Source organism: Micromonospora sp. NBRC 110038 (genome assembly GCF_020884815.1).
GTDB lineage: Bacteria > Actinomycetota > Actinomycetes > Mycobacteriales > Micromonosporaceae > Micromonospora > Micromonospora haikouensis.
In genome coordinates this window covers 167,322-224,275 of the sequence record NZ_BBOL01000005.1, presented here as the reverse complement: position 1 = coordinate 224,275, position 56,954 = coordinate 167,322, and the positions used below count along the sequence as shown (strand labels likewise).

The 56,954-nt window shown below is 74.1% G+C and carries 49 protein-coding genes, 1 tRNA gene and 1 riboswitch (2 of these 51 cut by a window edge); of the genes, 28 read left to right on the top strand and 22 right to left on the bottom strand.

What is annotated here, in order from left to right; translation table 11 throughout:
• The 5 genes in view from LPU61_RS19360 to pknB are tightly spaced (at most 30 nt apart) and all read left to right on the top strand, a layout consistent with a single transcriptional unit that may run on beyond the window.
• Positions 1–1,368, top strand: partial view of a PP2C family serine/threonine-protein phosphatase gene (locus LPU61_RS19360; RefSeq protein WP_043961073.1) — the 3' portion only. 57 nt of this gene lie to the left of the window's left edge; only the last 1,368 of its 1,425 coding nucleotides appear in the window; the start codon falls outside the window, past its left edge; the stop codon is at positions 1,366–1,368.
• A gap of 30 nt (positions 1,369–1,398) precedes the next feature.
• Positions 1,399–2,892: an FtsW/RodA/SpoVE family cell cycle protein gene (locus LPU61_RS19355; protein ID WP_043961074.1), complete on the top strand. Its 1,494-nt coding sequence runs from the start codon at positions 1,399–1,401 to the stop codon at positions 2,890–2,892.
• Entirely contained in the window at positions 2,889–4,394 is a 1,506-nt protein-coding gene (locus LPU61_RS19350) for a penicillin-binding protein 2 (RefSeq protein WP_229405682.1), read from the top strand. Before LPU61_RS19355 ends, LPU61_RS19350 begins: the two co-directional genes overlap by 4 nt.
• Before the next feature lies 1 nt (position 4,395).
• Entirely contained in the window at positions 4,396–5,868 is a 1,473-nt protein-coding gene (locus LPU61_RS19345; RefSeq protein ID WP_229405681.1) for a serine/threonine-protein kinase, read from the top strand.
• Positions 5,865–7,691, top strand: a complete 1,827-nt coding sequence (gene pknB / locus LPU61_RS19340; RefSeq protein WP_043961078.1) for a Stk1 family PASTA domain-containing Ser/Thr kinase — start codon at positions 5,865–5,867, stop codon at positions 7,689–7,691. Before LPU61_RS19345 ends, pknB begins: the two co-directional genes overlap by 4 nt.
• A gap of 204 nt (positions 7,692–7,895) precedes the next feature.
• On the opposite strand, the gene LPU61_RS19335 is transcribed toward pknB, so the two are convergent.
• The 4 genes from LPU61_RS19335 to LPU61_RS19320 are packed head-to-tail and all read right to left on the bottom strand — an operon-like array spanning position 7,896 to position 11,468.
• Positions 7,896–8,546, bottom strand: coding sequence for an aminodeoxychorismate/anthranilate synthase component II (locus tag LPU61_RS19335; RefSeq protein WP_043961079.1), 651 nt, complete (start codon positions 8,544–8,546; stop codon positions 7,896–7,898).
• 2 nt (positions 8,547–8,548) lie between these two features.
• Positions 8,549–8,827: a hypothetical protein gene (locus tag LPU61_RS19330; protein ID WP_043961080.1), complete on the bottom strand. Its 279-nt coding sequence runs from the start codon at positions 8,825–8,827 to the stop codon at positions 8,549–8,551.
• A gap of 2 nt (positions 8,828–8,829) precedes the next feature.
• Positions 8,830–10,665, bottom strand: coding sequence for a class E sortase (locus LPU61_RS19325; protein WP_374199695.1), 1,836 nt, complete (start codon positions 10,663–10,665; stop codon positions 8,830–8,832).
• Entirely contained in the window at positions 10,662–11,468 is an 807-nt protein-coding gene (locus LPU61_RS19320; protein WP_229405679.1) for a DUF881 domain-containing protein, read from the bottom strand. Before LPU61_RS19320 ends, LPU61_RS19325 begins: the two co-directional genes overlap by 4 nt.
• 229 nt (positions 11,469–11,697) lie before the next feature.
• Between LPU61_RS19320 and LPU61_RS19315 the strand changes: the two genes are divergently transcribed.
• The 6 genes from LPU61_RS19315 (at position 11,698) to LPU61_RS19290 (ending at position 19,519) form a co-directional block, all read left to right on the top strand.
• Positions 11,698–11,961: a cell division protein CrgA gene (locus tag LPU61_RS19315; RefSeq protein ID WP_043961083.1), complete on the top strand. Its 264-nt coding sequence runs from the start codon at positions 11,698–11,700 to the stop codon at positions 11,959–11,961.
• Between the two features lie 322 nt (positions 11,962–12,283).
• A complete protein-coding gene (locus LPU61_RS19310; RefSeq protein WP_229405678.1) occupies positions 12,284–14,479 on the top strand; it encodes a (Fe-S)-binding protein in 2,196 nt (731 codons plus the stop codon).
• Positions 14,480–14,583: 104 nt separating this feature from the next.
• On the top strand, positions 14,584–15,894 hold the full coding sequence (locus tag LPU61_RS19305; RefSeq protein WP_043963668.1) for a hemolysin family protein: 1,311 nt from the start codon (positions 14,584–14,586) through the stop codon (positions 15,892–15,894).
• Positions 15,887–16,888, top strand: a complete 1,002-nt coding sequence (locus tag LPU61_RS19300; RefSeq protein WP_043961086.1) for a hemolysin family protein — start codon at positions 15,887–15,889, stop codon at positions 16,886–16,888. Before LPU61_RS19305 ends, LPU61_RS19300 begins: the two co-directional genes overlap by 8 nt.
• Before the next feature lie 209 nt (positions 16,889–17,097).
• Complete coding sequence (locus LPU61_RS19295; RefSeq protein WP_082106123.1) at positions 17,098–18,114, top strand: NlpC/P60 family protein; 1,017 nt, start codon at positions 17,098–17,100, stop codon at positions 18,112–18,114.
• Positions 18,115–18,325: 211 nt separating this feature from the next.
• Positions 18,326–18,466, top strand: a riboswitch (cyclic di-AMP (ydaO/yuaA leader).
• A gap of 12 nt (positions 18,467–18,478) precedes the next feature.
• Positions 18,479–19,519, top strand: coding sequence for an NlpC/P60 family protein (locus LPU61_RS19290; RefSeq protein ID WP_229405677.1), 1,041 nt, complete (start codon positions 18,479–18,481; stop codon positions 19,517–19,519).
• Positions 19,520–19,593: 74 nt separating this feature from the next.
• Here LPU61_RS19290 and dcd read toward each other — a convergent pair whose 3' ends face one another.
• Positions 19,594–20,172, bottom strand: a complete 579-nt coding sequence (gene dcd, locus LPU61_RS19285; RefSeq protein WP_043961089.1) for a dCTP deaminase — start codon at positions 20,170–20,172, stop codon at positions 19,594–19,596.
• A gap of 126 nt (positions 20,173–20,298) precedes the next feature.
• Here dcd and LPU61_RS19280 point away from each other — a divergent pair, with 126 nt between their 5' ends.
• Positions 20,299–20,904, top strand: coding sequence for a pyridoxamine 5'-phosphate oxidase family protein (locus LPU61_RS19280; RefSeq protein WP_043961090.1), 606 nt, complete (start codon positions 20,299–20,301; stop codon positions 20,902–20,904).
• A gap of 72 nt (positions 20,905–20,976) precedes the next feature.
• Here LPU61_RS19280 and LPU61_RS19275 read toward each other — a convergent pair whose 3' ends face one another.
• Positions 20,977–21,960, bottom strand: coding sequence for a zinc metalloprotease (locus LPU61_RS19275; protein WP_229405676.1), 984 nt, complete (start codon positions 21,958–21,960; stop codon positions 20,977–20,979).
• A gap of 243 nt (positions 21,961–22,203) precedes the next feature.
• Between LPU61_RS19275 and LPU61_RS19270 the strand changes: the two genes are divergently transcribed.
• Positions 22,204–22,277, top strand: a tRNA-Gly gene (locus LPU61_RS19270).
• A gap of 137 nt (positions 22,278–22,414) precedes the next feature.
• On the opposite strand, the gene LPU61_RS19265 is transcribed toward LPU61_RS19270, so the two are convergent.
• Both LPU61_RS19265 and LPU61_RS19260 read right to left on the bottom strand, forming a co-directional pair.
• Positions 22,415–23,059 (bottom strand): SAM-dependent methyltransferase, encoded by a 645-nt coding sequence (locus tag LPU61_RS19265; protein ID WP_229405675.1) that lies wholly within the window; start codon positions 23,057–23,059, stop codon positions 22,415–22,417.
• Positions 23,060–23,135: 76 nt separating this feature from the next.
• Positions 23,136–23,495 (bottom strand): DoxX family protein, encoded by a 360-nt coding sequence (locus LPU61_RS19260; RefSeq protein ID WP_043961106.1) that lies wholly within the window; start codon positions 23,493–23,495, stop codon positions 23,136–23,138.
• 139 nt (positions 23,496–23,634) lie between these two features.
• Between LPU61_RS19260 and LPU61_RS19255 the strand changes: the two genes are divergently transcribed.
• Positions 23,635–24,546 (top strand): LLM class flavin-dependent oxidoreductase, encoded by a 912-nt coding sequence (locus tag LPU61_RS19255; protein WP_229405674.1) that lies wholly within the window; start codon positions 23,635–23,637, stop codon positions 24,544–24,546.
• A gap of 54 nt (positions 24,547–24,600) precedes the next feature.
• Here LPU61_RS19255 and LPU61_RS19250 read toward each other — a convergent pair whose 3' ends face one another.
• Positions 24,601–25,002 carry an ASCH domain-containing protein gene (locus LPU61_RS19250; RefSeq protein WP_043961108.1) on the bottom strand — a complete coding sequence of 134 codons (402 nt, stop codon included), beginning with the start codon at positions 25,000–25,002 and terminating at the stop codon, positions 24,601–24,603.
• A gap of 145 nt (positions 25,003–25,147) precedes the next feature.
• Between LPU61_RS19250 and LPU61_RS19245 the strand changes: the two genes are divergently transcribed.
• Positions 25,148–25,681, top strand: a complete 534-nt coding sequence (locus tag LPU61_RS19245; protein ID WP_043961109.1) for an alpha/beta hydrolase — start codon at positions 25,148–25,150, stop codon at positions 25,679–25,681.
• A gap of 48 nt (positions 25,682–25,729) precedes the next feature.
• Here the strand turns inward: LPU61_RS19245 and LPU61_RS19240 are convergent, their stop codons facing one another.
• Both LPU61_RS19240 and LPU61_RS19235 read right to left on the bottom strand, forming a co-directional pair.
• A complete protein-coding gene (locus LPU61_RS19240) occupies positions 25,730–26,782 on the bottom strand; it encodes a questin oxidase family protein (RefSeq protein WP_043961110.1) in 1,053 nt (350 codons plus the stop codon).
• Between the two features lie 34 nt (positions 26,783–26,816).
• Entirely contained in the window at positions 26,817–27,377 is a 561-nt protein-coding gene (locus LPU61_RS19235; RefSeq protein WP_043963677.1) for a phosphoribosyltransferase family protein, read from the bottom strand.
• Between the two features lie 230 nt (positions 27,378–27,607).
• On the opposite strand from LPU61_RS19235, the gene LPU61_RS19230 reads away from it, so the two are divergent.
• The 4 genes from LPU61_RS19230 (at position 27,608) to LPU61_RS19215 (ending at position 32,092) form a co-directional block, all read left to right on the top strand.
• On the top strand, positions 27,608–28,264 hold the full coding sequence (locus tag LPU61_RS19230) for a septal ring lytic transglycosylase RlpA family protein (RefSeq protein ID WP_043961112.1): 657 nt from the start codon (positions 27,608–27,610) through the stop codon (positions 28,262–28,264).
• A 121-nt stretch (positions 28,265–28,385) separates the two neighbouring features.
• Positions 28,386–29,513, top strand: a complete 1,128-nt coding sequence (locus LPU61_RS19225; protein ID WP_043961113.1) for a PP2C family protein-serine/threonine phosphatase — start codon at positions 28,386–28,388, stop codon at positions 29,511–29,513.
• A gap of 236 nt (positions 29,514–29,749) precedes the next feature.
• Positions 29,750–31,606 (top strand): acyl-CoA dehydrogenase, encoded by a 1,857-nt coding sequence (locus tag LPU61_RS19220; protein WP_229405673.1) that lies wholly within the window; start codon positions 29,750–29,752, stop codon positions 31,604–31,606.
• 216 nt (positions 31,607–31,822) lie between these two features.
• The gene (locus tag LPU61_RS19215) at positions 31,823–32,092 is read left to right on the top strand and encodes a DUF6458 family protein (RefSeq protein WP_229405672.1); all 270 of its coding nucleotides are present in this window, start codon (positions 31,823–31,825) and stop codon (positions 32,090–32,092) included.
• A gap of 134 nt (positions 32,093–32,226) precedes the next feature.
• Here the strand turns inward: LPU61_RS19215 and LPU61_RS19210 are convergent, their stop codons facing one another.
• Positions 32,227–32,757 carry a histidine phosphatase family protein gene (locus LPU61_RS19210; RefSeq protein ID WP_229405671.1) on the bottom strand — a complete coding sequence of 177 codons (531 nt, stop codon included), beginning with the start codon at positions 32,755–32,757 and terminating at the stop codon, positions 32,227–32,229.
• 116 nt (positions 32,758–32,873) lie between these two features.
• Here LPU61_RS19210 and LPU61_RS19205 point away from each other — a divergent pair, with 116 nt between their 5' ends.
• Entirely contained in the window at positions 32,874–33,161 is a 288-nt protein-coding gene (locus LPU61_RS19205; protein WP_043961117.1) for a DUF6458 family protein, read from the top strand.
• Between the two features lie 115 nt (positions 33,162–33,276).
• On the opposite strand, the gene LPU61_RS19200 is transcribed toward LPU61_RS19205, so the two are convergent.
• Positions 33,277–33,954: a hemolysin III family protein gene (locus LPU61_RS19200; protein WP_043961118.1), complete on the bottom strand. Its 678-nt coding sequence runs from the start codon at positions 33,952–33,954 to the stop codon at positions 33,277–33,279.
• Between the two features lie 106 nt (positions 33,955–34,060).
• Between LPU61_RS19200 and LPU61_RS19195 the strand changes: the two genes are divergently transcribed.
• The 3 genes from LPU61_RS19195 to LPU61_RS19185 are packed head-to-tail and all read left to right on the top strand — an operon-like array spanning position 34,061 to position 36,367.
• Positions 34,061–34,690, top strand: coding sequence for an allophanate hydrolase subunit 1 (locus LPU61_RS19195; protein WP_043961120.1), 630 nt, complete (start codon positions 34,061–34,063; stop codon positions 34,688–34,690).
• Entirely contained in the window at positions 34,687–35,634 is a 948-nt protein-coding gene (locus LPU61_RS19190) for a biotin-dependent carboxyltransferase family protein (RefSeq protein WP_043961121.1), read from the top strand. Before LPU61_RS19195 ends, LPU61_RS19190 begins: the two co-directional genes overlap by 4 nt.
• Entirely contained in the window at positions 35,618–36,367 is a 750-nt protein-coding gene (locus LPU61_RS19185; protein WP_043961122.1) for a LamB/YcsF family protein, read from the top strand. Before LPU61_RS19190 ends, LPU61_RS19185 begins: the two co-directional genes overlap by 17 nt.
• Positions 36,368–36,455: 88 nt before the next feature.
• Here LPU61_RS19185 and LPU61_RS19180 read toward each other — a convergent pair whose 3' ends face one another.
• From LPU61_RS19180 to pdhA, 6 genes are all read right to left on the bottom strand, one after another.
• Positions 36,456–38,288, bottom strand: a complete 1,833-nt coding sequence (locus tag LPU61_RS19180; protein WP_043961123.1) for an NHL domain-containing thioredoxin family protein — start codon at positions 38,286–38,288, stop codon at positions 36,456–36,458.
• Between the two features lie 119 nt (positions 38,289–38,407).
• Positions 38,408–41,422, bottom strand: coding sequence for a hypothetical protein (locus LPU61_RS19175; RefSeq protein ID WP_229405670.1), 3,015 nt, complete (start codon positions 41,420–41,422; stop codon positions 38,408–38,410).
• Between the two features lie 343 nt (positions 41,423–41,765).
• Entirely contained in the window at positions 41,766–41,903 is a 138-nt protein-coding gene (locus tag LPU61_RS19170) for a hypothetical protein (protein ID WP_165823299.1), read from the bottom strand.
• Positions 41,904–42,123: 220 nt separating this feature from the next.
• On the bottom strand, positions 42,124–43,629 hold the full coding sequence (locus tag LPU61_RS19165) for a dihydrolipoamide acetyltransferase family protein (protein ID WP_199485958.1): 1,506 nt from the start codon (positions 43,627–43,629) through the stop codon (positions 42,124–42,126).
• Positions 43,626–44,615 (bottom strand): alpha-ketoacid dehydrogenase subunit beta, encoded by a 990-nt coding sequence (locus tag LPU61_RS19160; protein ID WP_043961125.1) that lies wholly within the window; start codon positions 44,613–44,615, stop codon positions 43,626–43,628. The genes LPU61_RS19165 and LPU61_RS19160 overlap by 4 nt, the downstream gene beginning before the upstream one ends.
• Entirely contained in the window at positions 44,615–45,802 is a 1,188-nt protein-coding gene (gene pdhA / locus LPU61_RS19155) for a pyruvate dehydrogenase (acetyl-transferring) E1 component subunit alpha (protein WP_043961126.1), read from the bottom strand. The genes LPU61_RS19160 and pdhA overlap by 1 nt, the downstream gene beginning before the upstream one ends.
• Positions 45,803–46,313: 511 nt before the next feature.
• Here pdhA and LPU61_RS19150 point away from each other — a divergent pair.
• Together LPU61_RS19150 and LPU61_RS19145 are read left to right on the top strand one after the other, a co-directional pair.
• Positions 46,314–47,240, top strand: coding sequence for a hypothetical protein (locus tag LPU61_RS19150; RefSeq protein WP_229405669.1), 927 nt, complete (start codon positions 46,314–46,316; stop codon positions 47,238–47,240).
• A 373-nt stretch (positions 47,241–47,613) separates the two neighbouring features.
• Complete coding sequence (locus LPU61_RS19145) at positions 47,614–48,138, top strand: phosphatase PAP2 family protein (protein WP_229405668.1); 525 nt, start codon at positions 47,614–47,616, stop codon at positions 48,136–48,138.
• Positions 48,139–48,389: 251 nt separating this feature from the next.
• On the opposite strand, the gene LPU61_RS19140 is transcribed toward LPU61_RS19145, so the two are convergent.
• Genes LPU61_RS19140 through LPU61_RS19130 form a run of 3 tightly spaced genes read right to left on the bottom strand, consistent with a single transcriptional unit; the run spans position 48,390 to position 53,207 of the window.
• A complete protein-coding gene (locus LPU61_RS19140; protein ID WP_043961127.1) occupies positions 48,390–49,610 on the bottom strand; it encodes a hypothetical protein in 1,221 nt (406 codons plus the stop codon).
• Positions 49,611–49,665: 55 nt separating this feature from the next.
• Positions 49,666–51,363: a GTPase gene (locus tag LPU61_RS19135; RefSeq protein WP_229405667.1), complete on the bottom strand. Its 1,698-nt coding sequence runs from the start codon at positions 51,361–51,363 to the stop codon at positions 49,666–49,668.
• Complete coding sequence (locus LPU61_RS19130) at positions 51,360–53,207, bottom strand: GTPase domain-containing protein (RefSeq protein ID WP_229405666.1); 1,848 nt, start codon at positions 53,205–53,207, stop codon at positions 51,360–51,362. Before LPU61_RS19130 ends, LPU61_RS19135 begins: the two co-directional genes overlap by 4 nt.
• A gap of 212 nt (positions 53,208–53,419) precedes the next feature.
• On the opposite strand from LPU61_RS19130, the gene dnaK reads away from it, so the two are divergent.
• The 3 genes from dnaK to dnaJ all read left to right on the top strand — a co-directional run.
• Complete coding sequence (dnaK, locus tag LPU61_RS19125; protein ID WP_043961130.1) at positions 53,420–55,276, top strand: molecular chaperone DnaK; 1,857 nt, start codon at positions 53,420–53,422, stop codon at positions 55,274–55,276.
• Between the two features lie 47 nt (positions 55,277–55,323).
• Positions 55,324–56,067 carry a nucleotide exchange factor GrpE gene (gene grpE, locus LPU61_RS19120; protein WP_043961131.1) on the top strand — a complete coding sequence of 248 codons (744 nt, stop codon included), beginning with the start codon at positions 55,324–55,326 and terminating at the stop codon, positions 56,065–56,067.
• A gap of 79 nt (positions 56,068–56,146) precedes the next feature.
• Positions 56,147–56,954 carry the 5' portion of a molecular chaperone DnaJ gene (gene dnaJ, locus LPU61_RS19115; RefSeq protein WP_043961132.1) on the top strand. The gene runs 380 nt beyond the window's last position, so only the first 808 of its 1,188 coding nucleotides appear in the window; the start codon lies at positions 56,147–56,149; the stop codon falls past the right edge of the window.

Here is a 56,954-nt window from a genome sequence, read left to right as displayed (position 1 = left end):
AACCAGGATTCCGTCTACGCCGGGCCGCGGCTTCTCGCCGTCGCCGACGGCATGGGCGGCATGGCCGCCGGTGACGTCGCCAGCAACATCGTCATCGGTGCCATGGCGCCGCTCGACGAGGACGTCCCCGGTGACGCCCTGGTCGACGCGTTGCGTTCGGCCGTGGGCACCGCCAACCAGCAGCTCCGCGACACCGTGGACGCCAACCCGCAGCTGGAGGGGATGGGCACCACGCTGACCGCGACCCTCTTCTCCGGCACCAAGCTCGGCATGGTCCACATCGGCGACTCGCGGGCCTACCTCCTGCGCAACGGCGAGTTCGCGCAGATCACCAAGGACGACACCTACGTCCAGATGCTCGTCGACGAGGGCCGGATCAGCGCCGAGGAGGCGAGCAGCCACCCCCAGCGCTCGCTGCTCACCCGGGCGCTCGACGGCCGCGACATCGACCCGGAATACAGCGTCCGGCAGGTGCTCCCCGGCGACCGCTACCTGATCTGCAGCGACGGCCTCTCCGGCGTGGTGAGCGCCGAGACCATCGCCGACACCATGCGGGAATACACCGACCCCCAGCAGTGCGTCGAGCGGCTCGTCCAGCTCGCGCTGCGCGGCGGCGGCCCGGACAACATCACGGTGATCATCGCCGACGCCACCGACCGGGACATCGTCGAGGCGAGCCCGATCGTCGGCGGCGCCGCCGCCCGGGACCGGGGCATGGCCACCTCCGCCGACGTCTCCACCCCCGCCGCGCGCGCCTCCGCGCTCTCCGCCCCCCGGCCGCCCGCCCCCGAGGAGCCGGCCGACGACGACGGCGACGACGACCGCCCGAAGCGCCGCCCGCTGCGCACCGCGGCGATGACCCTCGCCCTGCTGGTCATCCTCGGCGGCGCGCTGCTCGGCGGGTGGACGTACACGCAGCGGCAGTACTACGTGGGCGCCACCGAGGACGGCCGGGTGGCCGTGTTCCGGGGCGTGCAGGGGCAGATCGCCGGCCTCGACCTCTCCGCCGAGCACTCCGTCAGCCCCGCCCGGCTCGACGACCTCACCCTCGCCGCGCAGGAGCAGGTCAAGCAGGGCATCCCCGCCCGCGACGAGCCCGACGCCGAGCGCCGGCTGGCCGAGCTGACCAGCGACGACCCGCTGAACCCCAACCTCAAGCCGGTCTGCCAGCCGACCCCGACGCCGAGCCCCGAGGCGACGACGCCGGAGCCCACGAGGTCCCCGGTCAAGCCGGGGGCGACCCGTACGGCCTCCGGCAGCGCCCGACCCGTCGACACCCCGACCCCCGCGCCCACCGAGACGCCCGACGTGCTGCCCTCCGACACGGTTCCGCCGGCCGACCCGGCCGGGTGCCGGTCGCCGGAGTGAGCGTCGGCTGAGAAACCCGAGGACACCTCCGTGACCGCAGCCGCCGCACCGGCCGCCTCGCCCGCAACGACGGGCGAGCAGCCCGGCGTACGCCTGGCCCGGTCGCGGCGCAACGCCGAACTGTCGTTGCTGCTGCTGGCCCTGGTGATCGTCGCCGCGTACGGCGCGACGGTGGAGGCGACCGTGCTCGACACGGTCACCCCGGACTTCTGGGTCCCCACCGCCGTGCTGGCGGGCGTCTTCCTCGCCCTGCACGTCGTCATCCGGTTCCTGGCCCCCTACGCCGACCCGGCCCTGCTGCCGGCGGTGGCGCTGCTCAACGGCATCGGGGTGGGCTTCCTGCGCCGGCTCGACCTGGCCCGGGCCGCCCCCGCCGACCGGGAGTCGCTGGCGATCTTCGCCGGCAACGGCGGTCGCCAGTTCGCCTGGACGCTGGCGTCGGTGATGCTCGCCGCCGGCCTGCTGGCGCTGATGCGCGACCACCGGTCGGTCTCCCGGTACGCCTACACGCTGGGCCTCGCCGGCATCGTGCTGGTGATGATCCCGGCGGTGCTGCCGGCGAAATACTCGGAGATCTACGGCGCGAAGCTGTGGATCATCGTGCCCGGGGTGGGGCAGATCCAGCCGGGTGAGTTCGCCAAGCTCGCGCTGCTCGCCTTCTTCGCCTACTACCTGGTGCGCAAGCGCGAGGTGCTGTCGCTGGCCAGCCACCGGTTCCTGGGCATCGACTTCCCGCGCGGGCGGGACCTGGGGCCGGTGCTCGCGGTCTGGGCGCTGAGCGTGCTGGTGCTCGTCTTCGAGAAGGACCTGGGCACCTCGCTGCTCTACTTCGGCATGTTCGTGGTGACGCTCTACATCGCCACCGAGCGGGTGAGCTGGCTGCTCATCGGTCTGATCCTGTTCTTCGGCGGCGCCTACCTCGCGTACGTGCTCGGCGGCGTCGTCGGCGGGCCGTTCGCCAACTTCCACCTGCGGGCCCAGATCTGGCTGGACCCGTTCGCCGACCCCTACCAGGACGGCTACCAGCTGGTCCAGGGCCTGTTGGCGCTGGGCAGCGGCGGCCTGTTCGGCGCAGGGCCGGGCGGCGGGGAGCCGCTGGAGATCCCCGAGGTGCAGAACGACTTCATCTTCGCCGGCATCGGCGAGGAGATCGGCCTGTTCGGCCTCTCCGCGCTGCTGGTGGTCTACCTGCTCATCGTGGAGCGGGGCCTGCGGGCCGCGCTCGCCGTGCGGGACTCGTTCGGCAAGCTGCTCGCCGGGGGCCTCGCCTTCACCCTCGGCCTCCAGGTCTTCGTGATCGTCGGCGGGATCAGCAAGCTCATCCCGCTGACCGGTCAGACCACCCCGTTCCTCTCCGCCGGTGGCTCGTCGCTGATGGCGAACTGGCTGCTCATCGCGGTGCTGCTGCGGGTCTCCGACGCGGCCCGCCGCCCGGTGACCGGTGGCGGCGGCCCGGCGGCCCGACCAGGGGGCGGCCCACCCGAGCAGTTGCACGGTGCCCCCACGGAGGTGATCCGGCCGTGAACGCACCCCTGCGCCGCGTCGGTGTCGTCGCGATGGTCCTGTTCGGTCTGCTCTTCGCGAACCTGAACTGGATCCAGGCCTACAAGGCCGACGAATACCGCAACAGCGACTACAACGGCCGGGTCCAGGTGGCCGAGTACGAGCGCAAGCGCGGCAACATCGAGGCCGGTGGCACGGCGCTCGCCACCAGCAAGGAGACGGGCGGCAAGCTGCGGTTCCTGCGCACCTACCCCGGCGGCGAGAAGTACGCGCACGTCCTCGGCTACAAGCCGGTCAACCTCGGCGACACCGGCATCGAGCGGGTCGAGAACGACTTCCTCGCCGGCACCAGCGACGCGCTGATCGCCAACCGGATCAAGGACATGTTCACCGGCGACGAGACGGGCGGCGGCAACGTGCTGCTGACCCTCTCCAAGCGGGCCCAGGACGCCGCGTTCAACGGGCTGTCCAACAACCAGGTCGGGGCGAAGAAGGGCGCGGCGATCGCGTTCGACCCGCGCACCGGCGCGGTGCAGGCGCTGGTCTCCATGCCCAGCTTCGACCCGAACCCGCTGGCCAGCCACGACACGGACGAGGCGACGGCGGCGTACAACAAGCTGGAGAGCGCCGAGGGTGGCCCGCTGAAGAACCGGGCGCTGTCGGAGGTGCTGCCCCCGGGCTCCACCTTCAAGATCGTGGTGGCCGCCGCCGCGCTGGAGAACGGCATCGGCAAGAACACCCAGATCTCGGCCGGCCCCAGCTACACCCCGCCGACCTCGGGCACCCCGATCCGCAACGCGGTGCCGTCGATCTGCCCGGAGTCCGAGGTCAGCCTGATCAGCGCGGTCACCGAGTCCTGCAACACGGGCTTCGCCAAGCTCGGCGTGGAGCTCGGCGCGGACAAGGTGAAGGAGAAGGCCCGGCAGTTCGGCTTCGAGCAGGACGACCTGACCGTCGGCCAGCTCGGTGAGGGCGGGCTGCCGGTGGCGGCCAGCCGCACCGGGGCCATGCAGGGCCCCGACGGCAGCACCGACCCGGCCGCGTTGGCCCAGTCCTCCATCGGCCAGCGGGACGTCAAGATGACCCCGCTGCAGGGGGCCCTGATCGCCGGGGCGGTCGCCAACGGCGGCAGCCAGATGCGGCCCTACCTGGTGCGGCAGCTCCTCGCACCGGACCGCACCACCAGCTACTACACGGCCAAGCCGCGCGAGCTGCGCCAGCCGGTCAGCGGGCAGGTCGCGTCGGACCTGCGCGACATGATGGTGAGCGTGGTGGAGAACGGCACCGGCCGCAACGCGAAGTTCAACGGCTACACCGTCGGCGGCAAGACCGGCACGGCCCAGTCGGGCCCGCAGACCCCCGACCACGGCTGGTTCATCGGCTTCGCCCTGGACTCGAAGGGCACCCCGGTCTCCGCCGTGTGCGTGGTGCTGGAGGAGGCGGGCAGCGGCGGCAGCGCCGAGGCGGCCCGGATCGCCGGCAAGATCATGCAGGCGGCGGCCGCCGACTCCGGGGGGCGCTGACATGCTCAGCCCCGGGGTCCAGCTCGGCAACCGCTACCGCCTCGACGAGCGGATCGCCAGCGGCGGCATGGGTGACGTGTGGCGCGGCACCGACCAGGTGCTGGGCCGCACGGTCGCCGTGAAGAGCCTGCTCCCGGCGCTGCTCGACGACCCCGACTTCGCCGAGCGCTTCCGTGGCGAGGCCCGCACCATGGCCACGATCAACCACCCCGGCGTGGTCGACGTCTACGACTTCGGCCACGACCAGCAGATCGCCTTTTTGGTGATGGAATACGTGGAGGGTGACGCGCTCTCCTCGACGCTGGGCCGGGTCGGCCGGCTCACCCCGGCGCGCACCATGGCCCTGCTCGCCCAGGCCGCCGACGCGCTGCACGCGGCGCACTGCAAGGGCATCGTGCACCGCGACGTGAAGCCCGGAAACCTGCTGGTCCGGCCCAACGGCACCCTCGTGCTGACCGACTTCGGCATCGCCCGGTCGGAGCTGGTCGCCCAGCTCACCGCCGCCGGCTCGGTGCTCGGCACCGCCTCCTACATCTCCCCCGAGCAGGCCACCGGCGCGGTGGCCACGCCCGCCTCCGACGTCTACGCCCTCGGCGTGGTCGCCTACCAGTGCCTGGCCGGCCGACGGCCGTTCGAGGGCGACAACCCGCTGGAAATCGCCATGAAGCACGTCCGGGACACCCCCCGGCCGCTGCCGGCGGACATCCCGCCCCCGGTGCGGGCCATCGTCGAGCGGGCCATGGCGAAGGACCCGGCCGCCCGCTGGCCCAGCGCCGCCGCCCTCGCCGGGGTGGCCCGGCAGGCGAAGCTCGCGCTCGGGCAGCAGTCCCGTGGCGGCGGTCACGTAGGGCAGGTCTCCGCCGCCCCGGCGTCCCCGGCCGGCCCGCAGGCGCGTGCCCAGGTGCCGCCCGCCTCCCGGCAGCAGCCCCGGCCGCCCGCGGTGGCGCAGCGCCCGGTGCCGACCTCCGGCCCGCCGCAGCAGCGCCCGGTCCCGACGTCGGCCCCGCCCCAGCCGCGTTCCCCGGTCACCCACCAGCCCCGCCCGCCCGTTGTGCACCAGCAGCCCCACCCGCCGGCCGGCGTGCCCCGTCCGCCGGTGGCCAACCAGCCGGCCTACCCGCGCGGCGCGGCGACCGTGCCGCCGCCGGCCCCGGTCCGCCAGGCCAACCCCCTCGCGTACGCCCGCCAGCCCGGCCCGCCCCCGGCCCCGCCGCAGCGGTCCAGGTCAGGGGCGGTTTGGCTGTTCATCCTGGTGGCCACACTGGTCCTGCTCTGCTCCGGCGTGATTTCCTACAACCTGCGGAAGAATGCGGCAGCCGGTGACCCCGGCGGGTCCGGTGCCCGGGCCGCGGCGTCCGGCGCGCTGCAGGCCGGTGGGCGCGACGATCCGTCCGGGACGCCGTACCGTCGAGTGGAACGACTCCTGCCGGGCGGCGGCGAGACGACGACGAGCGAAGGACGACAGACGCGATGACAGCGCAGGCCCGCCTGCTCGGTGGCAGGTATCAGGTCGGCGAGCTGCTCGGCTACGGCGGCATGGCCGAGGTGCACCGCGGCCGTGACCTCCGGCTCGGTCGCGACGTCGCGATCAAGATGCTCCGGGCCGATCTGGCCCGCGACGCCACCTTCCAGATGCGGTTCCGCCGGGAGGCGCAGAACGCCGCCTCGCTCAACCACCCGGCCATCGTCGCGGTCTACGACACCGGCGAGGAGACGGGGCCGACCGGCGAGACGCTGCCGTTCATCGTGATGGAGTTCGTCAACGGGCGGACCCTCAAGGAGGTGCTCGGCGTCGAGGGGCGGCTCCAGCCGCGCCGCGCGCTGGAGATCTGCGCCGACATGTGCGCCGCGCTGGAGTTCAGCCACCGGCACGGGATCATCCACCGCGACATCAAGCCCGGCAACGTCATGCTCACCCAGACCGGCCAGGTCAAGGTGATGGACTTCGGCATCGCCCGGGCGCTGGCCTCCGGCGCCACCACGATGACGCAGACCAGCGCGGTCATCGGCACGGCGCAATACCTTTCGCCCGAGCAGGCGCGCGGCGAGGCGGTCGACGCCCGCTCCGACGTGTACGCCGGCGGTTGCGTGCTGTTCGAGCTGCTCTGCGGCCACCCGCCGTTCGTCGGGGACAGCCCGGTCAGCGTGGCGTACCAGCACGTGCGGGAGGCCCCGCCGACGCCGAGCGACATCAACCCGGACGTCAACCCCGCCGTCGACGCGATCGTGCTCAAGGCGCTGTCGAAGAACCCCCTCAACCGCTACCAGAGCGCCGGCGAGATGCGGGCCGACCTGCTCCGCGCGGCGGCCGGCCGGCCGGTGCTCGCCACCCCGGTGATGCGTGAGGCCGAGACCGCGCCGATGTCGGCCGCCGGGTCGGGCTACCCGACGCAGGTCGTCGGCGGCGCGGCCACCCGGCAGCAGATGCCGGCCCGGGTCGGCGACCCGCGCCAGCGCCGGGCGTCCTCCTGGGTGATCGCCACCTTCGCCGCGCTCGGCGTGCTCGCGATCATCGCCCTGGTCACCGCCTACGCGATGAGCCGGGGCGGCGCCGAGAAGATCGCCGTCCCCGACCTGACGGGCCAGACCCAGGCGGCGGCGGTGGCCCAGCTCGAACAGGCCGGCCTGGTCCCCGCCGTCGGCGACCCGATCGCCAACAGCACCTGCAAGAAGGACACCGTCGCGGCGCAGCAGCCGCCGCCGACCACCCAGCTGGAGAAGGGCCGGGGCGTCACCATCCAGATCTGCTCCGGCAAGCCGGAGGTGACGATCCCCAACGGGCTGGTCGGCTCCCAGTTCGACAACGTCGAGCAGCAGCTCGAGGCCCTCAAGCTCGAAGTGGTCAAGAAGGAGGTCAGCAGCTCCTCGCCGGAGGGGATCGTCACGAACGTCTCCCCGAAGTCCGGCACCAAGGTCGCCGAGGACAGCAAGGTGACCGTGGAGGTCTCCCGGGGCAACGTCCGGCAGGTGCCGAACGTCGTCGGCTCCTCGGCCGACGACGCCAAGCGCGAGCTGGAGCAGGCCGGTTACGTGGTGAAGATCGTCGACGGCGACGAGGTCCCCGCCGACCAGGCCGGCAAGGTGTCCGGCCAGAACCCCCGGGGCGGCACGGAGCTGGAGCGGGGCAAGCGGGTCACCATCGAGGTCGACATCCCCGAGCCCACCCCCGAGCCGACCGAGCCGACGGGCAACCCGCCCGTCACGCCGACACCGACCCCGCCGATCGACGGCGGGGGTGGCGGCAACGGCGGCGGCTTGCCCTTCCCGACCCCGCCGGTCCGCCTCAACCAGGACTGACGCCGGCCGAGGCTCGCCGATCAACGCGTTCGCCGACCGACGAGCGCGTTGATCCACACCCTGCCGGCGACACGGCGGGCCGCCGAGGTCGTCGCGGCGGCGTCGGCGTCGCTCGGGGAGCGTCGTCCATCGGGCCGGATCGCCCCGTTTCGCCGACAGACAGCTCCCAGCCAGCGCCGCTCAGCGCGGGGAACCGGGAGCCGGTCAGGCGGCGGCGAAGGCGGCGCGGCGGCGCGCGTCCACCTCGGCGGCCAGCGCCGGGGCGCGCTCCAGCGCCTCCGGGTGGCCGCAGGCGGCGAGCCAGTTCGCCAGCATCAGGTGACCGCCCTCGGTCAGCACCGACTCCGGGTGGAACTGGACGCCCTCGATCGGCAGGGTGCGGTGCCGCATCGCCATCACCACCCCCGAGCCCGTCCAGCCGGTGACCTCCAGCTCCTCGGGCAGGGTCTCGGGCAGCACGGCGAGCGAGTGGTAGCGGGTCGCGGTGAACGGGTCCGGCAGGCCGGCGAGCACCCCGACGCCGTGGTGGCTGACTTCGGAGGTCTTGCCGTGCAGCAGCTCGGGGGCGCGGGCCACGGTGGCACCGAACGCCTCGCCGATGGCCTGGTGACCCAGGCAGACGCCGAAGATCGGCAGTTCGCCCGCGTACCGGCGGATGACGTCGAGGCAGATGCCGGCGCGGTCGGGGCTGCCCGGCCCCGGGGAGAGCAGGACGCCGGCCGCGCCGACCCGCCCCACCTCCTCGACGTCGATCTCGTCGTTGCGCCGCACCTCGCAGTCCACCCCGAGCTGGCCGAGATACTGCACGAGGTTGAAGACGAACGAGTCGTAGTTGTCGATCACCAGGACGCGCATCGTCACCTGCTCGGAGAGGGGGGCGGGGTGTTGTTCTGCTCGGTGTCGTACGGCAGGTCGTGCTCGTCGCCGGCCGGCGGGGCGTTGCCGTCCACGCCTGAGCCGCCGCCCGGCACCCCGGAGTCCTGGGTGACCTGCACGTCGTCGAAGGGGAGCAGCGGCTCCGCCCACGGGAAGACCACGTACCAGAGCAGGGCCACCGTGGCGGTGGCCAGCAGCAGTGAGCCGATCAGCTTGCCGGGCACGCCGAGCGGCAGCTTGCGCCAGATCCAGGCGTACATCGTCAGCCCCCCAGCTCCGCCGGTTGACCCGCCGACTTGGGCTGCGTACGGGTCAGCTCGGCGTGCACGATCAGGCGCTGGTAGTTGTCGAACTTCGGGTTGCAGGTGGTCAGCGTGAGCACCTTCTTCGTCGGCTTCGCGTCCGGCTGCATCGGCACCGGAGCGACGACCTCGACCTGGTTGGGCTTGACGATGCGCGACTTGTAGACCTGGTAGACGTACCACTCGGTCTTGCCCTCGACGACGATCGCGTCGCCGGGGTTCAGCTCGTCCAGCCGCCAGAAGGTCGCCCGGTTGCGGTGGCCGGCGACGGAGAAGTTGCCCACCTGGCCGGGCATCGCGCTGTCCGGGTAGTGGCCCGGGGCGTACCGGATGTCCTGCTGGGTGACCCCCTCGACCACGACCCAGTTCTTGTCGAGCTTCGGGATGTAGAGCCCGGCGATGGGCTTGCCGTGCGCCGGCGGCTTCGGCTTCGCCGACGCGCTCGCGCTGGGAGCGACGGTCGGGTCGCCGGTGGGACCCCACGCCTGGGCGAGCTGGTTGCTGAGGTCGTTCTGGTGGGCGTCGACGATGGCCGACTTGCCCCACACCTCGTAGCCGGCGAAGAGGAGCACCACCAGGCCGAAGGTGATCAGCAGCTCGCCGGTGAACCGGACCCCGGTGCGCAACCGGCTCCAGAACGTCGGGCGGGTCAGGTCGGAGTAGACGCTCTTGTAGCCCTCGTCGGTCTGCTCGGCCCGGAGCTGGACCACCCGCTCGCCGCGACGCGGCCGGGGCGGCTCGGCCGGCTCCCCGTCGGTGGCGGCCTCGTCGCCGTTGTCGGGCAGGCGCGGCACCGCGCCCATCAGCGCGGTCGCGTCGGGGGCCGGAGGCCGAGGGGGCACCGCCGGGATGACGGCGGTGGCCGCTGGGTCGACGGGGTGACCAGGGCTGCCGCCCGGCGGAACCGGACGCCCCGCCCCCGGGGACACCGGAGCGGGCGGCACCGGGCCGGGGCGGCGGTCCGCAGGGGGACGGTTGACCGCGTCGGGCGGCGCGGTGCCCGGGAAGCCGGACCCACGGGAGAAAGGTGCCCCGGAGCGGTCGGCGGCGCGCGCCTCGATCGGGGGGAGGAAGGCCGTGGGACCGTCGGTGTCGTTCGCCGGGCGGTGACCCGGCCCGAACCCGGCGTCGCCGTCGACGGGCCGCCGCTCGTACGGTGCCCGCCCGGGCTCGGCGCCGTTGCCCGAGGGACGTCCGTACGGCGTCTGGTCGGGCTCGGCCGCCGGCCGGCGGGCCGGGACGTCCACGGGCGGCCGCGCGGCCGGGGCCTGCGGGGGCGTGTCCAGCGGGGGGTGGGCCGGGGGCTGCGGGGGCGCGCCCAGCGGAGGGCGGGCCGGGGCCGGTGGCCCGGATGCGGGCCGCTGCGGGGTGCCGGCGAACCAGTCGGTGCCGCGCCCGGGGTCCGGGGCCGGTGCGGGCCGCTGCTGGGCGCGGGGCCCGGCCAGGGGCGGGGCCGCCTCCGCGGGTGCCCGGCCGGGCGTCGCCGGCCGCTGGGCGTGGGGCACCGCCGGGCGGGGCGTCAGCACGGGCGTGGGCCAGGGACCGGTCGGGCCGGGCCGCTCCGGGCGGGACGGGTCCGGCGGAGCGGCGGCCACCGCGTCGGCGGCAGCCGGGCCAGGTGCGGTCGGGCCAGAACCCGTCGGGCCAGGATTAGCCGGGCCAGGGGCGGTCGGGTGGGGGGACGCCGGCCCAGGGGTGGCCGGTTCGGCGCGGTCGAGTCTGGGGAGGAAGGCCGTGTCCTCCTCCTGCCGGCCCCGGTGCCGGCCGTCCCAGCCGTCGTCGGGCCTCCGGGTCACCGGGGCACCGTCGCCGAGCGTAGGGCTGTCGAGTCCTCGAACGCCGGCACCGTGACCGTCGAGACGGTCTCCCGGTAGCCCAGCTGGAAGTCGTTGACCGCGCCCTTGAACATCTGCACTCCCTCAGACGCGGCGAGGGCCTGCCGGAGCACAGCGGGGTCGCCGATTGCAACGATCTTGAATGGAGGGGAGTACACCCGCCCATGGAGCAGCAGGGTGTTACCTACGCAGCGTACCGCGCTGGTGGCGAGGACGCGGACGTTCATGATTGACATCGCCTCCGCGCCGCCGGCCCAGAGCGCGTTCACCACGGCCTGCACGTCCTGCTGGTGGACGACCAGGTCGTCGTTGGTGGCACCGTCGGGCAGCTCCTGGTCCGCGCGCCGTACGGCGTCGTTCAGCTCGACCGTGACGCCCGTCCCGGTGAGCGCGGTGAACCCGGCGTCCTGCCGGCTGGCGGCGGCGCGGTCCCGCTGCTCCCTGATCGGGCCGTCGGAATCGGCCAGGGTCGCCGTCTCCTCCTCGACCTCGGCCCGGAGCTGGGCGGCCCGGCGCTCGCTCGCGGCGACCTGCACCCGGCGGTCCTCGATGAGCTGGGTGAGCTGGGGCCGGCGGTCCTCGCGCAGCGCGGTGCCACCGGCGGTCGTCGCGGTGGTGGTGAACAGCAGCCCGGCCGCGGCGGCGATCAGCGGCACGCCGATCGACCAGCCCGGACGCCGCTGCCGGGGACGCCGGGGCAGGAGGCCGACGACCGCCCGGCGGAGAACCTTCTGCCAGGAGGCCGCGCCGGACGTGTACTCCACCGAGCGCTCCTTCCGCGTCGTCTCGTGTCGGCCCGCGACGACGCGGGCCGGTGCGGCGACCCGAACAGTCCCGCCTTTTTCGGTCACTCCGTGCATCGGCCTGACCCCATTCATGGCTTGAACGGGTCATCCGGACTACGCTAGCTGTCGAACATTATTGGCCATGGACCGTCGCCCCCGCGCCCGGTTGTCAGGCCGGACGAGGTCGTCACCCCCTCTGGAGAGCGTCGTGCCCAAGTCTCAGGTCCGCAAGAAGAAGGTGTACACCCCGCCGACGGACGTGCGTCCGACGGCGACGGCGGCGACGCGCAAGCCTAGCCCGGTCTGGCTGCCGGTCACGGCGGTCGCCCTGATCGTCGCTGGCATCGGCTGGCTGGTGGTCTACTACCTCTCCGAGCAGGAATACCCGGTCATGTCGTGGGGTTACTGGAACCTCGCGGTGGGCTTCGGCGCGATGGTCGCCTCCCTGGTCCTGCTCTCCCGCTGGCGCTGACCCGGCGGGCCCGGCCGTCACCGGCCGGGCTGGAGCCTGACCCCCGGCCTGCTTCCGGCACGATCCACGCCACCCCGCCGGGCCCCTGCCCGGCGTTTCGGCGGCGGGCACCCTATGGTGTCCGCAGGGCGGCGCGGCTCAGCTGCGAGATGACTCACGTTACTGTCGGGTAACTCTCGCGTAGGCTGCACTGCATGACCGAGCGGAGCGAGGTCATCGACCGGTCCGGTCAGGGTGCGACGAAGGCGCTGCGCCGGTCGCGCCCCTGACCCGGCCCGGCCGCCGAGCCGCTCGACAGGCAGCAGACCGGGAGGCCAACTCGATGGGCAGCGTCCAGATCGTCACCACGATCCTCGCGGCCGCCATCACCGCCGTGGCGGTGTGGCTTGCGGTACGCGCGGTCATGAAGATCGTGGCAGTCGTCCGGTTGGGCCAGCCCGCCCCGGAGCGGTTCGCCGACCGGGGCACCCGCACGAAGACGATGCTGGCCGAGACCGCCGGCCACACCAGGATGCTCCGCTGGAGCGTGGTCGGCGCCGCGCACTGGTTCGTCATGGTCGGCTTCATCGTGCTGTCGCTGCTGGTCCTGGAGGCATACTTCGAGGTCGTCTCCCCGACCGGCGGCCTGCCGCTGATCGGCGGCCTGGCGGTCTACGGCCTGGTCACCGAGCTGATCGCGGTGCTCGGCACGGTCGGCATCGGAGTGCTGATCGCGATCCGGATCCGCAACCGGCCCTCCCGGCCGGGAGGGCGCTCCCGGTTCACCGGCTCGACCATGTGGCAGGGCTACTTCGTCGAGGCCGTGGTCCTCGCCGTGCTGATCATGGGTTTCGTGATCCGGGGCTTCAAGGTGGCCACCGACCACTTCGAGTACCCGCTGTGGGCCACCCCGGTCAGCCACGCCGTCGGCGCGCTGCTGCCCGACTGGTCGGCCGGCGTCAGCATCGCCGCCCTCATCAAGATCGCCATCTCGATGACCTGGCTGATCGTCATCGCGCTCAACGTCACGATGGGCGTCGCCTGGCACCGGTTCCTCGCCTTCTTCAACATCTTCTTCAAGCGCGACCCGGGCCGGGCCGGCTCCGGCCTCGGCGCGCTGCGGCCCATGATGAGCCAGGGCAAGCCCCTCGACTTCGAGGAGGCCGACCCGGAGTCCGACCAGTTCGGCGTCGCCCAGGTCGAGCAGTTCACCTGGAAGGGCCTGCTCGACTTCAGCACCTGCACCGAATGCGGGCGGTGCCAGTCGCAGTGCCCGGCCTGGAACACCGGCAAGCCACTGTCGCCGAAGCTGCTCGTGCTCAGCCTGCGCGACCACGCGTACGCCAAGGCCCCGTACCTGCTGGCCGGCGGCGGCAAGGATCTCACCGGCGAGGAGAAGGCCACCGCCGCCCAGCTCGCCCACGTGGACGTGCTGGCGCTCGCCGAGGCCGAGAAGCCGCTGATCGGCGGCGCCGAGGACGGCGGCATCATCGACCCGGACGTGCTCTGGTCCTGCACCACCTGCGGCGCGTGCGTCGAGCAGTGCCCCGTCGACATCGAGCACGTCGACCACATCGTCGACATGCGTCGCTACCAGGTGCTGATCGAGTCGAGCTTCCCGTCCGAGGCCGGCGTCATGCTGCGCAACCTGGAGAACAAGGGCAACCCTTGGGGCGCCCCGCAGAACACCCGCGAGGACTGGACCAAGGGGCTCGGCTTCGAGGTGCCGCGCGTCGGCGAGGTCGACGACTTCGAGTACCTCTTCTGGGTCGGCTGCGCCGGCGCGTTCGAGGACCGGGCCAAGAAGACCACCCGGGCGGTCGCGACCCTGCTCAACGAGGCCGGCGTCTCCTTCGCCATCCTCGGTGAGGGCGAGACCTGCACCGGCGACCCGGCCCGCCGGATCGGCAACGAGTTCGTCTTCCAGATGCTCGCCCAGCAGAACGTCGAGACGCTGAACGAGGCGTTCGACGGCCGGGAGAAGAGCAAGCGCAAGATCGTCGCGACCTGCCCGCACTGCTTCAACACCCTCGGCAACGAGTACGGGCAGCTCGGCGGCGAGTTCGAGGTGGTGCACCACACCCAGCTCCTGGCCCACCTGGTCAGCGCCGGCAAGCTCACCCCGGTGCAGCCGGTCGACGGCGGCGTCACCTACCACGACCCCTGCTACCTGGGTCGGCACAACCGGGTCTTCGCCGCCCCGCGCGAGGTGCTCGGCGACTCCGTCCAGGGCGAGATCACCGAGATGCCGCGCAACAGCGAGCGTTCCTTCTGCTGCGGCGCCGGCGGTGCCCGGATGTGGATGGAGGAGAAGATCGGCAAGCGGATCAACGTGGACCGGGTCGAGGAGGCCATGTCCACCGGGGCGAGGACCATCGCGGTCGGCTGCCCGTTCTGCTCGACGATGCTCAACGACGGGGTCAACGGCAAGGGGGCCGGCGAGCAGGTCGAGGTGGTCGACGTCGCCAGCGTGCTGCTCCGCTCGATCAAGCCGGCCGACGCCGCCGGCGAGAAGGAGACCGCCACCTCCGGCAGCTGACCCGACGAGGCCGGTGCCGCGCGTAGTGATGTGCGGCCCGGCCCGTCGTGGAACAATCCTGCCGAGGTGAACCGATCATCGACAGTCTTCTGGTTGCCACGGTGTTGCCCCTGGTCGGCTTCGTGCTGCTGACCGCGGGCAACGCGTTCTTCGTAGCGGCCGAGTTCGCCCTGGTCACGGTGGACCGGCCGGAGATCGACCGACGGGCCGCGGCCGGTGACGGCGCGGCCAGGACGGTCCGCCGCGCGCTGCACGAGCTGTCCTTCCAGCTCTCCGGGGCCCAGCTCGGCATCACCATCACCGCCCTGCTCACCGGATACCTGGCCGAGCCGGCGCTGGCCCGGCTGTTCGCCCCGGCGCTGCACCCGCTGGGGCCGGCGGCCGACCGGTTCACCCCGTTCCTCGCCCTGGCCCTGGCGACCCTGCTGTCCATGCTCTTCGGCGAGCTGGTGCCGAAGAACCTGGCGCTGGCCCGGCCGATGCCCGCCGCGCTGGCCACCGCCCGGGGGATGCGCGGCTTCTCCCGGACGTTCGGGTGGCTGATCCGGGGGCTGAACAACTCGGCGAACACGCTGGTCCGCCGGCTCGGGGTGGAACCGCAGGAGGAGCTGGCCAGCGCCCGGTCCCCCGAGGAACTGGGCCTGCTGGCCGCGATCTCGGCCCGCGCCGGCGCGCTCCCGCCGGACACCGCGATGCTGCTGCGGCGCACCATCCGGTTCGGCGACAAGCGGGCGGCCGAGGCCATGACCCCCCGGGTGGACGTGATCGCGCTGCGCGCCACGGCGAGCGTCGCCGAGCTGCTGACCCTCGCCCAGCACACCGGGCGGACCAGGTTCCCCGTCTTCGAGGAGACCCTCGACCTGGTCACCGGCGTCGCGGCGGTGCCGGACGCGCTGGGCGTACCGCTGGCGAACCGGGCCAGGACGACCGTCGCGTCGGTCGCCCGCGAGCCCGTGTACGTGCCGGAGAGCCTCGACCTCGACGGCGTCCTGGCCGCCCTCAAGGCTGCCAACGCGGACCTGGCCATCGTCGTCGACGAGTACGGCGGCACCGACGGCGTGGTGACCGTGGAGGACCTGGTGGAGGAGCTGGTCGGGGAGATCGCCGACGAGTTCGACCCGGACGCGGTCGACGACGTCGGGCCGGTCGAGCTGACCGTGCCGGGTGGCGAGCGGACCGTCCTGGTCGACGGGGTGCTCCGCGAGGACGAGCTGGTCGAGCAGACCGGCTTCCGGCTGCCCGAGGGCCCCTACGAGACGCTCGGCGGCTTCCTGATGGCCCGGCTCGGGCACATCCCGGTGGCCGGCGAGACGGTCGAGGAGGGCGGATACGAGTTCACCGTGGTCGAGGTGGAGCGGCACCGGATCGAACAGGTGCGGGTCCTGCGCCCGGAGGAGCCCGGGGACGATGCCTGAACTGCTGGTAACCGTGCTGCTGCTGCTCGGCAACGCGTTCTTCGTCGGCAGCGAGTTCGCGCTGATCGCCTCCCGGCGGACGGTGATCGAACCGCTGGCGGCCGGCTCGAAGCGGGCCCGCTGGGCGCTGTCGGCGATGAACCAGATCCCGCTGATGATCGCCGGGGCGCAGCTCGGCATCACCATCTGCTCGCTGGGCCTCGGCGCGATCGCCGAACCGGCGCTGGCCCACCTGATCGAGCCGCTGTTCCACGCGCTGGGCCTGCCCGACGGTGCCGTGCACCCGTTGGCGTTCCTGATCGCCCTCGGCGTGGTGGTCTTCCTGCACACCGTGGTCGGCGAGATGGTGCCGAAGAACATCACCCTGGCCGGGCCGGAGCCGTCGGCGCTCTGGCTGGGGCCGGCGATGCTGGCGTTCTGCACGGCGACCAAGCCGCTGCTGCTGGCCATGAAGTGGGCGTCGCGGCAGGTGCTGCGGATCTGGCGGGTCGAGGCGACGGACGCGGTCAAGACGGTGTTCACCGCCGAGGAGCTGGCCGGACTCGTGTCGCAGGCCCGGACAGAGGGCCTGCTCGACGCCGAGGAGCACGCCCGGATCACCGGGGCGCTCGCGCTGCACACCCGCACGGCGGCGGACGCCTTGCAACCCTGGTCGACGGTGACCACAGTGGCCGAGGACGTGTCTCCGGCCTCGCTGGAGGTGCTGGCCACCCGCACCGGCCGGTCCCGCTTCCCGGTGGTGCAGCGCGCCACCCGCCGGGTGCTCGGCTTCGTGCACGTCAAGGACGTCCTCGGGTACGCGGGTGCGGAGCGCCGCGCCCCCGTGCCGGCCGGGGTCTACCACCCGCTGGCCGTGGTGCCGCCGGACCGTACGCTGGCCGACCTGCTGCTGTCGATGCGCCGCGAGCGGCGGCACATGGTGCTGGTGAGCGACGGCCGCCGCCCGCTCGGCGTGGTGACCCTCGACGACGTGCTGACGGCCATCGTCGGCTGACGGACCGGCCGCCACGGTGCCCGTCTTCTCCGTCGTCGCCGCGCGGCCCACACCCGTTGTGCAGGAAGGGTTTGCGGGGCGTCACGGTGTGCCGACCCGCCTTGATTCCTCGCGCGGGACTCCCCTAATGTGAGGCGCTGACCGCTGTGGGTCGTCTGCCTCGATCTTCCCTCTCGCGAGGCGCCCGGCGGTCGGTTGCGAAGGAGTCGGTGCCGGTGGCAACCATGCCCCCTCATCGTCATGCCCCGGAACGGTCAACCGCTCGCCCGGGTGGTGCCCGCCGTTTCGCACGCCGCCTGCTCACCCTGGTCGCGGCGGTCGCCGTCGGCGCCGGGACACTGACCGCGCCCGCGTACGCCGAGCCGTCGGTGGACGAGATCGAGGCGCAGATCGACAAGCAGTGGGAGCAGCTTGAGCCCACCATCGAGCAGTACAACAAGGTCCGCGCCCAGCTCAAGGTGAACCGCGAGAAGGCGGCGGAGGTGCAGAAGAAGATCGAGCCGCTGGCGCTCGAGACAGAGCTGGCGATGAACCGCGTCGGCGACCTCGCCTCCCGCTACTACATCTCCGGCCCGTCGCAGGACATCGGCGCGCTGCTGGTCAGCACCAAGCCGGGCACCCTCGCCGAGCAGTTGACCATCCTGGACCGGCTGGCCGCGCAGGAGCGCAAGCAGGTCGAGGGCGTGCTCGCCGTCCGGGCGAAGTACGACACCGAGAAGCAGAAGCTCGACACGCTCATCGCCTCTCAGGAGAAGCAGACCAAGGAACTGGCGGCGAAGAAGACCAAGATCAACGGTGAGATCAAGCGGCTCCAGGCGTCGATGCCGAAGACCGTGGTGTCCACCGAGGGCTGCCCGACGGTCACCGGCGTGGTCAGTGCGGCCGCCCGCACCGCCATCAAGACCGCCTGCGCCCAGGTCGGCGACCCGTACGTCTGGGGTGCCACCGGCCCGAACTCGTTCGACTGCTCCGGCCTGACCCAGTTCGCCTACAAGGCGGCCGGGATCCACCTGACCCACTTCACCGGCGCCCAGTGGAACGAGGGCCGTGCCATCCCGCGTTCCGAGGCCCGCCCTGGTGACCTGGTGTTCTTCTTCAGCGACCTGCACCACGTCGGCCTCTACATCGGCAACGACAAGATGGTGCACGCGCCCCGCGCCGGCAAGCCGGTCAACGTGAGCAGCATCAACACCATGCCGGTGGCCGGCTTCCGCCGACCCGGCTGACCCGGCCCGGCCCCCGCGAAGGCTGCGCCGCGCAGCACCGCCCGAAGGCCCCCGGTCTGGTGAGACCGGGGGCCTTCGCCGTGCGCGGACATCGACGTCGGCCACGGGCATGTACGGTGTGTCACGGCCGGTCGGGTTGCGGATCGACGGCGATCGTCTCTACTCTGGCCAATTGTCGGCCGGTAGCTGCACCGCCCAGCCGGGCGGTGACGGTGCGACACCGCCGAGTCGCCTACGAGCGAGCCGGGGACCCAGGTACGCCGGGGTGAATCCGCAGCGGCGCTGCGGTAGGGCGCTCTCCCTTCCCGCCCGAACCCGTCAGCTAACCCGGTAGGCGGTAGAGGAAGAAGGAGAACGGAGCCCGGTGGCACTCCATGCCCCGCGGCGCCCGTCACGCCGGTCGGCCGACGCCGACCGGATGCCGGCTGCGCCGCGTACCCGCTGGTCACGCTGCACCACCCTCCTCGCCGCCCTGGTCGGCGTCGCCGTCGTCCTGACCGGCGCACCGACCGTGGCCCACGCCGACCCCTCGGTCGCCGAGATCGAGCGGCAGATCGACGAGGACTGGAACAAGCTCGAACCGATCATCGAGCGGCACAACGCCACCCGCCAGGACCTGGCCGCCAAGCGCAAGCAGGCCGACGCGCTCGCCGCGCGGATCGGGCCGCTCCAGCGCCAGGTGGACGAGGCGTTGAAGAAGGTCGGGGGCCTCGCCGCCGAGGCGTACAAGGGCGACAACCTCTCGGTGGTCAACGCCCTGCTGGGCAGCCGCACGCCGAGCCAGATGATGGGGCAGCTGGAGCTGCTCGACCGGTTCGCCCAGCGCCAGCAGCACGACGTCCAGGCGGTCGTCGACCTCCGCGACGAGCTGGCCGCGAAGAAGCAGCCCCTCGACGAGATGGTCGCCCAGCTCACCCGCACCGAGGCCCAGCTCGCCGCGAAGAAGAAGCAGATCAACGCCGAGATCGACCGCCTGCAGAAGCTGCGGCTGAAGGTGTACGGCAACGGAGGCGGCGGCCCGCTGAAGCCCGCCCCCTGCCCGGCGTCCTACCCGGGTGGCGGCGCGGGGACGGCGGTGAAGTTCGCCTGCGCCCAGATCGGCAAGCCCTACGTCTGGGGTGCCGAGGGCCCGAACTCGTACGACTGCTCGGGGCTGATGCTGGCCGCCTGGGCGAAGGCCGGCGTCTCGCTGCCGCACAACGCGGCCCAGCAGCGGTCGGTGACCGCCAAGGTCAGCCGCGCCGACCTGCGCCCCGGCGACCTGGTCTTCTACTACTCCGACCTGCACCACGTCGGCATGTACGTGGGCGGGGGCTGGGTGGTGCACGCCTCCCGGGCCGGCGTCCCGGTGAAGATGAAGCGTGTCGACGACGGCCCGATCCACAGCTTCGGCCGCCCCGCCTGAGCTGCAAGAAGGGGCCCCTCCTCACACCCCTCGGGCGGCGGACGGCGCATCGTGCCGCAGGGAGGAGCGGGGCGTCAGCGGGGCGGCCAGGTGCGCCAGTTCTGCCAGGAGCGGCTCGGGGTCGGGCCGCGCTGGCCCTGGTAGCGCGAGCCGTAGACCGCCGAGCCGTACGGGTGCTCGGCCGGCGACGACAGCCGGAAGATGCACAGCTGGCCGATCTTCATGCCCGGCCACAGCGTGATCGGCAGGTTCGCCACGTTGGACAGCTCCAGCGTGACGTGGCCGGTGAAGCCCGGGTCGATGAAGCCGGCCGTGGAGTGGGTGAGCAACCCCAGCCGGCCCAGGCTCGACTTGCCCTCCAGCCGGCCGGCGAGCTGGTCGCCGAGCGAGATCACCTCCAGCGTGGAGGCGAGCACGAACTCGCCGGGGTGCAGCACGAACGGCTCGCCGTCGGGCACCTCGATCATGGAGGTCAGGTCGTCCTGCTGCACCGACGGGTCGATGTGCGTGTAGAGGTGGTTGTTGAAGACCCGGAAGAGCTTGTCGAGGCGTACGTCGATGCTCGACGGCTGCACCAGGGTCGGCTCGAACGGCTCCAGCGCGAGCGTGCCGGCCTTCAGCTCGGCGACGAGGTCGCGGTCGGAGAGCAGCATCGCAACACCATAGCGAGGTGGGTGGGCGGGACCGGTCAGCGGGGCTGCTCAGCGGGCCTGCGAATCGGGTGCCCGACCCGCGCGTCGCGCTTCGCGTGTCGTACAGGTGTTCGATAGAATGCCGGCATGGCTTCCTGGTCCGAATTCGCCGCTGACGAGCCACGACTCGCCGACGGGATCCGTCATCTCATGCAGCAGTACGGGCCGGGCTTCGGCTACCTGGCCACCGTCCGCGCCGACGGCGGGCCCCGGGTGCACCCGGTGTCCCCGGTGATCACCGACGAGGGGCTCTTCTGCTTCGTCGTCGACTCGCCGAAGCGGCGCGACCTCGAACGCGACGGCCGCTACGCGCTGCACTCCTTCCCGCCGGAGGACAGCGACGACGAGGCGTACGTGGCCGGGCACGCCAGGCCGGTGACCGACCAGGCCCGGGTGGCCCGGCTCGCCGAGATCGGGCGGGCCGCGCCGCAGGTGGACTGGCGGCTCTTCGAGTTCACCGTCGACGTGGCGATGCTGGCCCGGCGCGGCGACGCCGGCACCGTGCGCCCGGGTGAGGCGACCGGCCGGCCGGCGGTGCAGGTCTGGCTCGACCCCGGGGCCGCCGGTGCCGCGACCACCACTACCACTGCCACCACCGACGCCGCGAGCACCGCCCCGGGCGGGGGCGCGGTGGGCGTACCGGATCGGCGGTCGGCCCTCGACGGGCGCGGCGCCCATCGCGCGGCGGCCTGACCCCCCACAGACGCCGGTGCCGGCCCGTCGGGAGACGGAGCCGGCACCGGGACGATCAGCGGCAGTGGTGCGTCAGGCCGCGCGGTACGCGTTCCACGCGGTCAGCATGCGGGCCGCCTGGCCGGCGGTGAACTGGTACATGCAGGAGTCGTAGGTGTAGTCCATGAAGTTGGTGATCGGGTCCAGGCCGGTCGCGGTGCAGGTGTCCCGCCCGGTCGGGCACTGGTACGCCGGCGACGCCTCCGCCGGGGTGTCGCTCACGCTGTCGCCCGAGCCGGAGCAGCCGCCCTGGAAGGTGTGGTAGAGGTTCAGCCAGTGGCCGACCTCGTGGGTGCCGGTGTCACCCTGGTTGTAGTTGGTGGCGGTGCCGCCCGGCAGCGACTCGGTCAGCACGACGACGCCGTCCATGCTGTCCAGGCGGCGCTTCGGGAAGGTGGCCCAGCCGAGCAGGTCGTCGCTCAGCTCGCCGAGGTAGATGTTCAGCGTGTTCTTGCCGCCCTCGCGCAGCGACGTCTTCATCGAGCGCTCGGCCGAGGAGCCCTGCACGATCGGGAACCACGCCGGGTTGGTGACCCGGTTGATCTTCTGGAGCTGGAAGCTGAAGGCGGTGGCCGCGCCGCCGGTGGCGCCGCTGTAGGCCTGGTTCAACACGCTGATCTGCGAGTTGATCATCGAGTCCGGGATGTTGCCGCCGGCGCGGGTGCTGTCCTCCTGGATGACGTGCACGACGACCGGGATGGTCACGGTGGCGAGCGCGGCGGCGCCGGCGCCGGCCCGGAAGTTGGCCCGATCGCGCAGGGCTGCGGCGAGGTCGGCCTCCCGCTCGCGGGTCTCCTTGGCGGTCAGTTCGTTCGGCTCGTGCTTGGCGTGCGCGCCGGCCTTGACCCGGGCGTCCGAGTGGACGTCGGCCGGCTCGGCGCACGCCTCGGTCGGGGCGGCGGAGAAGGCCGAAGCGGCCGGGACGACACCCACGGCGGCGGTGCTGAGCAGGAGCGCGAGGGTCGTCGACGCGACGCCGGCGGTACGCCGGGTCAGCAGGTTGGGACGGAGTCCCATGGGCCCACCTCTTTCTGGCGGCGCGGCAGGGGGTGTGTCGCGCCGTGGCTTGAACGTGCGGGAGACGTTACAACCGATCGAGAGATTTGAGAATGGGCATATGTTGCGGCGATGAAAATCCCGCGTACCGACGATGGCCTGCGGATCTTGGTCGGCCGGGTGTCGGCGTGATCGAGATGATGGGGCGCGCGAGGGGGTGCCTGGGTGCACGCGTCAGCGGTGTCGGGTACAGTGGGTCCGCCTGCGGGTGTAGTTCAATGGCAGAACATCAGCTTCCCAAGCTGACAGTGCGGGTTCGATTCCCGTCACCCGCTCCACGCACGAAGGCCCTGGTCAGGACGCAAGTCCCGAGCCGGGGCCTTCGGCCTTTCGAGGCGGCAACATCGACTTCATGTCGGCGACATGGCGGCATCCGAGCCACTGTGACACCGCTGTGTCGCCGACATGGAGTCGATCATGGTTGACGGACGAACGTGAAGAGCGCTCCGGAGGTGTCCAGCGGTCGGGGCGTGCCCGTGAACCGGTGCACGCCGACCGAGAAGAGCACCCCGTCCGGCGCGTGGAACGACCGCTCGGCGAAGCCGGCGTCCCGCAGCCAGCCGCGTAGCGCCGGGGTCAGGTCGGGGGCGCGCCGGGTCCGCGTCCAGATCACCGTGGCACCGGCCGCGCACAGTTGCGGCAGGGCGGCCACGGTCCGGCGTACGTCATGGTCGTCGACGTTGCCGAAGACGCCCGCCATCAGCACGAGGTCGGCCGGCACCGCCTGCGCGTACGACGAGAGCCGGCCCGCGTCCGCCCGCCGGATGTCGACGTTCGCGAGGCCGGCCCGGGCGGCGGCTGCCCGGGCGGCGGCGACGTTGCCCGGGTCGTACTCCAGCAGCGTGGCGCGGACGCGAGCCGCGTCGGCCCGGCCAGCCAGCGCACCGACCAGGTCGTGTCCCTGGCCCGCACAGGCGCTGACGACCGCCAGCGGCTCGTCGGGGCGCTCGTCCAGCCACGCGGTGATCGCCCCGCGCACCAGCCGCAGCCGGCGGGACAGCGGGGAGTCCTCGTCGGCGTAGGGCTGGTGCCACGCCTGCCAGTCGGTCCCGGTCGTCATGGCGTCGAGCCTGCCAGCCCCGGCCCTGCCAGCCCCGGCTCTGTCGGCCTACAGGCGCTCGCCGGGCCCGGAGGCGTCAGAGCCGGCCGACGGCGACGAACACGCAGGTGGCGAGGATCGTCAGGTTGACCAGCACGGCGACGGGCTCGCGCAGCCGCAGGTGGATGCCCGTCGCGCCGACCATGACGACGCCGAGGCCGGCGGCGGCGAGCGGCGTGAGCCACGTCGCGATGCCGGTCAACCCGGGCAGGAGCAGCCCGACGGCCGCGAGGACCTCCAGCGCGGCCACGGTGCGCAGCAGCGGCATGGGTACGATCCGGGCGCTCGTCTGCCCGCCCGCGAGTAGCCTCTCCCGGGACCAGGTGCCCTTGGCCAGCCCGGAGAAGGCGAAGATCAGTGCGAGGACCGCCTGCGCGGCCCAGAGTGCGACGTTCACGGCGACTCCCGATGGTCGTGGGTGGTGAACGAACTGGACACTTCGCACGACGGGATGCGCGGACGATTGGTGACCGACCGTGCGGCGGGTGCTGCCTCGGCGGGGCGTGCCCGGCCGGTCAGGACGTACGCTGGCGCTCATGCGGATTGGCATCGTGATCCTTCCGGACCAGCGCTGGTCGCAGTCGCAGCGCCGCTGGCGGCAGGCGGAGGAGTGGGGCTTCGACCACGCCTGGACGTACGACCACCTGGGCTGGCGGGACCTGGTCGACGGGCCCTGGTTCGACTCGATGACCACGCTGACCGCCGCCGCCACGGTGACCTCCCGGATCAGGCTGGGCACCCTCGTCGCCTCGCCCAACTTCCGGCACCCGGCGGCCTTCGCCCGGCAGATCACCGCCCTCGACGACGTCTCCGGCGGCCGGTTCCTGCTCGGCGTCGGCGCGGGCGGCATCGGCTTCGACTCGGCCGTGCTGGGCGGGGAGACGCTGCCGCCCCGCCAGCGCGTCGACCGGCTCGCCGAGTTCGTCGAGCTGCTCGACCTGATCCTGCGCGAGGACGGCACCACCTGGCGCGGCGACTGGTTCGCCGCCGTGGACGCCCGCAACAACCCGGGCTGCGTGCAGACGCCCCGGGTGCCGTTCGTGATGGCCGCCAACGGCCCCCGCTCGATGCGGCTGGTGGCCCGGTTCGGGCAGGGCTGGGTCACCACCGGCACGGGCGGCGACGACGTGGAGCAGTGGTGGGGGACGGTCGCCGACCTCACCACCCGGATGGACCGGGCGCTGGCCGAGGCCGGCCGCGACCCGGCCACTCTGGACCGCTACCTGTCGCTCGACTCCGCCCCCGCGTTCTCGCTGCGCAGCGCGGACTTCTTCGCCGAGCAGGTCGGGCGGGCCGCCGCCCTCGGCTTCACCGACGTGGTGACGCACTGGCCCCGGGCCAGCAGCTGGTACGCCGGGGACGAGGCCGTCCTGGTGGACGCGGCCACCCGCCTCCTGCCGGAGCTGCGCCGCCTGACGCCGGCTCCCCGCCCACCCGCCGCCGGGTGAGGGGTGTGAGAAGGGGACGCTTCTCGACCGTATGCGTTAGCAGGGGGCCCTTCCTCACCCCCGCGCCGAGACGAGCCGGAACCGCACGCAGACGATCTGGCTGTCGTCGGTGACGGGGGTGCCGACCCGCGCCCAGTAGGCGGCATGCCCGGCCCGCCACTCCTCGATCGACCGGTCGCCCTCCCCTTCGGAGCGGGCGAAGTCCCACGGCACCTCGGCGAAGCGCACCACGTCCACGCCGGTCACCTCGACTACTCCGACGGGCGCGTCGTGGTCGTCCACGAGGGCGAGCCGCTCGCCGACGTGCTCCAGCTCCTCGCCCTCCTCGGCGTACTCGTCGGTCAGGCCGGCGGTCGCCGTCTTGGCCCCGGCCAGCACCAGGGAGTTGAGTCTCGCCCGCAGCTCGCCGGGGGTGCCGAGGGCGAGGCTGCGCAGTCCGTCGATCCGGGGCCACATCCCGCCGAGGCTACGCGGCCCGGCCGCGCCCCGCCGCCGGATTCCGGGCGGGCGCGGCACCACGTACCGGCTCGGAGCGGCGCTGCGCCGGAGCGTGCCGGGGGCGCTACGGTGACGGCGGATCGAGCTGGCGAGGAGGCGGACGATGGGGAAGCGCCGTGCGGTGCTCGTTCCGGGGCAGGGCTACGACACCCGGGGGCCACTGTTCGCGTACGCCGGTGAGGCGCTGCGCCGGATCGGCTTCGACATCGACGAGATCACCTGGCGGGCACCGGCGGACCTGGACCTGGACCGGGCGGCGTCCTGGGTGGTCGAGCAGGTCGCCCCGGCGCTGGCCGAGCCGGCGCACCTGCTGGTCGGCAAATCGCTGGGCAGTTTCGCCGCCCCGTTCGCCGCCGACCGAGGGGTCCCGGCGATCTGGCTCACCCCGCTGCTGCACCGGGCCGAGGTGACCGGGGCGCTGGCCCGCGCGACCGCGCCGTTCCTGCTGGTCGGCGGCACCGCCGACCCATCGTGGGACGGCGTGGCGGCCCGCCGGCTCAGCCCGCACGTGCTGGAGGTCGACGGGGCCGACCACTCGTTGCTGCTGCCCGGTCCGCTGGCCCGCTCTGCGGAGGTGCTGGGCATGGTCTGCACCGCCGCGGAGGAGTTCCTCGGCGGAGCGGGCTCGGGCGGCTGAGCCGCGCCGCTCGCGGCCGCGCCGCCCCGCTCAGATGGGTTGCCCCGCTCAGATGAGCTGCGCCGCGTAGCCGGCTGCGGCGAGCACCCGCTCGTCCCCCGTCGCCGCGTGGGCGTCGAGCACCGCGTCGGCGAGCTTCACCACGTGCTCGTCGCCGTGCCGGGCCGCGCGGGCGAAGACCTCCGCCGGGGTGCCGGGGGCGACGGCCGGCGGCGCGACGCCGGCCGGGGAGGCGTACACGGCGGTGACGGCCGCCGTCGCGGACCAGGCCGCGGCGAGGCTCGGCGCCCAGAGCCCGGGGTCCAGCTCCGGCAGCGTACGCAGCACCGCCGTCGGCGCGGTCACCGCGTGCACCAGCATGACGGGTTCCGCGTGCCCGTACCGGAGGTAGTCGAGGCTCGCCCGGTGCACCAGTTCGGCGAGCCCCCGCTCCGCCTCGGCCGGGGTCCGCGCGGGCCGCAGCGCCGCGAGCGACGACTCCCATTCGGGTACGTCCGGCAGCCGCCCCAGCCGCTCGCGGATGCCGCCGGTGCGGTCGGCGATGCGGGGCAGCCCGGCCAGCGCGGCGGCCACCCCGGCCTCCCCGCCCTGCCCGGCTTCCCCGGCGGGAGGCGCTGCCGGTAGCAGAGGCGCGCCCGGGACCGGCTGCCAGCGCGCGGCCCAGTAGGCGAGGGCCTGGCCGAGTTCGGTGCGCCGGTCCGGGCTGGTCTCGTCGGCCCGCAGCGCCCGCACGGCGTGCCCGACCCGGATGACGCCGTGGGTGGCCCCGGCGGCGATGCCCGGCAGCAGCCGGGGCCACCAGGTGCCGAGGATGTCCCGCCAGGGCCGTTCGCGCAGCTCCCGGTCGAAGTGGGCGAGCCAGTCGCCGGCGCGTTTCGGGTCCCCGAGGGCGGCCCGCCAGTCGTCGATCGGCCGGAGGCCGCGGGGCAGCTCGTCGAGCCGCCGCAGGTAGTCGTCCAGCCAGCGGTGCACCTCGGCGTCGTGCCCGTGCCGGGCCAGCGCCTCGACCGTCATCGGGCCGTGGTTGGAGAGCCAGCCCTCGAACTCCGGGCCGGTGCGGTGCAACCGTCGGTACGCCTCGTCCAGGATTCCGTCGTCCATGCCACCGATCGTGCGACTTGAACCTTGCTTGAGGTCAACCCTCGGGTGGGGTCAGCCGGCCACCCTCGACCAGGCCGTGTATCCGCAGCTCGGCGGCGAGCGCGGGCGGGCAGTCGAGCACCACGGCGGAGGTGCCGAGGACCTCGGCGCCCCGGGCGGCGCAGATCGCGTACAGGGCGTGCAGCTGGGCGCCGGTGGCCACCCAGTCGTCGACCACCAGCACCCGGTCGCCGGGGCCGAGGTGCCGGTCCCGGACGCCCAGGTCGACCCGGCGGCCCCGGAAGTCCGGGGGGCTCTGTGCCCAGGTCGTCGCACCGGCGGGCAGCCGCCCGTCCCCTGCCTTGTGCGCCGGCGCGAAGCCGACCCCGAGGGCGGTCGCGGCGAGCGGGCCGAGCAGCAGCCCGGTCACGGCGGGGGCGAGCACCACGGTCGGTCGGGCGTCCCGGAACGGCGCGGCCAGGGCCGGCCCGAGCCCCGCCAGCACCTCCGGGTCCCGCCACCACCCGGAGACGTCGCTGACCAGGTGGGTGCTCTGCGGGCCGGGGTCGATCCACCGGAACAGCTCGACGAGACGTTCGCTCAGCTCAGCGGGCATGCCGCCCATCCTGCGCCAGATCGACGCCCCGGTGGGGTCCGGCCCGCCCGGGGCCGAGCGGGCCACGTCGCCTCGGATGATCGGCCACACGTATACGAGCAAATACGAACATAGCGCCATGATCACGTTGACTTCGGAAGTGCTTCTCTCGTTACGGTCCGGGCCGGTTTGTTCTCCAGGACTTCGTCCTCAACAACGACTTCGTTCGCCACGACGAAAGGACCGGGCCCGTGGTTGGTAGGCACTCCCGTACCCGATTGTTCTCCTCGCCGGCCGGGATCGCGGCCACCGCGGCGGTCGGTGTCGCGCTCGCCGTCGGCGGCACCGTCGGCGCGGTGAGCCTGACCTCCGGCGAGGCGGCCCCGCAGCCGACCGTCGCCGACGTCCCGGTGACCGCCCCCACCACCGCGGCCGTGCCCTCGGCGTCGCCCAGCCCGAGCGCGAGCGTCCCGCCCAGCGCCAGCCCGTCGCCGACCGTCACGGCCAGCCCGAAGGCCACCCGGAGCCAGGCCGCCTCGCGGAGCAGGCCGCGCACCGCCGCGCCGAAGCCGGCCGCCACGAAGGCGGCCGCCACCAAGAAGCCCACCCCGACCAGCAACGTCGTCGACAGCGGCTCGTGCGGGGCGTCCTTCTACGACGAGGGGCAGCTCACCGCCAACGGGGAGAACTTCGACCCGAGCGCCATGACCGCCGCCCACAAGACCCTGCCGTTCGACACCATGGTCCGGGTGACGAACCCGGCCAACGGCAAGTCGGTCACGGTCCGGATCAACGACCGGGGCCCCTTCATCGACGGCCGCTGCCTCGACCTGTCGCGGGCCGCGTTCGCGGCCATCGCCTCCGTCGACGTCGGCGCACTGACCGTGAAGTACGAGATCCTGGGCTGACCCGATGACCTCGGGCGGGGGCGGTGCGACCGGGGCCGGACCGGCCGCCGCCCCGACCCGGCCGGGCAGAACATCCTCGGCCGACGGGCCAGGCTCATTCACCGGTTCACGTCCATCAGGCATGCTGTCCCTCGTACGCATGCATGCCTTCCAGTCGGGCCGTGGCCCGCTGAGCCCCGGATCCCGCGCCGGCCTCGGCGCGGCCCTCGTCCTGCTCGCGATCATCTCCGGCGTGGAGCTGGCGGACGGCCGCTGGGCGCACTACGTGGCGCTGATGGTCGCCGCCCCGTTCCTCGCCGCGGCGCTGGCCTCCTGGCGGGTGGTGCTCGGAGTGGGGGCCGCCGCGACCGCGATCGGGTCCGCCTTCGCCCTCGCCGAGCCGAGGACGTCGCTGGTCACCGCCGTCAACGTGGCCGGCATCGCGCTCGCCACCGGCATCGCGGCTGCGGTGGCCGCCGTGCGGCAGCGGCAGGCCGAGCAGATCGCCGAGCTGTCCAAGCTGGCGGCGGTGGCCCAGCAGGCGGTGCTGCGTCCGCTGGGCCCGCAGGTGGGGACCCTGGCCGTGGCGGGGCGCTACATCTCCTCGACCGCCACCGCCGAGATCGGCGGCGACCTGTACGAGGCGATCGACACCCCGTACGGCGTCCGCATGATCATCGGTGACGTGCGCGGCAAGGGGCTGGACGCCGTCCGGCTGGCCAGCATCGTGCTGGGCTCGTACCGGCACGTCGCGTACGAGCGGGCCGACCTGCGGGCGGTGGTCGCCGACCTGGACCGGGCGGTGGCCCGCAACGTCGGCGACGAGGACTTCGTCACCGCGGCCCTGGTCGAGGAGCGGGGCGGCACCCTCACCATCGTCAACTGCGGCCACCCGTCGCCGCTGCTGCTGCGCCGGGGCGCGGTGATCCCCCTCGAACCGCCCGCGCCCGCGCCGCCGCTGGGCTTCATGCCGGTCGTCCGGCCCCGCGTCGAGCGCCTGGAGCCGGGGGACCGGCTGCTGCTGTTCACCGACGGCCTCGGCGAGGCGCGCCGGGACGGCGAGTTCTTCCCGACGGCCGACCGCGCCTGGCGGCTGCTCGGTCACGGCACGGTCGGCGACGGGCTGGCCTCGCTGGAGACCGCCCTGGTCGAGTGGGTGCACGGCCGGCTCGACGACGACATCGCCCTGGTCCTGATGGAGTACGCCGGCCACAGCAGCGGGGTGACCGCCGCCGTGCCGAGCTGGGAGGTCGGCGCGGCCGAGGGCTGAGCCACCCGCCCGCTGCCCCCGCCCCGCCCCGCCGCCCCCGGCTCCCGGGCCCCGCCCCGCCGCCTCCCGGCCCCGCCCCGCCGCTCCCGGCCCGTCCTCGCACCCGGCCCCGACGGCCGAAGCGCGGGTGTGTAATCGCCGTCACTTCCACGTTGAGCTTGTCGCTGCCTACCCGCGAGTAATACAGTCGGGGTTACTGATCGGTAACACCTGTCCGGGAAGCGGGGCCAGCGAGCATGACCCACTACAAGAGCAACCTCCGGGACCTTGAGTTCAACCTGTTCGAGGTCTTCGGGGCGGACCGGGCGTTCGGCCAGGAGCCGTACTCGGATCTCGACGTCGACACCGCGCGCAGCTTCCTCGCCGAGGTGGACCGCCTCGCCCGCGAGGACCTCGCGGCAAGCTACTCGGACAGCGACCGCAACCCCCCGGTCTTCGACCCGGCCACGCACACCGCGCCGCTGCCGGAGCCGTTCAAGAAGTCTTACCGGGCGTTCATGGAGTCCGAGTTCTGGCGGCTCGACCTCCCGCCGGCGCTCGACGGCACCAACGCCCCGCGTGCCCTCTGGTGGTCCCTCGCCGAGCTGGTGCTCGGCGCGAACGCCCCCGTCTGGATGTACGCCTCCGGCCCGTCCTTCGCGCACGTGCTGCACGTCGAGGGCACCGAGCGGCAGAAGAAGTGGGCCAAGCTCTTCATCGACAAGCAGTGGGGCTCCACGATGGTGCTCACCGAGCCCGACGCGGGCTCGGACGTGGGCGCCGGCCGCACCCGGGCGATCCCGCAGCCGGACGGTTCGTGGCACATCGAGGGCGTGAAGCGCTTCATCACCTCCGGCGAGCACGACCTGAGCGACAACATCGTGCACTACGTGCTGGCCCGCCCGGTCGGCGTCGAGGGCGTCGGCGGTCCCGGCACCAAGGGCCTGTCGCTCTTCGTCGTGCCGAAGTTCCACTTCGACCCGGAGACCGGCGAGCTGGGCGAGCGCAACGGCGTCTACGCCACCAACGTCGAGCACAAGATGGGGATCAAGGTCTCCAACACCTGCGAGATGACCTTCGGCGAGCACGGCGTGCCGGCGAAGGGCTGGCTGCTCGGCGAGAAGCACGACGGCATCCGGCAGATGTTCATGATCATCGAGTACGCCCGGATGATGGTCGGCACCAAGGCCATCGCCACGCTCTCCACCGGCTACCTCAACGCCCTCGAGTACGCCAAGAACCGCGTCCAGGGCGCCGACCTCGTCCAGCAGGCCGACAAGACCGCGCCCCGGGTCACCATCACCCACCACCCGGACGTGCGTCGCTCGCTGATGCTCCAGAAGTCGTACGCCGAGGGCCTGCGCGCCCTGGTCTGCTACACGGCCTCCTGGCAGGACCAGGTCGCCATCGCCGAGGCGGCCGGCGACGAGCAGGCGACGAAGATCGCCAAGCGGGTCAACGACCTGCTGCTGCCGCTGGTCAAGGGCGTCGGCTCCGAGCGGGCGTACGAGATGCTGGGCCACGAGGCGCTGCAGACCTTCGGCGGCTCCGGCTTCCTCCAGGACTACCCGCTGGAGCAGTACGTCCGGGACGCCAAGATCGACACCCTGTACGAGGGCACCACCGCGATCCAGAGCCTCGACCTGATCTTCCGGAAGATCGTCCGGGACAACGGCAAGGCCCTCATGACGGTCGCCGGCGAGATCCAGGAGTTCATCACCTCCGAGGGCGGCAACGGCCAGCTCAAGCAGGAGCGGCAGGCGCTCGGCAAGGCGCTCGCCGAGGTCCAGACCATCCTCGGCGTGCTGACCGGCTGGCTGGGCGAGGCGCAGGGCGGCGACGCCCGGGCGCTCTACAAGGTGGGCCTCAGCAGCCGCCGGTTCCTGCTGGCGGTCGGCGACCTGGTCGTCGGCTGGCTGCTCCAGCGGCAGGCCGACGTCGCCCTGCGCGCCCTGGCCGGTGAGGTCTCCGCCGCCGACAAGGCGTTCTACACCGGCAAGGTGGCCGCCGCGAAGTTCTTCGCCCGCGAGGTGCTGCCCCGGCTCGGCGCCGACCGGCGGATCATCGAGAGCACCGACCTGGAGCTGATGGACCTCCCGGAGGAGGCATTCTGAGCCGCTGACGCACCACAGCGGCCCCCGGACGGCCGGCGAGTCCCCCAACTCGCCGGCCGTCGCCGTCCCACCCGGCTTCGGCGACCCGTGCCGAACGGTCCCGCGCGTCCCCTATCGCCGGTCGCATCCCGGGTACTTGCCCGGCCGGGCGGGTAACCGAGGCCCGGACGTCGTCAGTGAACGCCCAGAGCCACCGCACGTGGGGGTGCAGCGCACATGGGCATTGGTAGTGGAATCTTCCTCATCGCCATCGGCTCGATCCTGACCTTCGCCATCCGGGCGAACGTCTGGTGGGTGGACCTGCGCGCGGTCGGCTGGGTCTTCATCCTGGCCGGGTTGGCCGTGCTGCTCACCACGCTCTGGTTCTGGCAGGACCGGCGCAAGCGGGCGCGCACCCTGATCGTGGAGGAGAACAGGCTGTCGCATCCGACCGCCATGATGCCGCCTCCGCCCGACCCGCCGCCGCCCACGGCACCGCCCTCCTGAGGCCCGCCGGCTCGCCCGCCGGGCCGGCGCTCGCCTACCGGCCCGGCCGGCTCGGGCGCACCTCGGGCGCTCGCAGGTGTTGGCAGGGGTCCCCTGTACGACGGAATGCGTTGACAGGGGCCCTTCCTTGCGCCTCAGGCGCGGGCGGTGTGGCGGGCGACGATGTCGGCGCGGCGCAGCTCGGCCCAGGGAAGTCGGGTGCGGTGCACGACCAGGTCGGTGGTGCGCAGCCCCTCCTGGTCCGCGTGTTCCGGGTCGAGCAGCGCCGAGAGCAGCGAGATGCCCGGATTGTGGGCGACCAGCAGCACCGTCGTCGCCTCCGCCGGGGCCGACCGGACCAGCGCCAGCAGGTCCGCCGGGCGTGCCTCGTACGCGCCCGGCTCGTAGCGCACCTGCGGGGCGGGGCCGGCCGGCCCCGCCTCGTCGGCTGCGCCGGTCATGCCCAGCTGCACCCCGTGCCAAGTCTGCCGGGTGCGCCGGGCGGCCGAGCAGAGCACCACGTCGGGGAGCAGGCCGTGCCGGGCCAGCCAGGCACCGGCGGCGGCCGAGTCGGCGTGCCCCCGTGCGGTGAGCGGCCGCTGGACGTCCGGGCCGCTCCCCGGTGCCTCCGCCTTGGCGTGCCGCAGCAGCACCAACGTCCGTTCCGTCCCTCCGGCGTCCGTCATGGGCCCAGCTTGCCCGATTGACGATCGGAGCGCCTGGGTATGTCGATGGATGCCGCAACCTCATCCATGGCCGCGGCGGGTAGCAGCGCCAGCTGACAGCCAAGGAGGCGACGAACATGGGCATTGGTGCCAGCATCTTCCTCATCGCGCTGGGTGCGATCTTCGCGTTCGCCGTGCAGGCCGACCTGGGGTGGCTGAATCTCGGCGTCGTCGGCTGGGTGCTGATGCTCGCCGGCGTCGTCAGCCTGCTCACCACGCTCTACTTCTGGAACCGGGGCCGCCGCACGGTGGTCGCCACGCCGGTGCGCCAGAACCGCGTGGTCGCCGACCGGGTCGTGCCGGTGCAGGGTGAGCCCGTGGTCCAGGAGTACCGCGAGGTGCGCCGCCCGGGTCGTACGGTCTGACCGGTCCGGCCCGACGGCCGACGACCGCCCAGGACTCCGGGGGCCCCGCAACGGCGCGGGGCCCCCGGCGCGTGCCCGGAGCGGGGGATCAGGGTGGGGGAACCGGGCGGCAGGCTCAGGCGAACAGGGCGAAGTAGATCGCGATGTGGTGGCAGATCGCCGCCACCAGCGTGCAGGCGTGGAAGAACTCGTGGTGGCCGAAGACGGTGGGCCACGGGTTGGGCCGGCGCAGCGCGTAGAAGACGGCACCGACGCTGTAGATCGCGCCGCCGACGGCGAGCAGCACCAGCGCGGTCACGCCGCCGGAGTGCAGGATCTGCGGCAGCATCGCCACCGACACCCAGCCGAGAGCCAGGTAGAGCGGTGCGGAGACCCAGCGCGGCGCGTGCGGCCAGACCAGTTTCAGCGCCACGCCGCCCAGCGCGCCGCCCCAGACCAGGGCGAGCATGGTGGTCGCCTGCCGGGCGTCCAGCAGCAGGACGCAGAACGGTGTGTACGTGCCGGCGATGAACACGAAGATCATCGAGTGGTCCATCCGGCGCATGATCTGGTAGCCGCGCTCGGACCACACCCGACGGTGGTAGAGGGCGCTGGTGCCGAAGAGGCCGCAGACGGTCAGGCTGTAGACGAGGCAGCTGACCAGCGGGGACCAGCCGGGGCGGCTGGCGGCGATGGCGCAGAGCACGATGCCGCAGACGAGCGCGACGAAGAACGCGTAGGTGTGCAGCCAGCCGCGCATCCGCGGCTTCCCGATGTCGACCGGCTTGAGTCGAAGCGGTGCGGAGGTCGTCACGCACCTAGGTTACGGCACCGTAGGTTACCGTCAAGTAGTGCCGATCGTCACGGGACCGCAGGGTCCGGCGGCCCTGACGGGCCCGCCGATCGGGGATCATGACGGGATGCGGATCCGGCCCGTCGGCGCCCACGCCCTGCTGCTCGACTGCGACGACCCCGACCAGGTGGAGGCGTGGCGGGCCGAGCTGACGCGCCGCCGCACCGCCGGCGAGCTGACCGCCGTCGAGATCGTCCCGGCGGCCCGTACGGTGCTGCTCGACGGGGTGCCCGACCCCGACCGGGCCGCCGCGCTCGTCGCCCACTGGACCCCACGACCCGCCGGCCCTGCGACGCCCGCCGACGGCACCAGGCCCGCCGAGGTCGAGGTGCCCGTCACGTACGACGGGGTCGACCTGCCCGCCGTCGCCGGCCACTGGGGCGTGGACGTGCCCGAGGTGGTCGCCCGCCTCACCGGCACCCCGTTCCGCGTCGCCTTCTGCGGGTTCGCGCCCGGGTTCGCGTACCTGACCGGGCTGCCGCCGCAGTGGGCGGTGCCCCGGCTCGCCACCCCCCGCCCCCGGGTCCCCGCCGGCTCGGTCGCGCTCGCCGGACCGTACGCCGGAATCTATCCCGGCGCGTCGCCCGGCGGCTGGCTGCTCGTCGGACGGACCGCGCTGACCCTGTTCGACGTGGCCGCCGACCCGCCGGCCCGGCTCGCCCCCGGCACCCCGGTACGCCTGGCGGCGACCACGTGACCCGCCCACCCGCCGGCGGCCCGGCGGGCCGGGTGGAGGTGCTCCGGGCCGGGGCGCTCACCACCGTGCAGGACCAGGGCCGGCCCGGCTGGGCACACCTCGGCGTGCCCCGGTCGGGGGCGCTCGACCCGGCGGCCCTGCGGCTGGCCAACCGCCTCGTCGGCAACCCGGAGGACGCCGCCGGTCTGGAGATCACCCTCACCGGCTGCGCGCTGCGCCTCACCCGGGCCGGCACGGTCGCGCTCACCGGCGCGGACGCCGACGTGTGGATCGGCGACGGGCGGATCGGCGCGGTGGCCGAGGCGCGCGTCGGAGGACGACCCGGCGACGTGCGCGTCGGCGACCGGCCCGGAGACGTCGGCCGACCCCTGGCCGTGCCCGCCGGGGCGGTCGTGCGGATCGGCCCGGCCCGCTCCGGGCTGCGCACCTGGCTCGCCGTCGCCGGCGGGATCGCCGTGCCGCCGGTGCTCGGCAGCCGGTCCACCGACACCCTCTCCGGCCTCGGCCCGCCCCCGCTGCGCGACGGCGACACCCTGCCCCTCGGCGACCCGGGCGGCGACCCCGCGCCCGTCGACGTGACCATCGGGCGGCCCGCCCCGGCCGCGCTGCGGCTCCGGCTGCGCCTCGGGCCCCGCGACGACTGGTTCACCCCCGCCGCGCTCGACCGGCTGCTCGGCACGGCGTACACGGTGAGCCCGGTCAGCAACCGGGTCGGCGCGCGACTGACCGGAGCGCCGCTGCCCCGCGCGGTCGCCGGGGAACTGCCCAGCGAGGGCCTCGTGCTCGGCGCGGTGCAGGTGCCCGCCGACGGCCAGCCGCTGATCTTCCTCGCCGACCATCCCACCACCGGCGGCTACCCCGTCGTCGGGGTGGTGGACGACGTGACGCCGCTCGCGCAGGCCCGCCCGGGGACTACGGTGACGTTCCATGGACCTCAACGCTGACCTCGGCGAGGGATTCGGCATCTGGCGGCTCGGCGACGACGAGGCGCTGCTCGACCTGATCACCTCGGCCAACGTCGCCTGCGGCTTCCACGGCGGCGACCCGTCCACCATGCGCCGGGTCTGCGCCGCCGCCGCCCACCGCGGGGTCGCCGTCGGGGCCCAGGTCGGCTACCGCGACCTCGCCGGCTTCGGCCGCCGACACATCGCGTACGCGTTCGCGGACCTGCGCGACGAGACCACCTACCAGCTCGGCGCACTCGACGCGTTCTGCCGGGCGTACCGCACCCGGGTCCGCTACCTCAAGCCGCACGGGGCGCTCTACCACGCCGCCTCGGTCGACGAGTCGCAGGCCGCCGCCCTGATCGCCGCCATCGACGACTACGACCGCGACCTGCCGGTGCTCTGCGCCCCCGGCTCGGTGCTCGCCCAGCTCGCCACCGGCGCCGGTCTGCGGGTGGTCGCCGAGGGCTTCGCCGACCGGGGCTACCTGCCCAACGGCACGCTGGTGCCCCGCACCGCCCTCGGCGCGCTGGTCACCGACCCCGAGCAGGTGGCCGCCCGCGCCGTCCGGATGGCCACCGAGCAGACCGTGGTGGCCGTCGACGGCACCGTCGTGCCCTGCCCCGTCGAGTCCATCTGCCTGCACGGCGACACGCCGGGCGCGGTGGCGTCCGCCGAGCTGGTGCGGGCCGCGCTCCTCGAAGCGGGGGTGACGCTCACCCCGTTCGCGTGAAAGGAGGGGCACCTTGTCAACGCATCCCGTATGGGAAGGGCCCCTTCCTGACGCACCTGACGCCAGCGCGCGGGCGGCCGGCGTCGGGTCAGGCGTCCAGGCCGCGCAGGACCAGCGGAAGCCGCGCCGGGCCGCCCTCGACCACCCGCACCGGCACCCCCCAGTCCTGCCGGGTCAGGTGGCAGGCCGCGTGCTCCACGTCGGCGTCGCACGTCGCCGCCTGCGCGGTCACCTGGAGCACCCCGCCGGCCACCGACCCGTCGACCACCAACCGGCGGGACAGCTCCGTGCCGGTGCCCGCCCCCTCCATCAGCAGCTCCGGCGGCGACGCCGAGACGACCAGCCGCGTCGACGGCCCGTACGTCTCGTCCAGCTTCTGCCCCGGCGCCGGGGTGAAGACGACGTCCAGCGTCACCTCGCCCGCCGCGACCTCCATCGGCTTCCGCTCGGTGCGGTGCCGCGGGCCGTCGACCGTGCTCGCCCCCACGGCCGACAACGCGCCCGGGGCCAGCCGGGTCAGCCGGTGCGCCGCCGACTCGACCACCAGCACCCCGCCGTCGGCGGTCAGCACCACGTCGCTCGGCTCGGCGAGCCCGTCGGCGACCGTCGACACCTGACCGCTGGCCGGGTCGAAGCGGCGGACCGCCCCGTTGTACGTGTCGGCGATCAGCACCGAGCCGTCCGGCAACGCGCACACCCCCAGCGGGTGCTGGAGCAGCGCCCGGTCGGCCGGGCCGTCGACGTGGCCGAAGTCGAACAACCCCTGCCCGACGGCGGTGCCCAGGACGCCGTTCTCGACGTACCGGATGGCGCTGGTCTCGCTGTCGGCGACCCAGAGCCGGGTGCCGTCGGCCGAGACCGAGAGGCCGGACGGCTGGGCCAGCCACGCCTCGGCCAGCGGCCCGTCGCGCAGCGCCTCGACGGTGGTGCCGGCGTACATGCCCGCCGTGCGGCGGATCGGGTCGAACCACCAGAGCTGGTGGATGCCCGCCATCGCGACGATCACCCGGTCGTCGTACCAGGCCACGTCCCACGGGGAGGAGAGGTCGACCGAGAGCGAGTCGTGGGCGTGGTCGTCCACCGTCGAGCGCCACTGCCGGCCCGTGCCGGCCACGGTCACCACCTCGCCGGTGGCCAACCGCACCCCGCGCAGCAGGTGGTTGACGGTGTCGGCGACGACCACGTCGTAACCGGCCACCTCGGCCACGTGCTCCGGCAGCCGACACAACCCCTGCGGCTCCGAGAACGCGGCGGCGCCCGCTGGCCCGTCCGCGCGCCCCCGGACGCCCGCGCCGATCCGGCGCACCAGCGTCTCGCCGTCGGGGGCCAGCTCCACCAGGGAGTGCCGGGCCGAGTCCGACACGAGCAGGTGCCCGCCGTCGAGCGCGAGGGCCTTGCCGGGGAATCGCAGGGCCGTCTCCGGCTCGGCGGGCGGCACGTACGGGCCGTCGCCCCGGTGCAGGGTGCCCTTCGCCTCGTGGGTGGCGACCAACTCGTCAACCAGCCGGGCCAGCCCTTCGGCGTGACCCTCGCCGGCCATGGTGGCCACCACGTACCCCTCGGGGTCGATCACGGCGAGGGTCGGCCAGGCGCGGGCCGCGTACTGCTGCCACATGTCCAGCTCGGGGTCGTCGAGGACGGGGTGGTGCACGCCGTACCGCTCGACGGCGGCGGCGACGGCGGCCGGGTCCTTCTCGTGCTCGAACTTCGGCGAGTGGATGCCGACGACGACCAGCACGTCGGCGTACTTCTCCTCCAGGGGGCGCAACTCGTCGAGCACGTGCAGGCAGTTGATGCAGCAGAAGGTCCAAAAGTCGGCAATTGTGATCTTGCCGCGCAGGTCGGCCAGCTTCAGGTCCCGCCCGCCGGTGTTAAGCCAGCCCCGTCCGCGCAGCTCGGGAGCCCGTACTCGTGCGCTCATGCCCCCAGTCTGCCCGACCGCGAGGCTCCGACCGGCGGGCACCCCGCGCGGCTTGGTCACACCCCGGGCGTACGACGAAGGCGGGGCCACGGTGGTCCGTGGCCCCGCCCCCGGGTTCGCTACTTGGCGGCCGACTTGAGGCAGAGCACCTTCTTCGGCACGTCGCCACGCAGGACGACGTGTGGCTGGCCCGGGTCGGCGCACTTCTCCTTGGCCTCGACCTTGGACACGATCGTGAACGATCCTGCCTCGCCGCAGGTGGCCGACGTCGCGAAGTCGCCCGCCTGCTTCACGCAGGAACCGACGGCCGGGTCGAACGGCTTCGCGTTGTCGCCGCCCACCTTGCCGAGCAGCATGAGCAGCCCCAGCGGCACCGCGAGGATCAGCACGGCGGCCACCAGCACGGCGGCCAGCACCCGGCCGTTGCGGACCTTCGGCGGCGGAGCCTCGGCCTTCGGTGCGTCCGCCTCCGGCTTGAACGCGTCGAACCGGCCCTGCTCCTCCGGCTCCGCGCCCCAGGCGGGGCCGGACTGCTGCCCCTGCGACGGGAAGCCGACCTGGGTCGGTTCGCCGTACGGCGCGGGGATGTTGCCGGGCACCGCGCCGTGCACGGCGGTGGCCCCGCCCATCGGGCCGCCGAACTGGTCACCCGGGCGGTCGCCCTCATGCGGGCGGACGCCGTTGACGGGCCGGTTGCTGGCCGGCGGGTCCACGAAGGACGGCACCCCGGGCGGGAAGGTCGGCGGAGCGGGCGCGCCGGCGGCCCCGATCGCCGGGCCGTCGCCGAAGCCGTGCTGCTGGCCGGCCTGCCGGTCCGGGGCGTCGAAGCGCTGCGGTCCGCCCTGCGGCCCGCGGTCGTCGAACCGCTGCTGCGGCCCGACGTCGTCGAACCCGCGGTGCTGGTCGCGCCCCTCGAATCCGCGGTGCTGGTCGTGTCCGTCGAACCCGCGCTGCTGGTCGTGCCCGTCGAACCCGCGCTGCTGGTCGGGTTCGGCGGGGCGGCCCTGGGGGCCCGGCTCGTCGAAGCGGCCCGGCTCGTCGAACCGCCCCTGCGGGCCCGGCTCGTCGAACCGGGACGGTGGCGGGTTGTGCTCGGGGCGGAACGGGTTCTCGTCCGCCGCCTCCGGCTCGTCGGCCGGCTCCGGGCGGGCCGGCCGGCCGTACACCCGGGGCTGCGGCGCGGGCGCGCCGCCGGAGTGCAGCCCCTGGTCGGTGGGGGGCACCACGCGGCTGGCCATGGGCACGGACGCGCTCGCCGAGACGCTGCCCACCGCACCGGCCGCGGCCTCTCCGGCCTCCGCCGGGGGTACGGCGGCCCGGGCGGCCGCCCCGGACTCGGGCGAGACCCGGGGGGCGGGCACGAACGGGGTGCCCTGCGGGTGCGGCTCCTCGGCGCGGCCCCAGCCGGCGCCCGACTCGGGCGCGTACGGCGACGGGGCGCCCTCACGGCCCGACGGTTCGCCGGCCGGCGGGGGCTCGACCGCCGGGGGGAACTGGGCCGGCGGGGCATAGTCGGCCGGCGGGAGGGCGGCGAGGCTGGCACCGGGCACGCGCTGCTCCTGCGGCGGCAGCGGCACGGCGTTGGCCGGCGAGATCCCCGGCCCGGGGGCGGGCTGGTACAGCGGACGGTCCTCGGACCGCTCGGGCTCCCAGCCGTTGCCGGCCTGCTGCGGCGCAGCGGTCTCCGGCTCGGTACGCCCCCACGCCTCGCCCGGTGCCCACGGCTCGACGTCCGGCATGACCGGTCGGTCCGAGCGGTCGCCGCCGGGCCGCTGCTGCGGGCTCTCGCCGGGCGTCCCCCAGGCGGGCGGCCCGTCCGTGCCGACGGTGGCGGTGGCCCGCGCCGGTGGTACGGAGGTCGGCTCGGCCGCCGCCCAGTCGGGCACCTCCGGCCGGTCGTCCTGCCGCTGCGGCACTGCTGCCGCGCCCCACGTGCCGGGCTGCCCCGACTCGTCGGCGGCGGGCCAGGTGTTCGGCCTCGGCTGGTCGTCGGCGCGGACCGCCGTGGCGGCCCATCCGCCGGAGCGGGCGGGGTCGTCCTGGGCGGAGGCGGGGGAGCCGGTCGCCCAGCCGCCGGAGCGGGAGGCGTCGTCCTGTGTGGTGGCCCAGTCCTGGGGCGGGGTCGCCTGGCCGGGCACGCGGGCGGCACCCCGGGCGGCGGATTCGGCCTGGCCCCACGCGGCCGGCGGCTGCTCGGCCGGGCCGCCGAATCCGGGCTGCCCGGGCGCACCGTCGAACGTGGGTTGTGCGGCGGGTCCGCCGAATTCGGATGGGGCGGCCGAGGCGGCCTGACCTGCCTGGCCAGGGGCGTCGGGTTGCTCGGTCCGCGGCCAGCCACCGGAGCCGGCGGGGCCGTCGCCCTGCTGCGGCGCGGCGTTCCAGGCGTCGGAGCCGGCGGGGCCGTCGCCCTGCTGACCGGAGTTCCAGCCGCCGGAGCGGGAGGCGTCGTCCTGTGTGGTGGCCCAGTCCTGGGGCGGCGTCGCCTGGCCGGGCACGCGGGCGGCACCCCGGGCACCGGGCTCGGCCTGGCCCCACGGCGCCGGCGGCTGCTGGTCGGCCGCGGCCCAGGCCGGGGCCGCCTGCTCGTTCTGCTCCCAACCGGGTGCCGGCTCGTTCTGCTGCCAGCCCGGCCCGGCCTGCTCGTCCTGCTCCCAGGCGGGCTGCGCCGCGCCGGCCGGCGGGCCCCAGGCGGCCGGGCGGTTCGGCTCCGGCTGCTGCGCCGGCACCTGGGCGGCACCCCAGGCGGCGGTCGGGGGCTGGTCACTCTGCGGAGGCTGGCCCCAGGCGGCGGTCGGCGGCTGGTCACCCGGTGCCGCGCCCCAGTTGGGGGGCGCAGGCTGGTCGCCCTGCGGCCCGGTGCCCCAGGCGGCGGTCGGCGGCTGGTCGCCGTGGGGAGGCGCTCCCCAGGCGGCGGTCGGGGGCTGGTCGTTCTGCGGGGGGTGGCCCCAGGCGGGGGCCGGCGGCTGGTCGTTCTGGGTCGCCCAGGCGGGAGCGGGCGGGTTCGGCCGGGCCGCGGGGGGCGGGGGTGCCCAGCCCAGGTCCGGGTTGGCGACGCCGTACGGCGCCGGTGCGCCGGCGCCCGGCGACACCTCGTCCGGCTCCTGGCCGGGGTGGTGCGGGCCCTCGGACGTCATCGGTGCGCCTCCTCCATCACATGTCGGCCGCCGATGCCGACGGTGCGTCGGCGTGGGTGCCGGTGTGGCCGGCGGTGCCGACCGTGGGGACTCCCCGCACCGTATCCGGTGGCCGCCCGCGGCATCCGGGGAGCACCGGCCGTCACTCCGCGTCGCCGGACGGTGTCGAGCAGCTTCTATCGGCGCGACGGGGTCCGGGCGGGCGGTTGACGACCGAGCCCCACCGTACCGGGCGGTGCGGCGAGGCGGAATCCCGGTGTCAATAGGCCCGAAACGCCGACGACCCGCCCGGGCGAACCGGGCGGGTCGTCGAACTGGAGGAGGGTGAGAAAAGTGTGGGGCGTCAGCTCATGTGACGCTGGGCGATGGCGAGAAGCTCCTCGCGGACCGCGGGCGAGTTGGCGGAGCGCAGGGCGTGCTCGATGGCACGGGCCCGGCGGTTGGCGTCGCGGCGGTTGCGGATTCGCTCGATCATGCTCATCTGGGTTCTCCTCCTGGCTATTCGGTTGTCGGCCCCTTGATGACTCAATTGAACCGCATCCAGCCCGGAACTTCCAACGATTAGTAGGTGAGCTGAGACACCTGCCTAAGGATCGTAGGTCAACGGGGCTGCGGGCGGCGCTTTCTTCTTCCAACGGCCACGGCCGGTGTGCCGGGCGTTCACCCGTGGCACACCGGCCGTGGCTGGTGTCGGTTACCCGTCAGGTCCAGGCGAGCAGCGCCGCCTCCGGATCGGCCAGGAAGTCCCCGATGTCGCGGAGGAACTTCGAGCCGAGTTCGCCGTCGATGATCCGGTGATCGAAGGAGAGACCCAGCGTGGTCACCTGACGTGGGCGGACCTTGCCCTTGTGCACCCAGGGCATCTCGCGGACCGCGCCGAAGGCCAGGATCGCCGACTCGCCCGGGGGCAGGATCGGCGTGCCGGTGTCCACCCCGAACACCCCGACGTTGGTGATCGTCAGCGTGCCGCCGGACATGTCCGCCGGCGAGGTCCGGCCGGCCTTCGCCGTCTGCACCAGGTCGGTCAGCGCGTCCGCCAGCTCACGCAGCGTGAGCCGGCCGGCGTCCTTGATGTTCGGCACGATCAGGCCGCGCTCCGTGGCCGCCGCGATGCCCAGGTTGACGTACTCCTTGACGACGATCTCGTCGCCGGCCCACGTCGAGTTGACCATCGGGTGCCGCCGCACCGCCAGCAGCACCGCCTTGGCGACCAGCAGCAGCGGCGAGACCCGCACGTCGCGCCACTCCCGCCGGCCCCGCAGCCGGTCCAGGGCCTTCATCGCCCGGGTCACGTCGACGGTCAGGAACTCCGTCACGTGCGGCGCGGTGAAGGCCGAGCGGGACATGTTCTCGGCGGTGAGCCTGCGTACCCCCTTGACCGGGATGCGCTGCTCGCGGTCGGCGCCGAAGGCCGCGGCCGACGTGGCCGGTGCCGCGACCGTCGGCGGCTCGGCCGCCGTCGCGGTGCCGCTCGCCGCCCGCTGTACGTCCTCCCGGGTGATCGAGCCCAGCGGCCCCGACCCGCTCAGCGAGCCGAGGTCCACGCCGAGGTCCTTGGCGAGCTTGCGCACCGGTGGCTTGGCCAGCACCAGCCCGCCGGGCCGCCCGTTGCCGTTCACGGTCGTCGCCGCCGCGACTGCTGCCGCTGCCGTGACCGGTGTCGCCGCAGGGGCGGGTGCCGGGGCCGGCGCGGGCGGAACGGAGGCCGCCGGGGTGGCGGCGGGCCGCTCCGGGGACGCGCCCTTGCGCGGGCGGCGCTTGGCCGGCGCGTTGCGCGGGCCGTAGCCGACCAGCACGGCGGTGCGCCCGCCCGGCGCCACGCCGCCGATCAGCCCCGGCTCGACCATGCCCTCCTCGGGCGCGATCTCGACGGCGGCCAGGGACGCCGCCGACGGGGTCGGCAGGTCGGCGGCCGGCGCGCCCGTCGTCGACGCCTCGACCGGGCCCGCGCCCGGGTCGGTGTCGATCGCGATGATCGGCGTGCCGACCTCGACCGTGCTCCCCTCCGGGTGGAAGATCGACCGGACCTGGCCAGCCCACTTCGCGGGGATCTCGACGGCCGCCTTCGCCGTCTCCACCTCCACGATCGGCTGGTTCAGCTCGATCGTGTCGCCCTCGGAGACCAGCCAGGCGAGGATCTCGCCCTCGGTCAGCCCCTCGCCCAGGTCGGGCAGGTTGAACTCCTTGATCCGCGACACCCCGCTCACCACCCGAAGGCGCGGTCGACGGCGTCGAGCACCCGGTCGAGGTCGGGAAGGTATTCCTCCTCCACCCGGGACGCCGGGTAGGGGGTGTCGAAGCCGGTCACCCGCAGCACCGGGGCCTCCAGCGAGTAGAAGCACTCCTCGGTGACCCGGGCGGCGATCTCCGCGCCCAGACCCAGGTTGCCGGGGGCCTCGTGCACCACCACGCACCGGCCGGTGCGCCGCACCGACTCGTACACGGCGGTGAGGTCCAGCGGGGAGAGCGTGCGCAGGTCGACGACCTCCAGCTCCCGGCCGTCCTCGGCCGCGGCGGCCGCCGCGTCCAGGCAGGTCCGCACCATCGGCCCGTACGCCAGGACGGTGGCGTCCGTGCCGGCCCGCGCCACCCGGGCCGAGTGCAGCGGGTACGCCGTCGACAGCGGGGCCTCCAGGTCGACCGGGCCCTTCTCCCAGTAACGCCGCTTCGGCTCCAGGAAGACGATCGGGTCGTCCGAGGCGACCGCCTGCTGGATCATCCAGTACGCGTCCTGCGGGTTGGCGCAGGTCACGACCTTCAGGCCGGCGGTGTGCGCGAAGTACGCCTCCGGCGACTCCGAGTGGTGCTCGACCGCGCCGATGCCGCCCCCGTACGGGATGCGGATGACCATCGGGATGCGCACCTTGCCCTGCGAGCGGTAGTGCATCTTCGCCACCTGCGACACGATCTGGTCATACGCGGGGTAGACGAAGCCGTCGAACTGGATCTCGCAGACCGGGCGGAAGCCGCGGATGGCCAGGCCGACCGCGGTGCCGATGATGCCGGACTCGGCCAGCGGGGTGTCGATCACCCGCTGGTCGCCGAAGTCCTTCTGGAGGCCGTCGGTGATCCGGAACACGCCGCCGAGCTTGCCGACGTCCTCGCCCATGATGACGACCTTCTGGTCGTGCTCCAGGGCCCGGCGCAGGCCGGCGTTGAGGGCCTTGCCGAGGGTGAGCGTCTCCGTGGCCATCAGTGGGCGCTCCCTTCGAACGACTCCAGGTAGCGGCTGAACTGCGCCCGCTGCTCGTCGAGCTCCGGGGACCCGTGCGGGTAGACGTGGTCGAACATCGACACCGGCTCGGGGTTGGGCATGGCGAGCACCCGCTCGCGCAGGTGCACCGACTCGGCGCGGGCCTGCTCGTCGACCTCGGCGAAGAACGACTCGTCGGCGATCTTCTGCTTCTCCAGGAACGCCTTCATCCGGGCGATCGGGTCCTTGGCCTGCCAGGCCTCGACCTCGCTGGCGATCCGGTAGCGGGTCGGGTCGTCGGAGGTGGTGTGCGCCCCCATCCGGTAGGTGTACGCCTCGATCAGGCTCGGGCCCTGGCCGTGCCGCGCGTTGTCCAGCGCGTGCCGGGTCACCGCGTACGAGGCGAGCACGTCGTTGCCGTCCACCCGTACGCCGGGGAAGCCGAAGCCGCGCGCCCGCTGGTAGAGCGGGACGCGGGTCTGCCGCTCCAGGGGCTCGGAGATGGCGTACTGGTTGTTCTGGCAGAAGAACACCAGCGGGGCGTTGAAGACGCTGGCCCAGACGAACGCCTCGTTCACGTCGCCCTGGCTGGTCGCGCCGTCGCCGAAGTAGGCGATCACCGCCTCGCCGTCGTCGCCGCCGGTCTTGCCGTCCATGTGGACGCCCATCGCGTACCCGGTCGCGTGCAGGGTCTGCGCCCCGATGACGATCGTGTACATGTTGAACTTGAACTCGTTCGGGTCCCAGCCGCCCTGGTCGACGCCCCGGAACAGGCCGAGCGGCATGATCGGGTCGATGCCCCGGCAATAGAGAACGCCGTGCTCGCGGTAGGTCGGGAAGGCCATGTCCTGGCTGCGCAGCGCCCGCCCGGAGCCGACCTGCGCCGCCTCCTGGCCGAGCAGGCTGGCCCACAGCCCCAGCTCGCCCTGCCGCTGCAACGCGGTGGCCTCGGCGTCGAGCTTGCGGACCAGCACGAGGTCGCGGTAGAGCCCTCGGTACTCCTCGTCGGTGAAGTCGACGCGGTACTCCGTGCCGTCCGGCCCGAACGCGCTCTCGACGCGCTCTCCGGCGGGCGTGAGCAGCTGCACGAGTTCCGGGTCGCCGCCAGCCGTCGCGGCCGTTCGCTTGGCACGGGGTGCGGCTCGCCGGCCGCGGGTGGTGGTGACCCCGGGGTCGCCCTTTGCCATCCGTCTCTCCCTGTCGTGGTCTGCGCCGGCACCGGGGGTGACCCGCTCCGCGCAGTGTGTGCACCCGCCCGGCTGGTGCCGGACTGGTTCCTGGCGGCCGCGCCTAGCCCCGGTGAGGGTTGCCGCGCGGCGTGAGCCGGATTCCGTGCGAACCCGGTTCGGGAGCGCCGGCGTCGTACCGCGCCTGCCGCAGGGTGCGCGGAGGTCGCGGCTGCGTTGCCGTCGTGCCCCAAATGATGGCAGAGGAGGTGAGCGCGCCCACAGTACGCCCGCCCCGGATTCCGGGCGCTGTCGGGTTTGTGGCTGGTAGGGCCCTCTGTCCCCGGAGGATCGTGAGTGACCGGGGCGGGCCGGACAATTTGTGTGTCGACACGCGGTGGCTCCTGGTGAACTGGCCGTCACTGAGTCAAGCTGATGATGCCGGTCGGGCGTTTCATGGGTTTATGCCCGTTTTGATCCCTGGGGGGTCGCCCGTCCCGCATCGATGATCGACGACGGACGAGGAGTGCGCGTGTCCCAGCCAGGTGAGGGTCCCACCGTGCCGCTGCTCGGCCGGCACCGTGCGGCCGGGGGCAGCTACCGTCGGGTCGTCGGGGCGCACCGTGCCCCCGGCTCCGGTGGCCCCGGGCGCGGGTACCTCTTCACGGTCGCCCTGCTCGCCGGCACCGCCTCCATGCCGATCCTCGCCGCCATCAGCACCGGGTCGGCCACCGTGGGCAGCACCGCACTCCCCGACAGCAGCACCCCGTTCATCCCCACGCGTTCCGTCGGGCCGGTGATCGTGCCGGCGACCGGCCAGCCCGCGGCCGCCCCCTCGACCCCGCCGGGCACGGCCGCGGTGCCGCAGCCCGAGCTGCCCGGTCCGGGCCTCCCCCCGCCCGCGCCCGCGCCGATCGTGCCGGCCGCTTCCGACCGGTCGGACCCCGAGTCGGTCCACCGCCCGCCGCCCCGGGTGCCGACCCTGCCCCCGCCGCCCACCGTGACCCCGACCCCCACCCCGACACCGCACCCCTCCCCGGCCCCGGCGCCGACCGGGGAACCCATGCCTCCGACCTCGCCGACGCCTTCGACCGAGCCGACGGCTACCCTCTCCGCCTCGGCCCAGGTGCCGAGCCCGTCGTCGGGCACCGAGCCGACCGCGAGCGCGGAGCCCACCGCCGGCCCCGACCCGACGACGACCGCTCCCACCGCGCCCCGGGTCGCTCCCCCGGTGTTCCCGACCGCTCCTGCGGTGTCCCCGGCGGCACCCGCCGTGCCGAGGCTGTCCCCGGCCGTGCCGACGGCGGTGCCCGGCCCGCCCACACACCGCCGCCCGGCGGCCACCACGACCAGCCACCCCAGCCCGACGCCGCAGACTCCGGCCGTACCGCCCCGGCCCACCACCGGTTCTCCCGTCGGGCCCGCCGTGGGCGACGACCGCGCACCCGCCATCCGGTGAGGCCGGTCACCGCCGGCCAACCCGGCACTCGTCAAGATCACGCTCGATCCGGGAAGCAGTGGCCTCGTGGCGCGACCGATGCCACTACTTCCCGGATCGAGCGTGACCATGGCCCGGACTCCCGGCCCAGGCCACACGGCGGCGAGCGGCGGCCGAGGCGGCAGGTCGGCGAGTGGCAACCAGGGCCGCACGGTGGCGAGTGGCGGCCGAGGCCGCAGGCCGGCGGGCGGCGGCCGGGGCCGCACGGCGGGGAGCGACAGGGCTGAGCAGACCGGATCGCCCCCCGACGGGACAGGAGCGCCTCCCTGTCACGCCCGGCCCGGGGCTGCGCGCCGCCCGCCTGGTCACCGAGCTGACCGCGCCCGCCGTCCTGGTGACCGTGTTGACCATGCTGGTCGGCTGGTTCGGCGGGAACGGGGGCGCGCACGGGCTGGCCTGGGGGCTGCTTGCCACCGTCTTCGCCAGCGGGATTCCCTTCGCGTACATCGTCGGCGGGGTACGCCGCGGGCGACTCACCGACCACCACGTCGGTGTGCGGGAACAGCGCCGGACGCCGCTGCTCTTCGGACTCGCCTCGGCGGCGGTCGGCTGGGCCCTGCTCGCCGCGTTCGGTGCCCCCCGCCCGCTGCTGGCGCTGGTAGCGGCCGGCGTGGTGGGGCTCGTGGTGGCGGTGACCGTGAGCCACTGGTGGAAGATGTCGATCCACACGGCCGTGGCTGCCGGCGCGGTGGTGGTGCTGGTGCTCACCTTCGGCCCCCCGCTGTTGGCCGCCGTGCCCGTGCCGGTGCTGGTCGGCTGGTCGCGGGTGCGGTTGCGGGCCCACACCCTGCCCCAGGTGCTGGTCGGCGGGACGGTCGGCGGGCTGGTGGCCGGAGCCGTCTACGGCGCGCTGACGTGAGCGGCCCGCCCGGCGACCCGGCCGGGCCCGCCCACGCTGCGAGCGCCCCGAGCTGACCGGCCGAGCGCCCGCTGTCCGACCGCCCGCCAGCCCGGCTGAGCGCCCGCCGAGCGCCCAGGACCAACCGGCCGAGCGCCCGCCGGTCAGCCCGAGCCTCCGCTGTGCCGGGCCGAGCGCGCGCCGGCCCGGCCCGCCCACCGGGCGAGGCCCGAGCGGACCGGGTCCAGTGGAGGGCGCCCGGCCGCGTGCGGTCAGGCCCCGTCGTCGGCGAGCCGGTGCCGGTTCGCCTCGATCCAGGCGTCGAGGGCGGCCGGGTCGTCCGGGTCCACCCCGTCGGCCATCAGCTGGGCCACCGCCGCCGTGGCGGGGCTGCGGCGCTCGCCGGTGGAGTAGAGGCGGGCGAACTCGGGGATCATCTCCTCGACGGCCGTGTCGGTGCGCTCCGCCGCCGCCTGCGGCAGCCCCTTGCGCCGGGCCGCGTAGGCCGCCCAGCCGCGCAGCACCCGGGGCAGCATCGCGGCGTCGTCCATGTCGAGCACGGCCCGCCGGTGCACCCAGTCGAGCAGGAACAGCTCGGCGACCGTGGGGCTCCAGCGCAGCGCGTCGGCGTCGGGGAAGCTCGCCGCGTGGTCGAGCAGCAGGCTGAGGCAGAAGTGCAGCGAGGCCAGCCCCGCGTCGTCGGACGGGTCGAGGTCGTAGCGGGCGGCCTCGGGCGAGGCGAGGAACGCCCGGACCAGCTCCGTGCGCTGGTCGCCGGAGAGGGGCTCGGCGTCCCGGGTGGCCCCGGCGGCCGGCGGGGGCAGCAGCGCCAGCCGGGCGCCGGCCAGCGCCCGGTCGGTGGCGAGGGACCCTTCGGCGGGCAGCTCGCCCAGGTCGTCGGTGACGGCCAGGTGCCGGCCGACCTCGCCGTGCATCCGGGCCGGATCCTCCTCCCGGAACCACGTCAGCTCGTCGCCGTCGACCATCTCCCGGACCTGCTCGACGATGCGTCCCGCCGGGCCGCCCACGAAGACGTCCTTGGTGATGCCGATGTTGTGGTCGACCAGGGCCACCAGCGCGTGCTCAGGGCCGCCGGCCGCGTCGTCGTAGGCGAACGTGGCCAGGTAGGAGGTCTGGTCGCCGTACACGTCGCCGTAGCTCCAGGTGCCGGTGAGGTGCACCCGCCCGAGGTGCGCGGACCAGGCCGGGGCCTGGGTGCCGGGGTTGACCTTCGCCGCGCCCTCGGCGTCGGGCACCAGGGCGGCGAAGACGGAGCGGATGGTCCTCGCCGCAGCCGTGCGGCGGCGGGAGGTGGCGGCGAGGAAGCCCGTGACGAACTCCCGGACGGCCGCCTCCCGGTCGGTCTCCGCGACCGAGTAGACGCTGCCGAGCAGCGCCGCGCCGAGCATCTCGGCATCGAGGGCGGTGTCGAGCCTGGTCACGTCGCGTGCGGCGTGCAGCACCGCGTCGTAGGGGGTCTGAGGCGTGGCCATGCGTCGACCCTACGCCCGCCGACGGTCCCCGAACAGCGAAGAAAGACGCCGGTCGTCAGCGGCGGGCGGCGTCCCGCAGCGCCTGCCATGCCTGCCCGTGGCGGGCCAGCACCGCCCGCACCGGCTCCACCACGTGCTCCTGCCCGACCGCGCCGACGGCGAGGGTGAGCCGCTTCTCGGCCCGGCCGCGCGCCCGGCGGGCAGCCCACCGCACCACGGGCCTGGTCGACGCGGCCACCAGCAGCCCGGCGAGCAGGCCGCCGAGCAGCAGCACGGTGGGCAGCGGTGCCTCGCCGACCCGCGGATAGTCCAGGGCGGGCAGGCCGAGCGCGCGCAGCGCGTAGCCGAGCGCGAGCCAGCCGAGGCCGGCCACGGCCGCGAGGGTGACCAGCCACTGCATCCCGCCGACGATCCGCCACCAGGCGGGCCGGCGGTCCAGCCCGAGGTCGGTCTGCGCCACCGCGCGGTCCAGGGCGTCCGGGAGGTCGCCGAGCCGGGACCGGGCGGCTGTGGTCACGGCGGTCGCCCACGGGTCGGGCAGGTCGGTGCCGGCGCGGTCGGCCACCGCCCGCACGGCCAGCCCCAGCGCCGAGCGCTGCGCTGCGCTCGGATCGGGTACGGAGGTCGCGGCGACCGGGCTCTCCGCCGGGTCGACGGCGTCGCCGCCGCCGGTGGGCGGGCCGGGCAGGTGCAGTCGGCGTAGCGGGTCGGGACGCAGCCGCCGCCAGCCGCGCACCAGCGGCCAGCCGGTGCTCGCGGCGGCCCGGTGCCGGTAGGCCCCCTCGACCGCCTCCGCCACCGCCGGCACTCCGGCCGCGCCGGCCAGCGCCCGGGTCAGCCCCGAGGAGGGCCCGGTGTCCGGCCCGCCGGTCGGGGGTTCGGCGGCGACCAGTTCCTCCAGCCCGGCGACGACCGTGTCGACGTCGCCGGCGAGGCGGCGCAGGGCGGCCTGCCGCTCGGCGACGGTGCGCTCCAGCGTCGCCCGCAGCTCGGTGATCCCGTTCGGGTCGACGGCGGTGGTGGCCAGCAGCGGCACCCCGCCCAGCTCGTCGGCGTCGAGGAGCCGGCGCAGGTCGGCCAGGACGCGGGGCAGCTCGGCCGGGGGGAGCCGGTCGGCCTGGTTGAGCACGACCAGCGTCACGTCCCGGTGCCGGTGGAACTCGCGCAGGTAGCTGGTGTGGACCACCCGGTCGGCGTACTTCTGCGGGTCGACGACCCAGATCACCAGGTCGACCAGGCCGAGCAGCCGGTCGACCTCCAGCCGGTGCGACCGCTGCACCGAGTCGAAGTCGGGCAGGTCGAGCAGGACGAGCCCGTGCAGGGCCGACTCGTCGTCGCCGTCGAGCGCGCTCTCCCGGACGAACCGGTGCCGGGGCAGCACGCCGGTCCAGTCGAGCAGCCGGGTCGCGCCGTCGAGCGGGCCCCAGACGCAGGCGTGCGCCACGCCGGTGGTGGGGCGGCGCACCCCGACCGGGGACAACTCGAACCGGGCGAGCGCGTTGAACAGGCTCGACTTGCCGCTGCCGGTGGCACCGGCGAGGGCGACGACGGTGTGGTCGCGGGAGAGCGCGAGCCGTGTGCCGGCCCGTTCGACGAGGGTGTGCGCGGGCACGAGCTGGGTGTCCGGGAGCTGGCCGTCGGCCGCTTCGAGGAACCGCCGGACGGCCGCGAGGCGGGCGATCAGCGCGTCCGGGTCGACCTGCTGGTCGCCGCGCAGCGCCTCGCGCACCCGGCCGACGAGGTTCGGGGTCACCGCGCTCCGCCTTCCGGGGCCAGAGCCGGGGGCAGGGCCGCCGCGCCGGCCGCCACGAGGCCGCTGCGGTGCCGGGCCTGCTCGACCCGCTCGGCCGCCGTCCGCAGGGCTTCTCCGGCGTCCGCCGCCGGCCGGGCGGTCGCGGTGCGGGACAGGAACCGGGTGGCTTCGGCGTCGAGCAGCTCGCGGACCCGCGCGAGCAGGTCGCCCCGGGCCTTCGCGGCCAGCGTACGCACGGCCTGGTCGCCGAAGATCGCCTGGAGTACGGCCTGCCCGGCGACCGTGGTGCCGGCCCCCGTGGCGACCTCCAGCCCGGTCGGGATGAACGCGGTCGAGGCGAACACGGCGATCATCACGGCCAGCCCGGTGGCGTTGACCGCGTACGCGGCGGTGCGGGCGACGAACCGCCGGTCGGCGCCCTCGGACCGGACCAGCTCCAGCACCCCGCGCTGCCAGTCGCGGACCAGGCGTTCGGCGCGGTCGGGGAAGTCGGTGCCCGGGTGGGCGAGCGGCGGGTCGAGCAGGGCCGCCCCGGCGGGGTGTGCCCGCCACCCGGTGTAGGCGTTCTCGGCCGCCTCGGCGGCGACCCCGCGCAGCAGCGTGACGAGCTGCGACTCGATGGCGTCGCGCAGCTCGGTGGCGGGGGCGGGCCGGCCGGTCACCGCCGCCAGGAGCCGGTCCCGCAGCCGGCCGATCCGCGCCTCCAGGGTGCGGAAGAACTCGCCGGTGCCGACGAACTCCTGCCAGCGGGCGAGCACCTCGCCGCGCAGCAGCCGGCCGTCGCGCAGCCCCTGCTCCACGACGCGTTCGGCCCCCTGGTAGGCGGCGACGACCCGGTCGTCGAGGGCGTCGGCGGCGGCCCCCTGCTCGTCGGCGGCGTCGGCCAGGCCCGCGACGGCCGGGACCAGCGCGGCCAGCGCGCCGTCGAGGGTCTGCCGGACGACGGCGGCGCGCGCCCCGGCGTCGGCGGCGAGCCGGGAGAACCAGCTTGCCAACGGGTCGGTGACCTTGTCGGGCAGCAGGCCCTGGCCGTCGACCCAGGTCTCCGGGAGGACGAACAGGGGTGCCGCGCCGAGGCCCTGCTCGGCGAGCATCTCGGCCAGGTGGGCGGCGACCTCGTCGGTGGCCTCCGCCGGGACCCGGTCGAGCACCATGGCGATCACCACCCCCCGGGCCCGGGCGGTGTGCAGCAGCTCCCAGGGGACCGCGTCGGCGTAGCGGGCGGCGGTGGTGACGAAGAGCCAGAGGTCGGCGGCGGCGAGGAGCTGGCCGGCGAGCGCGCGGTTGGCGTCGACCACGGAGTCGATGTCGGGGGCGTCGAGGAAGGCCAGCCCGGCGGGGAGCGCCGGGGCGGTGACGAGCTGGAGGGTGCCCGGATCCTCGCTCGGCTCGTTGGTGCGGGTGAGGCCGGGCAGCAGCTCGCCCTGGCGGAACCAGCCGGAGTCGGCGGGGTTGCAGACGAGCACCGGCGAGCGGGTGGTCGGCCGGAGCACCCCGGCAGCGCTGACCCGGGCCTGGACGAGGCTGTTGACGAGCGTCGACTTGCCGGCCCCGGTGGAGCCGCCGACGACCACGAGCAGCGGCGCGTCGAGCCGGGCGAGCCGGGGCAGGAGATAGTCGTCGAGCTGCGCGGTGAGGCTCGCGCCGATCTGTCGGGCGGCCTCGGCCGAGGGCAGGGCGAGCGGAAACCGGGCCGCGCCGATCGCGGCCCGCAGGGCGGTGAGCGCGGCGGGCAGGCCGTCCCCGGAAGGGCCGGACGGGTCCTCCCCGGCATCCCCCGTGCCGGTACGGGCGGCGACGGCGGGCGAACCGGTTCCGATGGCGGGATCGCCGTGCGTCGTCACCGCTAAAGCGTGCCCGACCAACGCAAGGTAAGACAACCGGGCTCCCCCGAACGCGAGGTTGCGTCGGGTCGGCTCAACTCGACTTGACGATCGCCGTACGCGTGGCACTATTGAGTCAAGTTCACTCAACTTGTGGCGAGCGAGCGGCGGGACAACCCCCGCCACCTGCTCCGACGCGAGAAGCCTCCAACGTAAGAAGCGAGGAAGCGAAGATGGCACGTGCGGTCGGTATCGACCTCGGCACGACGAACTCCTGCGTCAGCGTTCTCGAGGGCGGTGAGCCCACCGTTATCGCGAACGCTGAGGGCTCGCGGACGACCCCGTCGATCGTCGCGTTCGCCCGCAACGGGGAGGTCCTCGTCGGCGAGGTCGCCAAGCGCCAGGCGGTGACGAACCCGGACCGGACCATCCGGTCGGTCAAGCGGGAGATCGGCACCAACTGGACCGTCGACATCGACGGCAAGAAGTACACCCCGCAGGAGATCTCGGCCCGGACGCTGATGAAGCTCAAGCGGGACGCCGAGGCGTACCTGGGCGAGCAGATCACCGACGCGGTGATCACCGTCCCGGCCTACTTCAACGACGGCCAGCGTCAGGCCACCAAGGAGGCCGGCGAGATCGCCGGCTTCAACGTGCTGCGGATCGTGAACGAGCCGACCGCGGCGGCCCTGGCGTACGGGCTGGACAAGGGCTCCAAGGAGCAGACCGTCCTGGTCTTCGACCTCGGCGGCGGCACCTTCGACGTGTCGCTGCTGGAGCTGGCCGAGGGCGTCGTCGAGGTCAAGTCGACCAGCGGCGACAACCAGCTCGGCGGCGACGACTGGGACCAGCGGATCATCGACCACCTGGTGAAGACCTTCCGGGGCGAGCACGGCATCGACCTGGCCCAGGACAAGATGGCCCTCCAGCGGCTGCGCGAGGCGGCCGAGAAGGCCAAGATCGAGCTGTCGGCGGCCACCACCACCAACATCAACCTGCCGTACATCACGGCCGGTTCCGCCGGCCCGCTGCACCTGGACGTGACGCTCAGCCGCGCCGAGTTCCAGCGGATGACGCAGGACCTGCTGGACCGCTGCAAGGGCCCGTTCGAGCAGGCCGTCAAGGACGCCGGGATCAAGGTCGCCGACGTCGACCACGTCATCCTCGTCGGCGGCTCCACCCGGATGCCGGCCGTCACCGACCTGGTCAAGCAGCTCACCGGCCGTGACCCGAACAAGGGCGTCAACCCCGACGAGGTCGTCGCCGTCGGCGCGGCCCTGCAGGCCGGCGTGCTCAAGGGCGAGGTCAAGGACGTCCTGCTGCTCGACGTGACCCCGCTGAGCCTGGGCATCGAGACCAAGGGCGGCATCTTCACCAAGCTCATCGAGCGCAACACCACCATCCCGACCAAGCGCTCCGAGGTCTTCACCACGGCCGACGACAACCAGCCGTCGGTGCTGATCCAGGTGTTCCAGGGCGAGCGGGAGATCGCGGCCTACAACAAGAAGCTCGGCACCTTCGAGCTGACCGGCCTCCCGCCCGCGCCGCGCGGCGTGCCGCAGATCGAGGTCACGTTCGACATCGACGCCAACGGCATCGTGAACGTGCACGCGAAGGACCTGGGCACCGGCAAGGAGCAGAAGATGACGATCACCGGCGGCTCCTCGCTGCCGAAGGAAGACATCGAGCGGATGCGCCGCGACGCCGAGGAGCACGCCGACGACGACAAGCGCCGCCGCGAGGAGGCGGAGACCCGCAACGTCGCCGAGGCGCTCCAGTGGCAGACCGAGAAGTTCCTCGCCGAGAGCGGCGACAAGCTGCCGGGCGAGAACCGGGAGCAGCTCAACGAGGCGCTCGGCGAGCTGCGCGGCGCGCTCGGCGGCCAGGACATCGACAAGATCAAGGCGGCCCACGAGAAGCTCGCGCAGGTCTCCCAGCAGGCCGGCTCGCTGCTCTACGCGTCCCAGCAGGCCGAGCAGGGCGAGCAGCCGGGGGCGGCCGGCCCGGGTGCCGGCGCGACCGGTGGCGCCAAGGCCGGCGGCGCCGACGACGTGGTCGACGCGGAGATCGTGGACGAGGACAAGAAGTGACGATCCGCCTCGGACACGTATCGACGGCCAAGGGATGAGGTAGCCGCATGACGGAGAAGCCACGAGCCGCCGACCCGGTGGAGTCCGGGTCGACGCCGGGTGGCTCCGCGACCGCCGGGCAGTCCGCCGGTGAGCAGCCGCGGGTCGTCATCCGTGACAATCGCAAGATCAGTAAGTCCGAGGTGCCCGCCGCGGCCGACGCCGGGGCGGACACCCCGGCGGAGGGCCTGGTCGAGGACGCCGAGATCGTGGTCGACGAGATCGAGGTCGAGGCCGCGTCGGTGGACGGGCCGCCCGTCGTCGACGCCCCGGCCCAGCCGGTCGAGGGCGGCGCGCCGCCCGCCGCGGCCCCGCTCGGCGCCGAGCTGGAGGCGCTGCGGGCCGAGCTGGACGAGCGGACCCGCGACCTGCAACGGGTGACGGCGGAGTACGCCAACTACCGCAAGCGGGTGGACCGGGACCGCAGCCTCGTCCAGGAGCAGGCGACCGGTTCGGTGCTCGCCGCACTGCTGCCGATCCTCGACGACCTGGACCGCGCCCGCGAGCACGGCGACCTGGTGGGCCCGTTCGGCACGGTCGCCGAGCAGCTCACCACCGCGCTGGGCAAGTTCGGCCTGTCGGCGTTCGGCGAGCAGGGCGACCCGTTCGATCCGACCCGGCACGAGGCGGTGGCCCATCAGACCTCCGCCGACGTGACCGAGCCGACCTGCGTGCAGGTCATGCGCCGGGGCTACCAGCTCGGCGAGCGGCTGCTGCGGCCGGCCATGGTCGCGGTCGCCGACCCGGAGTAGTGCCGACCCGTGTCGTCCCGCCCGCCCGCACCGGGCGGGCGGGACGTCCGGGGTACGTCCCGTGGAAGGGGGTGGACCGGTGAGTACCAAGGACTGGATCGAGAAGGACTACTACGCCACGCTGGGCGTGCAGAAGTCCGCCTCCTCGGACGAGATCAAGAAGTCGTACCGGAAACTGGCCCGGGAGTCGCACCCGGACCACAACCCGGGCGACTCCGGTGCCGAGGAGCGGTTCAAGGCCGTCTCCGAGGCGTACGCGGTGCTCGGCGACGAGGCCAAGCGCCGCGAGTACGACGAGATGCGCTCGCTGTTCGGCTCGGGTCAGTTCCGGCGCAACGCCCGGGGTCCGGGCGGCCCCGGCGGGCAGCCGTTCGACGTGTCCGACCTGTTCGGCGGCGCGGCGGGCGGCGGTGACCGACGCTTCGGCGGGGCCGGCTTCCAGGACCTGTTCAGCTCGATCTTCTCCGGCGGCGGCGGTGCCGGCGGTCCGGCCCGCGCGCGCGGCCCGGCGAAGGGCCGGGACATCGAGACCGAGGTGGCGCTCGACTTCGGCGACGCGGTACGCGGGGTCACCCTCCCGCTGACCCTGCGCGCGCCGGGGATCTGCGACACGTGTGCCGGCAGCGGGGCGAAGCCGGGCACCTCGCCGGTGACCTGCCAGGTCTGCCACGGTGCCGGGGTGACCAACCGCAACCAGGGGTCGTTCAGCTTCTCCGAGCCGTGCCGCAACTGCCAGGGCGTGGGGACGGTCGTCGAGGAGAAGTGCCCGGAGTGCCACGGCACCGGCGGGGTCACCAAGACCCGCACGCTGAACGTTCGCTTCCCCGCCGGGGTGGCCGACGGCCAGCGGATCCGGCTGAACGGGCGCGGCGAGCCGGGCGAGCGCG

Bases quoted from the DNA above. Each gene is read 5' to 3' on its own strand.
- LPU61_RS19345 (WP_229405681.1), top strand. From the start codon at position 4,396: ATGCTCAGCCCCGGGGTCCAGCTCGGCAACCGCTACCGCCTCGACGAG.
- pknB (WP_043961078.1), top strand. From the start codon at position 5,865: ATGACAGCGCAGGCCCGCCTGCTCGGTGGCAGGTATCAGGTCGGCGAG.
- LPU61_RS19335 (WP_043961079.1), bottom strand. From the start codon at position 8,546: ATGCGCGTCCTGGTGATCGACAACTACGACTCGTTCGTCTTCAACCTC.
- LPU61_RS19330 (WP_043961080.1), bottom strand. From the start codon at position 8,827: ATGTACGCCTGGATCTGGCGCAAGCTGCCGCTCGGCGTGCCCGGCAAG.
- LPU61_RS19310 (WP_229405678.1), top strand. From the start codon at position 12,284: ATGGGCAGCGTCCAGATCGTCACCACGATCCTCGCGGCCGCCATCACC.
- LPU61_RS19300 (WP_043961086.1), top strand. From the start codon at position 15,887: ATGCCTGAACTGCTGGTAACCGTGCTGCTGCTGCTCGGCAACGCGTTC.
- dcd (WP_043961089.1), bottom strand. From the start codon at position 20,172: ATGCTGCTCTCCGACCGCGACCTCGTCGCCGAGCTGAAGGCCGGCACG.
- LPU61_RS19280 (WP_043961090.1), top strand. From the start codon at position 20,299: ATGGCTTCCTGGTCCGAATTCGCCGCTGACGAGCCACGACTCGCCGAC.
- LPU61_RS19275 (WP_229405676.1), bottom strand. From the start codon at position 21,960: ATGGGACTCCGTCCCAACCTGCTGACCCGGCGTACCGCCGGCGTCGCG.
- LPU61_RS19265 (WP_229405675.1), bottom strand. From the start codon at position 23,059: ATGACGACCGGGACCGACTGGCAGGCGTGGCACCAGCCCTACGCCGAC.
- LPU61_RS19255 (WP_229405674.1), top strand. From the start codon at position 23,635: ATGCGGATTGGCATCGTGATCCTTCCGGACCAGCGCTGGTCGCAGTCG.
- LPU61_RS19250 (WP_043961108.1), bottom strand. From the start codon at position 25,002: ATGTGGCCCCGGATCGACGGACTGCGCAGCCTCGCCCTCGGCACCCCC.
- LPU61_RS19245 (WP_043961109.1), top strand. From the start codon at position 25,148: ATGGGGAAGCGCCGTGCGGTGCTCGTTCCGGGGCAGGGCTACGACACC.
- LPU61_RS19240 (WP_043961110.1), bottom strand. From the start codon at position 26,782: ATGGACGACGGAATCCTGGACGAGGCGTACCGACGGTTGCACCGCACC.
- LPU61_RS19235 (WP_043963677.1), bottom strand. From the start codon at position 27,377: ATGCCCGCTGAGCTGAGCGAACGTCTCGTCGAGCTGTTCCGGTGGATC.
- LPU61_RS19225 (WP_043961113.1), top strand. From the start codon at position 28,386: ATGCTGTCCCTCGTACGCATGCATGCCTTCCAGTCGGGCCGTGGCCCG.
- LPU61_RS19220 (WP_229405673.1), top strand. From the start codon at position 29,750: ATGACCCACTACAAGAGCAACCTCCGGGACCTTGAGTTCAACCTGTTC.
- LPU61_RS19215 (WP_229405672.1), top strand. From the start codon at position 31,823: ATGGGCATTGGTAGTGGAATCTTCCTCATCGCCATCGGCTCGATCCTG.
- LPU61_RS19210 (WP_229405671.1), bottom strand. From the start codon at position 32,757: ATGACGGACGCCGGAGGGACGGAACGGACGTTGGTGCTGCTGCGGCAC.
- LPU61_RS19205 (WP_043961117.1), top strand. From the start codon at position 32,874: ATGGGCATTGGTGCCAGCATCTTCCTCATCGCGCTGGGTGCGATCTTC.
- LPU61_RS19195 (WP_043961120.1), top strand. From the start codon at position 34,061: ATGCGGATCCGGCCCGTCGGCGCCCACGCCCTGCTGCTCGACTGCGAC.
- LPU61_RS19185 (WP_043961122.1), top strand. From the start codon at position 35,618: ATGGACCTCAACGCTGACCTCGGCGAGGGATTCGGCATCTGGCGGCTC.
- LPU61_RS19180 (WP_043961123.1), bottom strand. From the start codon at position 38,288: ATGAGCGCACGAGTACGGGCTCCCGAGCTGCGCGGACGGGGCTGGCTT.
- LPU61_RS19175 (WP_229405670.1), bottom strand. From the start codon at position 41,422: ATGACGTCCGAGGGCCCGCACCACCCCGGCCAGGAGCCGGACGAGGTG.
- LPU61_RS19170 (WP_165823299.1), bottom strand. From the start codon at position 41,903: ATGAGCATGATCGAGCGAATCCGCAACCGCCGCGACGCCAACCGCCGG.
- LPU61_RS19160 (WP_043961125.1), bottom strand. From the start codon at position 44,615: ATGGCCACGGAGACGCTCACCCTCGGCAAGGCCCTCAACGCCGGCCTG.
- pdhA (WP_043961126.1), bottom strand. From the start codon at position 45,802: ATGGCAAAGGGCGACCCCGGGGTCACCACCACCCGCGGCCGGCGAGCC.
- LPU61_RS19140 (WP_043961127.1), bottom strand. From the start codon at position 49,610: ATGGCCACGCCTCAGACCCCCTACGACGCGGTGCTGCACGCCGCACGC.
- dnaK (WP_043961130.1), top strand. From the start codon at position 53,420: ATGGCACGTGCGGTCGGTATCGACCTCGGCACGACGAACTCCTGCGTC.
- grpE (WP_043961131.1), top strand. From the start codon at position 55,324: ATGACGGAGAAGCCACGAGCCGCCGACCCGGTGGAGTCCGGGTCGACG.